This is a genomic window from Paenibacillus sp. FSL W8-0186, assembly GCF_037969765.1.
Taxonomy (GTDB): domain Bacteria; phylum Bacillota; class Bacilli; order Paenibacillales; family Paenibacillaceae; genus Fontibacillus; species Fontibacillus woosongensis.
Genome location: NZ_CP150207.1, coordinates 2845001 through 2902671, shown reverse-complemented (window position 1 = coordinate 2902671; position 57671 = coordinate 2845001). Strand labels below are relative to the sequence as shown.

At 46.2% G+C, this 57671-nt stretch carries 44 protein-coding genes, 2 rRNA genes and 2 pseudogenes (2 of these 48 running past the window's edge); 28 read left to right on the top strand and 20 right to left on the bottom strand.

All coding sequences use genetic code 11. The features are described 5' to 3' along the window. Positions 1-477: the 5' portion of a DoxX family membrane protein gene (locus tag MKX50_RS13020; protein ID WP_339157166.1), read on the bottom strand. The gene continues 36 nt to the left of window position 1, outside the view; 477 of the gene's 513 nt are visible here — the first part of the coding sequence; it begins with the start codon at positions 475-477; its stop codon lies beyond the left edge, outside the window. 285 nt (positions 478-762) lie between these two features. Between MKX50_RS13020 and MKX50_RS13015 the strand changes: the two genes are divergently transcribed. The 7 genes from MKX50_RS13015 to MKX50_RS12985 all read left to right on the top strand — a co-directional run bounded on the left by MKX50_RS13015 (position 763) and on the right by MKX50_RS12985 (position 12290). Next, entirely contained in the window at positions 763-4080 is a 3318-nt protein-coding gene (locus MKX50_RS13015; RefSeq protein ID WP_339157165.1) for a discoidin domain-containing protein, read from the top strand. Positions 4081-4212: 132 nt separating this feature from the next. Further along, complete coding sequence (locus MKX50_RS13010) at positions 4213-4920, top strand: DUF421 domain-containing protein (protein WP_339157164.1); 708 nt, start codon at positions 4213-4215, stop codon at positions 4918-4920. A 33-nt stretch (positions 4921-4953) separates the two neighbouring features. Further along, entirely contained in the window at positions 4954-6543 is a 1590-nt protein-coding gene (locus MKX50_RS13005) for an alkaline phosphatase family protein (protein WP_339157163.1), read from the top strand. A gap of 107 nt (positions 6544-6650) precedes the next feature. Next, positions 6651-7631, top strand: a complete 981-nt coding sequence (locus MKX50_RS13000; protein ID WP_213592372.1) for a LacI family DNA-binding transcriptional regulator — start codon at positions 6651-6653, stop codon at positions 7629-7631. Positions 7632-7798: 167 nt separating this feature from the next. Beyond that, a complete protein-coding gene (locus MKX50_RS12995; RefSeq protein WP_339157162.1) occupies positions 7799-9268 on the top strand; it encodes a sucrose-6-phosphate hydrolase in 1470 nt (489 codons plus the stop codon). A 45-nt stretch (positions 9269-9313) separates the two neighbouring features. After that, positions 9314-10315: a carbohydrate kinase gene (locus MKX50_RS12990; protein ID WP_339157161.1), complete on the top strand. Its 1002-nt coding sequence runs from the start codon at positions 9314-9316 to the stop codon at positions 10313-10315. Further along, positions 10308-12290: a sucrose-specific PTS transporter subunit IIBC gene (locus MKX50_RS12985; protein WP_213592378.1), complete on the top strand. Its 1983-nt coding sequence runs from the start codon at positions 10308-10310 to the stop codon at positions 12288-12290. The genes MKX50_RS12990 and MKX50_RS12985 overlap by 8 nt, the downstream gene beginning before the upstream one ends. A gap of 42 nt (positions 12291-12332) precedes the next feature. Here MKX50_RS12985 and MKX50_RS12980 read toward each other — a convergent pair whose 3' ends face one another. Beyond that, the gene (locus MKX50_RS12980) at positions 12333-14126 is read right to left on the bottom strand and encodes a hypothetical protein (RefSeq protein ID WP_339157160.1); all 1794 of its coding nucleotides are present in this window, start codon (positions 14124-14126) and stop codon (positions 12333-12335) included. A gap of 283 nt (positions 14127-14409) precedes the next feature. On the opposite strand from MKX50_RS12980, the gene MKX50_RS12975 reads away from it, so the two are divergent. After that, positions 14410-15639 carry a cytochrome P450 gene (locus MKX50_RS12975; protein ID WP_339157159.1) on the top strand — a complete coding sequence of 410 codons (1230 nt, stop codon included), beginning with the start codon at positions 14410-14412 and terminating at the stop codon, positions 15637-15639. An 81-nt stretch (positions 15640-15720) separates the two neighbouring features. Here MKX50_RS12975 and MKX50_RS12970 read toward each other — a convergent pair whose 3' ends face one another. Continuing rightward, on the bottom strand, positions 15721-16509 hold the full coding sequence (locus tag MKX50_RS12970; RefSeq protein WP_339157158.1) for an SDR family oxidoreductase: 789 nt from the start codon (positions 16507-16509) through the stop codon (positions 15721-15723). Between the two features lie 256 nt (positions 16510-16765). Between MKX50_RS12970 and MKX50_RS12965 the strand changes: the two genes are divergently transcribed. The 7 genes from MKX50_RS12965 to MKX50_RS12935 all read left to right on the top strand — a co-directional run bounded on the left by MKX50_RS12965 (position 16766) and on the right by MKX50_RS12935 (position 22966). Next, positions 16766-17350, top strand: a complete 585-nt coding sequence (locus MKX50_RS12965; RefSeq protein ID WP_213592385.1) for a TetR-like C-terminal domain-containing protein — start codon at positions 16766-16768, stop codon at positions 17348-17350. 259 nt (positions 17351-17609) lie between these two features. After that, positions 17610-18152 carry a MarR family transcriptional regulator gene (locus MKX50_RS12960; protein ID WP_339157157.1) on the top strand — a complete coding sequence of 181 codons (543 nt, stop codon included), beginning with the start codon at positions 17610-17612 and terminating at the stop codon, positions 18150-18152. Between the two features lie 33 nt (positions 18153-18185). Further along, on the top strand, positions 18186-19637 hold the full coding sequence (locus tag MKX50_RS12955) for an aryl-sulfate sulfotransferase (protein ID WP_339157156.1): 1452 nt from the start codon (positions 18186-18188) through the stop codon (positions 19635-19637). Further along, positions 19634-20644 carry an ABC transporter substrate-binding protein gene (locus tag MKX50_RS12950; protein WP_339157155.1) on the top strand — a complete coding sequence of 337 codons (1011 nt, stop codon included), beginning with the start codon at positions 19634-19636 and terminating at the stop codon, positions 20642-20644. The genes MKX50_RS12955 and MKX50_RS12950 overlap by 4 nt, the downstream gene beginning before the upstream one ends. Positions 20645-20661: 17 nt before the next feature. Further along, positions 20662-21438 (top strand): ABC transporter ATP-binding protein, encoded by a 777-nt coding sequence (locus tag MKX50_RS12945; protein ID WP_339157154.1) that lies wholly within the window; start codon positions 20662-20664, stop codon positions 21436-21438. A 23-nt stretch (positions 21439-21461) separates the two neighbouring features. Beyond that, positions 21462-22232 carry an ABC transporter permease gene (locus tag MKX50_RS12940; protein WP_213592396.1) on the top strand — a complete coding sequence of 257 codons (771 nt, stop codon included), beginning with the start codon at positions 21462-21464 and terminating at the stop codon, positions 22230-22232. A gap of 251 nt (positions 22233-22483) precedes the next feature. Continuing rightward, entirely contained in the window at positions 22484-22966 is a 483-nt protein-coding gene (locus MKX50_RS12935) for a hypothetical protein (protein ID WP_213592398.1), read from the top strand. A 99-nt stretch (positions 22967-23065) separates the two neighbouring features. Here MKX50_RS12935 and MKX50_RS12930 read toward each other — a convergent pair whose 3' ends face one another. Continuing rightward, positions 23066-25360, bottom strand: a complete 2295-nt coding sequence (locus MKX50_RS12930; protein ID WP_339157153.1) for a glycosyl hydrolase — start codon at positions 25358-25360, stop codon at positions 23066-23068. A gap of 173 nt (positions 25361-25533) precedes the next feature. After that, positions 25534-25905 (bottom strand): metalloregulator ArsR/SmtB family transcription factor, encoded by a 372-nt coding sequence (locus MKX50_RS12925; protein WP_055108133.1) that lies wholly within the window; start codon positions 25903-25905, stop codon positions 25534-25536. A 117-nt stretch (positions 25906-26022) separates the two neighbouring features. On the opposite strand from MKX50_RS12925, the gene MKX50_RS12920 reads away from it, so the two are divergent. From MKX50_RS12920 to MKX50_RS12890, 7 genes are all read left to right on the top strand, one after another. Next, the gene (locus MKX50_RS12920) at positions 26023-26997 is read left to right on the top strand and encodes a bile acid:sodium symporter (RefSeq protein WP_339157152.1); all 975 of its coding nucleotides are present in this window, start codon (positions 26023-26025) and stop codon (positions 26995-26997) included. Between the two features lie 168 nt (positions 26998-27165). Then, positions 27166-29376 carry a heavy metal translocating P-type ATPase gene (locus tag MKX50_RS12915; RefSeq protein ID WP_339157151.1) on the top strand — a complete coding sequence of 737 codons (2211 nt, stop codon included), beginning with the start codon at positions 27166-27168 and terminating at the stop codon, positions 29374-29376. Positions 29377-29388: 12 nt separating this feature from the next. After that, the gene (locus tag MKX50_RS12910; RefSeq protein ID WP_213592409.1) at positions 29389-30009 is read left to right on the top strand and encodes a methyltransferase domain-containing protein; all 621 of its coding nucleotides are present in this window, start codon (positions 29389-29391) and stop codon (positions 30007-30009) included. Between the two features lie 272 nt (positions 30010-30281). Beyond that, positions 30282-30845, top strand: coding sequence for a pyridoxamine 5'-phosphate oxidase family protein (locus tag MKX50_RS12905; protein WP_213592411.1), 564 nt, complete (start codon positions 30282-30284; stop codon positions 30843-30845). Between the two features lie 36 nt (positions 30846-30881). Further along, positions 30882-32108, top strand: coding sequence for a copper amine oxidase N-terminal domain-containing protein (locus MKX50_RS12900; protein WP_339157150.1), 1227 nt, complete (start codon positions 30882-30884; stop codon positions 32106-32108). Between the two features lie 76 nt (positions 32109-32184). After that, positions 32185-34086 (top strand): AAA family ATPase, encoded by a 1902-nt coding sequence (locus MKX50_RS12895; protein ID WP_213592415.1) that lies wholly within the window; start codon positions 32185-32187, stop codon positions 34084-34086. Next, on the top strand, positions 34087-35124 hold the full coding sequence (locus tag MKX50_RS12890) for a hypothetical protein (protein ID WP_339157149.1): 1038 nt from the start codon (positions 34087-34089) through the stop codon (positions 35122-35124). Between the two features lie 116 nt (positions 35125-35240). On the opposite strand, the gene MKX50_RS12885 is transcribed toward MKX50_RS12890, so the two are convergent. Further along, positions 35241-35909, bottom strand: a complete 669-nt coding sequence (locus MKX50_RS12885; RefSeq protein WP_155613218.1) for a metalloregulator ArsR/SmtB family transcription factor — start codon at positions 35907-35909, stop codon at positions 35241-35243. Between the two features lie 532 nt (positions 35910-36441). On the opposite strand from MKX50_RS12885, the gene trxA reads away from it, so the two are divergent. The 4 genes from trxA (at position 36442) to MKX50_RS12865 (ending at position 39529) form a co-directional block, all read left to right on the top strand. Beyond that, positions 36442-36762, top strand: a complete 321-nt coding sequence (gene trxA, locus MKX50_RS12880; protein WP_213592419.1) for a thioredoxin — start codon at positions 36442-36444, stop codon at positions 36760-36762. A gap of 329 nt (positions 36763-37091) precedes the next feature. Beyond that, positions 37092-38402, top strand: coding sequence for an MFS transporter (locus tag MKX50_RS12875; RefSeq protein WP_339157148.1), 1311 nt, complete (start codon positions 37092-37094; stop codon positions 38400-38402). A gap of 12 nt (positions 38403-38414) precedes the next feature. Beyond that, positions 38415-38657 carry an FAD/NAD(P)-binding protein gene (locus MKX50_RS12870; RefSeq protein ID WP_339157146.1) on the top strand — a complete coding sequence of 81 codons (243 nt, stop codon included), beginning with the start codon at positions 38415-38417 and terminating at the stop codon, positions 38655-38657. Positions 38658-38686: 29 nt separating this feature from the next. Then, positions 38687-39529 carry an FAD-dependent oxidoreductase gene (locus MKX50_RS12865; RefSeq protein ID WP_339157144.1) on the top strand — a complete coding sequence of 281 codons (843 nt, stop codon included), beginning with the start codon at positions 38687-38689 and terminating at the stop codon, positions 39527-39529. Between the two features lie 80 nt (positions 39530-39609). Here MKX50_RS12865 and nfsA read toward each other — a convergent pair whose 3' ends face one another. Further along, entirely contained in the window at positions 39610-40350 is a 741-nt protein-coding gene (gene nfsA, locus MKX50_RS12860; RefSeq protein ID WP_339157143.1) for an oxygen-insensitive NADPH nitroreductase, read from the bottom strand. Positions 40351-40530: 180 nt separating this feature from the next. On the opposite strand from nfsA, the gene MKX50_RS12855 reads away from it, so the two are divergent. Beyond that, on the top strand, positions 40531-40875 hold the full coding sequence (locus tag MKX50_RS12855; protein ID WP_339160114.1) for a winged helix-turn-helix transcriptional regulator: 345 nt from the start codon (positions 40531-40533) through the stop codon (positions 40873-40875). A gap of 426 nt (positions 40876-41301) precedes the next feature. Further along, complete coding sequence (gene xerS, locus MKX50_RS12850) at positions 41302-42372, top strand: tyrosine recombinase XerS (RefSeq protein ID WP_339157142.1); 1071 nt, start codon at positions 41302-41304, stop codon at positions 42370-42372. Between the two features lie 391 nt (positions 42373-42763). Here the strand turns inward: xerS and MKX50_RS12845 are convergent, their stop codons facing one another. From MKX50_RS12845 to MKX50_RS12785, 13 genes and pseudogenes are all read right to left on the bottom strand, one after another. Further along, positions 42764-43402 (bottom strand): HAD-IA family hydrolase, encoded by a 639-nt coding sequence (locus MKX50_RS12845; protein ID WP_155613223.1) that lies wholly within the window; start codon positions 43400-43402, stop codon positions 42764-42766. Positions 43403-43465: 63 nt separating this feature from the next. Then, entirely contained in the window at positions 43466-44092 is a 627-nt protein-coding gene (locus MKX50_RS12840) for an HAD family hydrolase (RefSeq protein ID WP_339157141.1), read from the bottom strand. A 76-nt stretch (positions 44093-44168) separates the two neighbouring features. After that, entirely contained in the window at positions 44169-45119 is a 951-nt protein-coding gene (locus MKX50_RS12835; protein WP_155613225.1) for a LacI family DNA-binding transcriptional regulator, read from the bottom strand. A 557-nt stretch (positions 45120-45676) separates the two neighbouring features. Then, positions 45677-45820 (bottom strand): annotated as a pseudogene (locus MKX50_RS12830) (SDR family oxidoreductase); the annotation flags it as partial. A 191-nt stretch (positions 45821-46011) separates the two neighbouring features. After that, positions 46012-47133, bottom strand: coding sequence for an ATP-binding protein (locus MKX50_RS12825; RefSeq protein ID WP_155613226.1), 1122 nt, complete (start codon positions 47131-47133; stop codon positions 46012-46014). Next, complete coding sequence (locus MKX50_RS12820) at positions 47130-47810, bottom strand: response regulator transcription factor (protein WP_339157140.1); 681 nt, start codon at positions 47808-47810, stop codon at positions 47130-47132. Before MKX50_RS12820 ends, MKX50_RS12825 begins: the two co-directional genes overlap by 4 nt. A 13-nt stretch (positions 47811-47823) precedes the next feature. Then, complete coding sequence (locus MKX50_RS12815) at positions 47824-49485, bottom strand: alpha/beta hydrolase domain-containing protein (protein WP_339157139.1); 1662 nt, start codon at positions 49483-49485, stop codon at positions 47824-47826. 592 nt (positions 49486-50077) lie between these two features. After that, positions 50078-50992 (bottom strand): NmrA/HSCARG family protein, encoded by a 915-nt coding sequence (locus MKX50_RS12810; RefSeq protein ID WP_339157138.1) that lies wholly within the window; start codon positions 50990-50992, stop codon positions 50078-50080. A 147-nt stretch (positions 50993-51139) separates the two neighbouring features. Continuing rightward, a complete protein-coding gene (locus MKX50_RS12805; protein WP_196427299.1) occupies positions 51140-51709 on the bottom strand; it encodes a TetR/AcrR family transcriptional regulator in 570 nt (189 codons plus the stop codon). Between the two features lie 1123 nt (positions 51710-52832). Beyond that, positions 52833-53875, bottom strand: a pseudogene (locus MKX50_RS12800) (BCCT family transporter). Positions 53876-54338: 463 nt separating this feature from the next. Further along, complete coding sequence (locus tag MKX50_RS12795; RefSeq protein WP_339157137.1) at positions 54339-55541, bottom strand: bis-aminopropyl spermidine synthase family protein; 1203 nt, start codon at positions 55539-55541, stop codon at positions 54339-54341. Between the two features lie 677 nt (positions 55542-56218). Beyond that, positions 56219-56335 (bottom strand): 5S ribosomal RNA (gene rrf / locus MKX50_RS12790). Between the two features lie 137 nt (positions 56336-56472). Continuing rightward, positions 56473-57671: ribosomal RNA gene (locus MKX50_RS12785) — 23S ribosomal RNA — on the bottom strand; it runs 1858 nt beyond the window's last position.

The following is a 57671-nucleotide window of genomic DNA, read 5'->3' as shown; positions in this document are numbered from 1 at the left end:
AGTTCTAAACCGATATTTATTGAGCAAATACAGTACGCCGATTCGCCCTGAGTTACTGCCCGCGTAAATAATGAAAAATGCGCATAAAAGCATTTGAGGGATGATGCTAATGGAACCAGAGAGGAAATAGCAAAGGTTCATGATTACGCCCGCCGATGCAGCAAAAACAGTAAATACGCCAAGCAACAAGGCTAAACCAACTAAAAACTCTCCCCAGGGAACCAGGAAGTTAAATATTTCAACTTGGGGGATAACAGCAGTTTCCAATATGCTTCCCCACCAATCCTGAACAATCGGATTCTCTCCTTTGGAGTTGGCAACAGCGTTTTGTAGATAGCCCGTGCTATCAAATGGTTGTGGAGCGGTAAGCTTCATCCAGCCAGCAGTAAGCCATTTCCAGCCCAAGTAACACCGTATCAGCAATAGAAAAACGGCACCGGCCTTACTTTCTCTCATAAAAAAATCGATTTTCTCCATTATTTCAACCCCTTTTCATAGATAAATACATTCTACTCATTCAGTGCTATAAATTTGAATGAAACAGACTAATCCCAAACCCAATTCCGAGCCCAATTCTGATTTCGAATATAGGATAAACTTGAGAATGCCTATCTTTTCCGTAGAATTGCTTATTATAATTAGGCTTGTCTCGCCTTTATAATGGAATTGTCTGTAAATATATCATAAATAAGGAGGAGTGAAATGCGCAACAATTTTATTGTATGGTTGCTACTGGCAAGCATGCTGGTTTCGAGCCTATTTATGGCAGTGGGGTCTGATTTCTCTGTCTCAGCTGCGGGCGAGCCAAATTTGACACTGGGCAAAGTCATCACAGCAAGCGGGCATAACCAAACTTATGAACCGGGCAACGTACAGGACAACAATCAAGGGACGTACTGGGAAAGCGTTAACCATGCCTTTCCGCAATGGATTCAGGTCGATCTGACCGAAATTACGAGCATTGATCAAATTGTACTTAAGCTGCCGCTAAATTGGGAAGAGCGCACTCAAACACTAGCCGTGCAAGGCAGCACGGATGGAATGACCTTTACTGACATTGTCGGTTCTGCGAGTTATAACTTCGATCCTGATTCCAATAATTCGGTCACGATTAGCTTTGCAGCAGCGGACACCCGTTATGTTCGTCTGAATATTACCGGCAACACGGGCTGGGCGGCAGGGCAGCTGTCTGAATTCGAGATTTACGGTGCTGTCGGAACGACACCAACACCAACGCCAAGTCCGACACCAACACCAACGTCTCCAATAGGAACTAACATCGCCATCGGAAAGCCGATTGCTGCCTCCTCGAGCACGTTTACATACGTGGCCGCCAATGCAAATGACGACGACACAAATACGTATTGGGAAGGGGGCGGAAATCCAAGTACTTTGACACTGGATTTTGGTGCAAATCACAATATTACATCCATTGTACTGAAGCTGAACCCAGATCCGATATGGAGCACCCGAACGCAGACGATTCAGGTGCTTGGCCACAACCAGGATACGGCAGGCTTCAGCAACCTCGTAACCGCACAGGCCTACACCTTCAATCCCTCCACCGGCAACTCGGTGACAATTCCGCTGACGGCGACGGTCAAGCGCCTGCAGTTGAATATTTCCTCGAATACCGGAGCTCCGGCGGGGCAAATTGCCGAATTCCAGGTATTCGGAACACCTGCGTCAAATCCCGATTTGACGATTACCGATCTGAGCTGGTCACCGTCATCGCCGAACGAGGGCAGCACAATTTCGTTAAACGCAGTGGTGAAGAACATCGGAAATGCCGGTTCTGCTGCAACGACGGTGAATTTCTACCTGAACAGCGAGCGAGTTGGCTCCGCTCCGGTCGCAGCGCTTGCTTCCGGCGCTACAGCAACGGTATCGCTGAACGCCGGAACGAAAACCGCTGGTAACTATTCGGTTAGCGCGAAGGTCGATGAGAGCAACACGATTATTGAGCAAGATGAAACGAATAACAGCTATACGAGCGCTTCGCCACTGATTGTGGCTCAAGCAGCCAGCTCTGATTTCGTGGGGACTGTTTCCTGGTCGCCAGGGAATCCGGCAGCGGGTAATGCGGTTTCTTTTAACGTCAATCTTAAAAATCAAGGAAGTATCGCTTCAGCAAGCGGCTCTCACGGAATAACAGTGGTGCTCAAAAATGCCGCCGGGGCTGCCATCCAAACCCTGAATGGTTCGTATAATGGCGCTTTGGCTCCGGGAGCTTCTGTCAATGTCGCAATTCCGGGTACGTGGACAGCGGCAAACGGGAATTATACCGTAGTTACGACAATTGCCGCAGATGCTAACGAACTCGAAGCCAAACAGGCCAATAATACTAGTACAGCCAACCTGACGGTCTATGCTGCCCGTGGCGCAGTCATGCCATACAGCCGATATGATACGGAGAATGCCACTCACGGGGGCGGCGCTGTCCTGAAGACAGCACCGACTTTCGACCAATCTTTAACAGCATCGGAAGCATCTGGTCAGCGTTATGTGGCTCTTCCTGCAAATGGCTCGTATCTCGAATGGACGATTAAGCAGGGACAGGGCGGGGCAGGAGTGACGATGCGGTTTACAATGCCGGACTCTGCAGACGGCATGGGGCTGAACGGTTCGCTTGACGTGTACGTTAACGGCACCAAAGCGAAAACGGTGCCATTAACCTCCTATTATAGCTGGCAATATTTTTCCGGGGATATGCCTGGAGATACACCTAGCTCGGGACGGCCGCTATTCCGTTTTGACGAGGTTCACTGGAAGCTGGATACGCCGCTGAAGCCCGGGGATACGATCCGCATTCAGAAGAATAATGGCGACAACCTGGAATATGGGGTAGATTTCCTCGAAATCGAACCGGTTCCTGCGGCAATTCCCAGCCCGGCCAACGCGGTATCCGTCACGGATTACGGTGCCGTTGCCAATGACGGAAAGGATGACCTTGACGCCTTTAAAGCTGCTGTTCAAGCAGCGGTAACGTCAGGCAAAACCTTGTACATTCCCGAAGGGACGTTCCATCTGGGCGGCATGTGGGAAATCGGCTCTGTCAGCAAAAAAATCAATGATATCACAATCACGGGAGCCGGCATTTGGCATACGAACCTGCAATTCACGAATCCGAACGCGGCAGGGGGCGGCATTTCGCTACGAATTCAGGGACAGCTTGATTTCAGCAATGTATATCTGAATTCGAATCTGCGGTCGCGGTACGGGCAAAACGCCATCTACAAGGGTTTCATGGACAATTTCGGCACCAATTCCAAAATACATGATGTGTGGGTGGAACACTTTGAATGCGGCTTCTGGGTCGGGGACTATGCCCATACTCCCGCCATTTATGCCAATGGATTGGTCATTGAGAACAGCCGGGTCAGAAACAATCTGGCCGACGGCATCAATTTTGCCCAGGGTACCAGCAATTCGACCGTCCGTAACAGCAGCATTCGCAACAACGGGGATGACGGCCTTGCCGTCTGGACGAGTAACGTAAATGGAGCGCCTGCGGGAGTAAATAATACCTTCTCCTATAACACGATTGAAAATAACTGGCGTGCAGCCGCCATTGCCTTTTTCGGCGGAAGTGGGCATAAAGCTGATCATAACCTGATCATTGACACCGTCGGCGGCTCCGGGATCAGAATGAATACCGTGTTCCCCGGCTACCATTTTCAGAACAACACCGGGATTGTATTCTCGGACACCACTATTATTAACAGCGGTACAAGTAAAGATCTTTACAACGGGGAACGCGGAGCTATCGACCTCGAAGCTTCGACCGATCCCATCAGAAACGTTACGTTCAACAATATCGATATTCTCAATACACAGCGGGACGCGATCCAATTCGGATATGGGGGAGGATTCGAGAATATTGTCTTCAACAATATCACGATAGATGGCACAGGCCTTGATGGGATCACAACCTCACGCTTCTCCGGGCCGCATCAGGGCGCAGCTATTTTCTCCTATACAGCGAATGGCTCCGCCAGATTCAACAATCTCACCACGAGAAATATCGCATTTCCTAATTTGTACTACATCTTGAATGGCTTTAACCTGATGATCCAATAATCACTTTGCCTTATTGTCAGATAGAGATAGAGAGGAGCTCTTCGGAGCTCCTCTTTCCTTTTATTGTGCATAGAGAGCAGCGGGTGAGGGGAACTTAATTGATAACTCGTTTTAGCGGGAGGGCTGAATGGATTGGATTTTTTTCACGGCAAGGAAGCGTTGACGGCCATGGAATGGATTTTGAGAGGGAGTGTCAGCTTTGCTTTCCTGCTCATCATCGCTAAGTTCATGGGTCAGCGCTCGATATCCCAATTGAGACTGTTAGATTTCATTGTCGCTTTAACCCTTGGTAATATTATTGCCCACCCGCTGTCCGACCAGAAAATCGGATTACAGGGGTCTTTTATTACTACGGCTACGCTGACCATACTATATATTGCCGGGACCTGGCTAAGCTTGAAATGGCCCCGGTTCAACCGGTTTCTGCATCCGGAGCCGATCACGCTCATTCAAAACGGACAAATTCAATTCCATCATTTAGCGAAAGCCAGAATTTCTGCGGATTTCTTATTCTCGGAGCTGCGCAAAGAAAAAGTTGAGGATATTCAAAAGGTATCCCTTGCACTATGGGAGCCTGGGGGAATTGTTTCCGTGTTTATGGATACCCCTTACCAGCCGGTTACTCCAGCAGATCTGGACTTGAAGACGCAGCCGTTCGTTATTACAAGACCGATTATCGTGGACGGCCAAATCGAAATGGCGCTGCTGCAGGAAATGGGTAAAGACCTCGATTGGCTTGAGGAGCAAATCGCCGGGGCAAGTGCGGATATTCCCGATGTAATGCTGGCAACCATCAGCGATAATGCGGTCGTACAGGTGATGAAAAAGCATGCAAAATGATTCTTTATAATCTCGAAAGGCTGGTGTCCGTCCATGTTAAAAGCGGTCATTGTGCTGTTCATTCTTTTCCTGCTGATTGCGGTTTGGTCGTCACGCAGGAAACAGAAACCTTCTCCGCAAGAGAAGGACTTGCTCCAAGTAAAATCCAACGCCGGGGACAGCGCCAAAAAAGTAATTTTCATCGTGATCGACTCCCTGATGGCCGAAGCGGTAGATAGAGGTTTGGAGCAAAAGGAGCTCCCCGCATTTCAGTTCTTGATCGAGCGTGGTCAATATTACAAGGATATGGTCAGTTCTTTCCCCACGATGTCCGTGACGATTGACAGTTCCCTCCTCACGGGAGCCTATCCGGATCGCCATCATGTGCCTGGGCTGAACTGGTACTCCGTTCGAGATCATAAGCTCATCAATTACGGAACCGGGCCGGCGGAAGTCATAAAAATTGGTGTAAACCAGGTGATGGCGGATGCCTTGATGCAGTTGAACGGCAGTCACCTGAACCCCGAGCTGCCAACAATTTATGAAGATTTGTCACGAGCGGGAAAAAAAACAGGCAGCATCAACGGTCTGATCTATCGCGGTTCTGCTCCTCATACGTTATCGCTCCCGGCCTGGATGCATGGACCAACGTCTATGCCTGAATCGATTTCGGTCAAGGGTCCGGACTTTCTGTCATTAGGTTCGCTAACCAACCCGCTGGAAGGGATCGAAGATCTTCCCGGCAGCATAATCCACCGTCTGGGCATTAACAGTGAATTTTCGATCTCCACTGCAAGCTATTTAATCAGGGAAAACAAACTTCCCGACTTTTTGTATATGTACCTGCCCGATATGGATCAGCAGATTCATAAGAAAGGGCCGTCCGATTTGAAGAGCCTCAAGGATACTGACCATCAGCTCCAGACCTTATTGCAAAACTTCGGATCATTGGAAAATGCGCTGGAAAAGGCGATCATCGTCATTATCGGTGATAGCGGTATGACTGAAATCTTGCCTGCGAATGAAAATCCAGTGGTCGAATTATTCCCTTTGCTGCAAGCTTTTAACGTTTACCGCCAGGGGGAAGCCATAACGGATGAGACGGAAATCGTTCTGGCCGTGAATGAGACGATGGCATATGTCTACAACCTGAAGGCTCGGGAGGCCAGAGATATTGCCGAGGCTATCAGGGCCGATTCGCGCATCGATATCATTGCCTGGAGAGATGGAGAATGGATATGTGTCAGTAACGGCGCCTCCAAAGAGCTCCGGTTCAAAACGGGAGGGGAACTGACGGACTCTTATAAGCAATCATGGACGATTGAAGGGGAGCCGCAAGCATTGGATCTAAAAATCAATCACGAGCGGCAAACCTTGGATTATGAGCGGTACCCCGATGTGCTGCAAAGATTATATGGGGCTTTGCATTCGCACGACGGCGACTTCCTGGTTGTCACCGCCAAACCAGGATATGAGCTGGCTGACCAGCATTCGCCAACCCACAAGGGCGGAGGCAGCCACGGTTCTCTTGGCCATGCAGAGTCGCTTGTGCCGTTGATTATCAGCGGCACGGAGGAACGGCCCGAAAATTTGCGGATCGTTGATTTAAAGGCTTTCCTGCAGAAGCTTGTGACAAAGCAGTAGGCAGCAAATCAGCACAGCTCCCGATCAACTACCCGGCGCGTGAAAAAGACAGTATACTAAATATGAAGTATAAACCGGGAATGGTAAAAGGGAGTAACGATGATTAGATGATTAAAACAATTTCAGATATTGCCGCAATTGCAGGCGTGGCCAAAAGCACAGTATCCCGTTACTTAAATGGAGGTTCAGTCAGCCAAGCAACGCGGCAGCGTATCGAACAAGTCATTAAAGAGCATCATTATGTTCCGAATACATTTGCTCAAAGCTTGAAAGCGAGAAGAACGAATATCATTGGCACCGTAGTGCCCCGTCTCGATTCTTTTGCTACTTCCCAAACGCTGATGGGGATTGACGAAGAGTTGCGCAGCGCCAATTTTCAAATGCTGATCTCAAATACGAGTCAGGATATGGAACGGGAAATCGAAGCGATCTACGATTTTGCCCGGCAGAAGGTTTCGGGGATCATTTTGCTGGCCGCCCAAGTGAATGAGGAGCATCTAAAAGCGGCAGAAGAGATCAATATTCCGATATTGTTAGTAGGACAGGAGCATTCTCAGCTGTATAGCCTGATCCACGATGACTTTCACGCGGGTTACAAAATAGGACGTCATGTACTGGAAATGGGTCACCGGCAAATTGCCTATCTTGGAGTAACGGAGAAGGATATTTCTGTGGGCATCCGGAGAAAAGAGGGCTTTAAAAAGAGCCTGGAAGGTACGGAGTGCTCGGTCTCCTATTATGAAACAGGCTTTAGAATGACGGATGCGATGGCAGCGGCATCGCAGATTCTGGATGAAAGCACGCCTTCCATCATCGTATGCGCCACGGATAACATTGCGCTCGGGGTCATGAAAGCCGCATATCTCCGGCAAATCGTCATCCCTTCGGACCTGTCGGTGACAGGCTTTGGAGGATATGACATAACGGAAATTATCCATCCTACGCTGACTACGGTACGATATTTTTACAAAGAAGCAGGACAAGCTGCAGCGCGCAATATTATCAAGCTCGTGAGGGATGAGGAAATGGATCAAGTTACCATGCTGGATACCGAGCTTCTTGAGCGAGAAAGCGTTGACAAACGGTAAAACGGTGTTTATAATTCGAGACAGAACCGGTTCCATAATTCACTGCATTTTGCTTTAGAATTATGGGACATCTTTTATAGCATGTTTGGAACCGGTTCCTCTTTTTCGCACAAAAATGGAACCGGTTCTACTGACTCTCGGAAATAGAGGGGAGATGGAGGCATTCGATGACAGCATTAAGAGAAGAAAAATACAGAAAATTGGAGCAGGCGGTGCCTGGTGAGCTGGAAAAGCTCCAGGACCTGGTTAAGAATTGTCCATGGAGGCAAACTTATCATATTCAGCCCCCGTATGGCCTGTTGAACGATCCAAACGGCTTTACATTCTATCAAGGCGAGTATCATTTATTCTATCAATGGTTTCCTTTGGGAACATTTCATGGCATGAAATATTGGTATCATACGAAATCGAAGGATTTGGCCCACTGGGACAATGTCGGCATTGGGATTGAGCCCGGCGATGCCCATGATTCTCATGGGGCGTATTCCGGAAGCGGGATCGTTAAGGACGGCAAACTGTATTTAATGTATACGGGCAATACGCGGGACGAGCAATGGAACAGGCATCCTTATCAGAACCTGGCGATCATGGACAGCAGCGGCATGATTACGAAGCTCGACCATCCTGTGATCGACTCGGTGCCCCCTGGCTACACGGATCACTTCAGGGATCCGAAGGTGTGGAGCAGCAACGGCGAATATTATTGCGTTCTGGGAGCACAGCGAACCAATGGCACCGGTTGTGCCGTAATGTACAGTTCTCAGGATTTGCATACCTGGAATTTCAAGGGCGAAATTTCTACAAAACTGACAGACTTCGGATACATGTGGGAGTGCCCGGATTATTTCGAACTGGATGGCCAGGGTGTATTGTTGTTTTCACCGCAAGGCATCGAACCGCACGGAGATTATTATCAGAACATATTCCAATCGGGTTATATTGTCGGTCAGCCGCTTGATCTGACAACAAGCAAGCTGGAGCATGGGGAATTCCAAGAGCTGGACAGGGGCTTTGACTTCTATGCGCAGCAAACGACGGCAGCAGCAGACGGGCGCAGAATCCTTGTAGGCTGGATGGGGCTTCCCGATGCCAATTATCCGACGGACAATCACGGGTGGGCCAATTGCCTGACTTTGCCGAGAGAATTGACGCTCCAAGGCGGCAAAATCCATCAGCGTCCGGTCAGGGAACTGGAGAAGCTGAGAAAACAAGGGGTCAAGGGTGAAGCCATTTTGCAGGATGAGACAAAGAGCTTTGCCGGATTCGAGGGAATGACTTATGAGCTGGTTTGTGAGTTTACCAATACGGATGCCGAGCAATTCGGCATTGAGTTTCGGGCAGGAGAGAACGAGAAGACAGTACTGTCGTATGATCGGAATTCGAAAAAGGTCATTTTGGACAGATCATTATCCGGCTACCCTGTTGCCGTGGAATACGGAAGCGTACGGCGCTGCCATCTGGATGCGGAGAACATTAAATTCCAGCTTTATGTAGATACCTCGTCCGTTGAGATCTTCGTCAATGATGGGGAAGAGGTGTTTACGAGCCGCATTTTCCCTAGTCGGGAAAGTACGCAAATCCGCTTTTTTGCACAAGGGGGAACGGCTGCTTGCCGAGCATCGCTATGGAAAATATAGCTCTCAAACAAGACGGATTTGAATATAAAACGGGGCGGTGACAACGTGGGACAGTTATTTGCAATCGGAGAAGTGTTAATTGATTTTATCCCCTTACAAAAAGGGAGCCCGCTGAAGGACGTACAGGCCTTTGAACGAGCGGCAGGAGGCGCGCCAGCCAACGTAGCGGCTTCTGTCGCCAAGCTTGGCGGGAACGCCTCCATGCTGACTAAGCTAGGAAAGGACGCCTTTGGGGATTACTTAATCGAGCAGCTGGCTCATACGGGAGTAAGGACAGATCTTATCCGGCGAACAGACGAGGCCAACACGGGTTTGGCGTTCGTATCGCTGCGTGAGGATGGAGAGAGGGATTTTTCCTTTTATCGCAGCCCCTCGGCCGACTTGCTATTGTCCGAAGACGAAATTGATCCGGGTATTTTCGGTACGAACGATATTTTGCATTTTGGCTCGGTCGATCTTGTGGAAAGTCCGATGAAGCAGGCGCATTTGAAAGCGATTCATGCAGTAAAAAGTCAGGGAGGGCTCATCAGCTTTGACCCGAACGTCCGGCTTCCTTTATGGCATAGTCCGGAGGAGTGCCGGAGAACGATTCAAGATTTTATTCCGGTCGCCCATCTTATAAAGATATCTGAAGATGAACTGGAGTTCATTACGGGTATAACGCCAAAGAAGGAGGCGATTGCTTCCTTGTTTCAAGGAGATGTCCTAGCCGTTGTCTATACCCGAGGGAAAGAGGGAGCGGAGCTCTATCTTTCTGCGGATGAGAAGTATAAGGGGCGAGGATTTAACGTCAAAGTTCAGGACACGACAGGGGCCGGCGATGCGTTTGTCGGAGGTTTTCTGTATAAGCTGCTGGAAACGGGGGCTGCGCAGGACAACATCATAGAGGTGCTTCGCGTGCATCATGATGAAATCCTGGAGTTTGCCAATGCCAGCGGGGCATGGACAACTGCCGGTAAAGGCGCGATTCCTGCTCTTCCTAGCCAGGCGGACGTGCATAAATTAATTGAAATGCAATCGAACAAGGGGATGATGACGAATGTCTGAAAATCGGGATATTGCCAAACAGGTCGTAGAGGCGGTCGGCGGCAAGGATAATATTGCATCCTTTGCACACTGCGCTACGAGGCTGCGGATTATGGTACATGACAAAGATTTGATCGATCAGGCTGGAGTAGAGAATATTGATAAGGTAAAAGGAGCCTTCTTCAACTCTGGGCAGTTCCAGGTTATTTTTGGGACCGGCACAGTGAACCGGATCTTTGAAGAGGTGGAGAATCTCGGAATTACAGGCACAACGAAAGAAGATATTAAAAGCCAAAGCAAGAAGCAAGGAAACGTCTTTCAAAGATCGATCCGCACGTTCGGCGACGTATTCGTGCCGATTATTCCGGTGCTCGTGGCTACGGGATTGTTCATGGGATTACGCGGCTTGCTTACGCAAGAGCAGATTCTGTCGATCTTTGGGATGACCGCAGCAGATATTCCGGCTAACTTCCTGCTCTTTACCCAGGTATTAACCGATACTGCGTTTGCGTTCCTGCCAGCGCTTGTCGCATGGTCCGCATTCCGGGTATTCGGAGGCAGCCCGATTCTGGGTATCGTCCTGGGATTAATGCTGGTCAATCCAGCGCTTCCGAATGCTTACAGCGTGGCCAATGGCTCGGCTGAAGCCTTAGTCATGCTCGGCTTTATACCGGTGGTCGGGTATCAGGGCTCCGTGCTTCCTGCCTTTTTCATGGGTCTGCTGGGCGCAAAATTTGAAAAAATGCTTAGAAAACGCGTACCTGAAGCGTTAGATCTAATTTTGACGCCGTTTATCACACTGCTCGTCATGATAACTCTTGGACTTTTCGTTGTCGGTCCTGTTTTCCACTCCTTGGAGGAATGGGTACTGCATGGAACTACATTTATTTTGGGTCTTCCTTTCGGTATTGCGGGATTAGTCATCGGCTTCTTCAATCAAATCATTGTCGTGACTGGCGTTCATCATATTTTTAATTTTCTGGAAATACAGCTGCTGGAGCAGTTCGGCTCCAATCCGTTTAACGCATTGGTCACGAGCGCCATGGCTGCCCAGGGTGCAGCGTGCCTGGCGGTAGGCTTGAAAACCAAAAACGTCAAGTTGAAATCTCTCGCTTTGCCATCCTCGCTATCCGCTTTCTTAGGGATTACGGAGCCGGCGATCTTTGGCGTCAATTTGCGCTATATGAAGCCGTTTGTCATGGGATTGATCGGCGGAGCCGTCGGCGGCTTCCTGGCCTCGTTGTCCGGTCTGGCTGCGACGGGTATGGCGATTACGGTTATACCGGGAACGCTGCTATATCTGAATGAACAGCTTCCAATGTACATCCTGTGCAACCTGATTGCCATGGCGATTGCCTTTATATTGACGTGGCTGTTTGGTTATAAAGATGAAGCAGCGGCAGAGATGGCAGCCACTGCGGGCGCAAATTCTTCGGGACAGGCTGTCTTGCAAGCCGATACGAGAGATTCCAAGGTAATTGCTGCAGAACCAAGCCAAGTCAATGCGGATTTATCAACAGATGTGCTGAATGTGCCATCGCCTATCTCAGGAAAACTGCTGGCGCTGGAGGACGTTCCCGACCCGGCTTTTGCCCAGAAGCATATGGGGGAAGGGTTTGCGGTTGAACCGACCGAAGGCAAAGTATTCGCTCCGTTTGACGGTGAAGTGGCTCACATAATGAATAAAAGCAAGCATGCAGTCATCCTGGCCCATAAAAGCGGCATGCAGCTCTTGATTCATATCGGTATCAACACCGTCTCCTTAAAAGGGGAAGGATTTACAACCTATGTTCAGACCGGCGACACCGTAAAAGCAGGCCAACTGCTGATTGAGTTCGATGTCGATGCCATTCAACAGGCCGGGCTCTCCACGGTTACTCCTGTAATAGTTCCTTCGGGAACGGAGCAGGTCGCTGGGCTGACGGTGAAGGCAAGCCAAGGCCGAGTAACGGCCAATAAAGAGGCCGTGATGGACGTCCAGTTTCAAACGAAGTAAACGGGGAAGACCAACGCTGAGATGCGTTGGTCTTTTTTGTATTTATATATGATGTACATACGGACGGACAACCCAGACGCTTGCTCTGTAGGTTATGCCGTTATAGCTGGCGGTAATATGAGTGATTCCCGGACGGATTCCTCGAATATTTCCGTACTCATCAACCGTAGCAATAGAGGGATCATCAATATTGAACACGGTATCCTGCGTAACCTTGGAGGGGAGACCGGATTCATTCACGTGGTAGGCCGCCACATCGAGCTCCGTTCCAATCGAAAGGGAGTATTCCTCAGAATCCAGGTAGAAGCGGCCAGGTTCTTTTGCATTTGAGACTTTGACAGTAATTCTTGTTTCTAATCCTTTGTAGGCTGCTTTAACCCACGTTGTGCCCAGACTGATTCCAGTAATATTGCCATATACATCCACACTGGCGATGCTCGGGTCATTAGATTCGTACAGGGAGGAATACGTCACGTCTGTTACGGAAGCGTCGGAATAGACGGCGTTAACGACAGTGGCGGCGGATTGACCCACGGATAGCTCGAGCTCCGGATGCTGAAATTCGAGTCTAGTCAATTCTGAATCTGATGGGCCTTCGTTCGGTATAGATATTTTCAGCAAATGCATTTCATTTCTATAGCCCCCATCGGTGTAAATTCTAACTGTTCCCGTTACAAGGAGCCCTTGATTAAAAGCAGTGATGCCATCACTTCTAAGGCCCAAATCCAAATCGCCAAACTGATATTTTTTTGTGGGCACAGCATTCTCGTCGAGCAGAATAATCTGATACTGGGATTTTCCATTTTCGATACTCGATGATGTATTTTGTACAAATAGAACATAGCCATCATCTACCGGTTGGGTTCGAATAATCCTCTCTATCTCATCCATGGCTGGTGAATCCAGCGGTTTATTCCAGAGTATATCCCCGGCTTCGTTGATCTTTTGCAGGTAATAGGACTGTGTGCCAGGGTTATATCTGGTCAGAATATAATTCCCGTCTTCAGAAGTAATGATGGTGGATGTAACATAGTCGGTCTCATCGGTTTTCATCCAGACGACTTCGCCATTGCGGTCTATTTTTAGCAAATAAGGCAATGATACCCGATCATATTCCTCCAGTGTCCGACTCCCGGCTACGATGACACCGTTATCCGAAGTTAATATGATATTGGAGAACATACCACTGTAACCGATGGGATAAGTTTTAGACCAAAGCTCGTCCCCATTTGCATCAATTTTAAGGAGATAAGCAGGCGAAGGGCTGTATTCATTCCACCCGCCACCGGTAATTACAAAATTGCCGTCAGATGTTTCTTGAATACTTCTTGCGGATTGCTGATAGTAGGGCATACGAGGATAATATTTCTGCCACAATAGCTCTCCATCCGCACTCAGTCTAAAAACATAGGGAACAAAACGCGGCCGGCCATAGGAGCCATCTCGAATTTCTCCGCCAACCAGGATGCTGCCGTCGGAAGTCTCGGTGACCGTGAATGCCGTATTCTCCTCATAATCATAATCGTAATATACCATATCTCTTTCCCATAAGATCTCGCCGCTGCTGTTCAACTTGACGATGTAAGAGCAGTTCTCATCCGGAGTTTCGCAATACTTGTCACCTGCGGCTACATAGCCCCCATCCGACGTAGCGGTCGCCGCATAACCGGATTTGCTTTTATAAAGCGGGTGCTTTCCTTCCAGGATGTGTGACCATTCAATGTGAGCTTGTTCCTCCAGTACAGCAGCGTACCCCTGATTTGGCCAACCCATCGAGAGCATCAAGATAGCGAGGGTTACCAGCAAGAGTTTGTTCAGATTCAGTTCCTTGGCCACGAGCAAAACTCCTTTCATAATGAGAAAATGGTAAAATATATTTACATATCCATTATCAGGGTTAACAAGTCAAAGTGAATATCCTTCAAATTGCTTATATTGCTAGGAAAGAGTACATGCTTCTTCCGCTAGTTTTCCATAGAAGCTCTGAAGTTCTTCAACAGATCGAAGCAATGTGTCGGTTGATCATAGAGTGAGTTTGACGTAAATTTTTACTAAATGCCGGGTTGTCTGATTCATACAAAAATAGAAATCAATATTTGTCTGAAAGGGAGGAAATCATATGCGAGAAATCATTCCGGTCTCGGAGATAACAAGGTTCAGCACCAAATCCGATGAATTCAATCCTTATCCGTGGTATGAAGAGAAGCTGCTGCATGAGCCAATCAGCTATCATCCGGAGACAAATACTTGGAATGTATTCAGGTACGACGACGTCAAACGGGTGCTCAGCGATCATGAATACTTCTCCAGCGTGCGTACAAGGACAATCATTGATGTGGGAACGAATACGAAGGAAGGCCATATCGCGGAAAAGCTTAATCTTGGTGTGGATCCCCCCGAACATCGCAAACGGCGGGCCCTGCTTGCGAGCGCTTTTACTCCCCGCAGCCTGAAATTATGGGAGCCGCGCATTCGCGGCATCGTCGACGAACTGATTGACGAGATACCGGACAAAACGTCTGTCGATATCGTAAGCAGTCTGACATCCCCGCTTCCGACAATCGTCATGTCGGAGCTGCTTGGCGTGCCGTGGGAACACCGGAACCTCTTCAAGGAATGGGTGGACATTCTCTTCATGCCGACCAGCAAGCAGAATGTGGATCAGGTGAATGAATTAAAGGGCAAGGCCGCCCGGGAATATTATTCATTCTTATACCCCTTAGTTTTGGATAAACGCGATCATCTGCAGGAGGACATCATTTCCGATTTGATCCGGGCGGAGGTCGACGGGGAACGGTTCACTGATGATGAGATCGTACGGACAACGATGTTCATTTTGGCAGCGGGCATCGAGACGACAAGCCATTTGATGGCCAATACGTTTTACTCTTTTTTATATGATGATAATACGATATATAGCGAACTGCGGCAGGATCCCGGACTGATTCCGAATACGGTAGAAGAGATGCTGCGCTACCGTTTCCACATCAGCAAGATGGACCGGACGGTCAAACAGGATAACAACCTGCTGGGGGTCGAGCTGAAGAAGGGGGATGTCGTCATCACTTGGATGAGCGCAGCCAACCACGATGAAGCGATGTTTGACGATCCGTTCAAGCTGGATATTCGCCGGCATAATAGCAAGAAGCATCTGACGTTCGGCAATGGCCCGCATTTCTGCCTGGGTGCTCCGCTCGCCAGATTGGAGGCTGCGATCATGCTCGAGCAATTCGTTCAGCGGTTTAGCAAAATCGAGCCTGTTCCCGGCTTTCAGTTAGAGGATCACCTGCAGCCTTCGGCGGCTGGGCAATCGCTGCTGTCACTGCCGCTCGTCGCTAATTATGCTTGACTAGCAAGCATTCATGCCATCTTAAAAAGGCTAATCCTTTGGAGGGATTAGCCTTTCTTCCATCATTATTTCATATTGTTGCTATAGCGACTTGACCATCCCTCCGTCAACAAGTATTGTCTGTCCGGTTGTGTAGGAATTAGCGGTCGAGGCCAGAAACACCACCATTTTGGCAAGCTCATCCGGCTGACCATAACGGCCTAGAGGAATATTCTGCTCTGCCCGGGCACGAATTTCCTCCATAGGGGTATTCATTGATTCTGCTTTATGCTTATCCAATTGATAGATGCGATCCGTCGCAATTCTTCCAGGCGCTACCGTGTTGATTAGAATGCCGTCAGGAGCCAGCTCATGGGCCAGGGTCTTGGCCAGACCGGCGATACCCGCACGGTAGGTGTTGGAAAGAATAAGACCTTCAATGGGCTGCTTCACTGAGGTTGATGTGATATTCACGATGCGGCCGTTTTTCGAGCGTTTTAAATAGGGAAGGGAGCAGCGAATAAGCCGGATGACGCTCATCAAATTTTGATGAAAAGCGTGCTCCCATGCATCGTCCTCCATTTCCTCGAACCTTCCGCTTGGCGGGCCGCCGGAATTTGTAACTAGAATATCCAAGCCTCCGAAAGCCTCGGCAGTGGCTTGAACTAAATCCTCGATATCCTGCTTCACGGAAAGATCGGTTACCTTATAGTGAACTTGCGCATTATAATGTCCCCTAAGCTCTTCCGCTGCTGCCTTCAAATCATCCTCATGACGTGAGCAAAGCATAATATGAGCTCCTTCACTGGCAAAGCATGCTGCGATCGCTCTCCCGATCCCTTTACTAGAGGCTGCTACGAGTACTTTTTTTCCTGTAAGATTCAAATTCATAGGCCAACACTCCTTGATCTATTTATTTGCGCGCTGCTGATGTACAGTATCCTAATTCATTATTCATTATATCCCGTTCTCACCTGTTAGAAGCTAAGGTAATGATAGAATATCCCAACAGAATCCCTCATTCTGTCGGTTGATATTAATTTCCTTATGATGTAAATTTTGAAAGGATGAAAGAGAAATCTAAATATAATGAAATAAAAAGGATATTCAGAGATCGATAACGCAAAGGAACAAGGAGTGCTAAACCATGGCGTTTGATTATCGGGACGACAAGAGAAGCATCCGATCGAAGGAGCAGCTGAAGGAAGCTTTGTTTGAGCTTCTCTATGAGAAAGAGTGGAGACAGATTACGATACAGGACTTGACGAAAAAAGCGAAGCTGAACCGTTCGACCTTTTATCAGCATTATGAGAATAAATACGATTTGCTCGTACAAAATGTCGAGGATTTGTTTCAATCCTTGAAAGAATCTGTGCTGTCTACCAGCATCGATAACAGCAGCGCGGATACGATCAGCTCCGGCTACCTGCTGGCTTTCTATCGGCATCTGAAAGAACAGAGCTACTACTTCAAGGTGATTCTGAATAGGGGATACGAGCTGGATATTATGGAACTGTTCTCCGATATTGTCCAAGAGGCAATGGGGCAAGTCGTAGATGTACAGCAAGCCATTGACGGAGTTCCTGCGGAGATCCACTGGCGCTACAGCATTGCAGCTCATTTCTCAGTCGCAAGCTGGTGGCTGCAGAATGATTTTCCGTATTCGCCGGAATTCATGGCCGAAGCTGTACTTAAGCTGACGAAAGAAGGGAAGCATCATGCCTTGCTATAAAATTCAAAATACTCACTTGACAGGTAAGGTTAATTGGTTTAATCTGATTTCAAGCCTGATAGGTCGTTGTTCATTATCTAATCATTCATTATTTCAGGATTAAACTAAATTATTAGCCGATTGGTCCACCAAAGGCTCCTATGTTCAATACCGAGTAATTTTCGGTAAAGAACAGGGAGCCTTTTCTGTATTTGACGAATCTAGAAGATCGTCCAGTATATCTCCAGCGGCTTGGAGGATTGGGACAGGAAGGAGCGTTATGGAATATAAAGATTGGGCGCGAATGGAGGAGGCGGATTGGCATTTCCGCCGGCTCGTCAGGCGATTTGTGAAGGAGCGGGACAAAATTGCGATCGAAGGCGTGCCGCTTCCCGGCATGCTTATCCTGAACGCCATTTTGCGGGATGGGGAACAAAGGCTTGGAGATTTGGCGGAACAGCTGGATTTTACGTCTGGCGCTGTCACGGCAATCTGCGACAAGCTGGAGAAGCTGGGTTACGCCATTCGCAGACGCAATGAGGTAGATCGCAGATCCGTGGCTCTGCATATTACCGAGGAGGGGAAGCGGATGGTTGAACGCAACTGGGCAGCAGCTACATATATGATCGATGCCATTTTCGGCGAATTTACGCTGGATGAGCTTGAATTTCAAATATCATTATTCCGGAGCCTGCATGACCGGCTGGACGGATTCGCAGAAGGAGTTTTGCGCCTGACGAAGTCCTTGGAGGACAGCGACGCGGCGGCAGCCAACCAGCTAAAGGCTGGCCTGCAGCGAACGAACCGGTTTATTACCTACTAAATTTATACGGTGTGTATGAAAGGAGAGAGCAATATGGGACATCCCACGATTTATCCGACGGGAACGACGGTATATTTGCCGGAAAAAGCATGGAGCGGCTATACGATTTATCAGGCTGCCGATACCGGGGCGCTGCTCATTGATATGAATGGAAGAGAGGTTCATTTATGGAAAGGTCTGCGGGGCTTTCCGAACAAATTGTTCCCGGGCGGCTACGTCCTGGGCAGCACGTCGGAGCGCGATCCAAAATACGGCTTCCAGGATGAGAAAAATCTCGTCCAGGTGGATTGGGAGGGCAACATCGTCTGGAAATTCGACCGCTATGCCTGGATTGAAGACCCGGGGCACCCGGCGCAGTGGATGGCGCGCCAACATCACGATTATCAGCGGGAAGGCAATCCGGTCGGCTACTATGCACCGGGGCTGGAACCAAAAGTCGACTCCGGCAACACCATAATCCTTGCGCACAAAAACGTGCAACGCCCCGACATCTCCGATACCGAGCTGCTCGACGATACGATTATCGAGGTGGACTGGGAGGGGAATGTCATTTGGGAGTGGGCGGTCAGCGACCACTTCCATGAGCTGGGGTTCGATGATGATGCCAAGGCGGCGCTGTACCGCGATCCCAACACCCGGGCATTCGGCACGCACGCCGGGGATTGGATGCATATCAACTCCGTATCCGTGCTGGGACCCAACAAGCACTACGATGCTGGCGATGAGCGCTTCCACCCGGATAATCTGATCTGGGATGCCCGCGAAACGAACATTATCGCGATCATCGACAAGCGATCAGGCCACATTGTCTGGAAGCTCGGCCCGAATTACGATACGAAAGAAACGGAACATCTCGGCTGGATCATCGGCCAGCATCATGCCCACCTGATTCCTAAAGGCCTGCCGGGCGAAGGTAATCTTCTCGTGTTCGACAACGGGGGCTGGGGCGGCTATGGCAGACCGAATCCCGAAGCTCCTGACGGGCTGAAGGTGGCGCGCCGCGACCATTCCCGCATTTTGGAGATCAACCCGGTCACGCTGGAGATCGAATGGCAGTATACCCCGACCGAAGCGGGATTCCAGGCGCCGCTCGACTCGTATCGGTTCTATAGTCCGTATATCAGCTCCGCACAGCGGCTGCCGAACGGAAATACGCTGATTACCGAAGGGGCGGATGGACGGATTTTTGAAGTTACCCGGGAGCATGAACTGGTCTGGGAATACATTTCTCCTTACAAAAACAAACGCAATTCCAATATGGTTTATCGGGCTTACCGTGTACCCTATGGATGGATACCGCAGCTGGAGAAACCAGTGGAGACCGAAATTGAACCGGTGGATGTAGCTGATTTCCGCTTGCCTGGCGCAGCTCCGAGAGGTGCCTGGATGACCGTTGAAGTCGAGGGAACTGCAGCTTACAGCGAGGGCGCCTTCTGCGTGGCTACGACGGACGAGGCGGACAGGAAGGAAAGGGATCCGCAATGAAAAAACACAGCATTCGTCATATAAGCCTATCGATCATCACGCTCCTGCTTGCGGGTACGCTGCTCAGCGCCTGCCAAACGGCTTCAGGTTCGGATCAAGGCAGCAAACTCAAGCTGAGAATAGCGGACATTTCCACGAATACCGTGTTTCGTGTCGCTAAAAACAAAGGAATTTTTGAGAAGCACGGCATAGACGCCGAGCTGGTGAACTTCGCCACTCCGGCCGAAGGGGTCAATTCCCTGTTCATCAAACAGGTTGACATCGCCTTTGGCGCGGATTTCCCTCTGCTGAATGCCGTCAGTAAAGGAGACTATTCGATCTTCGCTTCTTCCGGAACGGCGACCGACCTAAGCGCTAGCGAGTGGAAATTGTTTGCCCGTCATGAAATCGTCAGTGCGGCGGATTTGAAAGACAAGAAGCTGAGCTTCTCGCGCGGAACGTTCATCCCATATTTGTGGGATGTGTATTTGCAGCAGCACGGCATTCAGTTATCCGATGTGACACTTGTGGGTCAAGGCGGTTTTGACGAAGCTTATGTGGCCTTAAAAAAAGGAGAGATCGATGCAGCTTGGGTTTACGGAGCCGTACTCAACGAGAAATTTATAGCGCTCGAAGAGGCGCACGAGCTGGCGGACATGTCGCAAACTCCGGTGCGGCTTGGCACGGGTCTTATCGCTTCCAACGAGCTGATCCAAGAGTATGGGGATGGTCTCGTAGGGTTTCTGAGGGCATTGGACGAAGCCTCCGCCTATGCCCAGGCTCATCCAGACGAGGCGGCAGATATTATGTATGCCGAAGTAAAGCAGCCTAGAGAAGCGACCTTGAAGGATCTTCCGAAGAACCCCTGGCAAATCGGTTTCACCCAGCAAGCGTATGAAGGCCTGGCTGGCCAGAAGAAATATATGGTGGAGAACGGCATCATCGAGCGGGATTTTGACTTGAACCATAAATTAAATTTGGAACTGGTCCGTATCGCATTCCCGGATCGTGTCATAGCATTGGAATAAGAGAGGGGGAGACATCCGTGAGTTCATTGCCGAAGTCTAACGAAATTCATATTGAACGGTTGAACAAGAGCTATGCGCCCCAGGCTGCCGGGGATCTTCATTACATCATCCAGGACGTGAGTCTGGTGGTCAAAGGAGGCGAGTTCTTTGTCCTGCTGGGGCCAAGCGGCTGTGGTAAATCGACTCTCCTTAGCTTGATCGCGGGCTTTGTGTCAAAAACCTCCGGACAGGTCAAGGTGGGTGAGAAGGAAGTAGAACGGCCCGGACAGGATCGGGCGGTCGTCTTCCAGCAGGCGGATTCCTCCCTGTTCCCTTGGCTGACGGTGAGGGAGAATGTGGAGTTCGGCCTGCGGATGAAACGGATTCCAGCTGTTCGCCGGAAGGAAGTATCGGACCGGTTCATTTCGCTTGTAGGGCTCAAGGGACATGAGAACAAATTCCCGCGGGAGCTGTCCGGCGGCATGAAGCAGCGAGTTCAACTAGCAAGAGTGCTCTCGAACGATCCGGCCATTCTCCTGATGGATGAACCTTTCGGAGCGCTGGATGCGATGACCCGCCGCACGATGCAGAGGGAGCTGGTGAACATTTGGCGGGATACCGACAAAACGGTGATATTTGTGACGCATGATATTCAGGAGGCGTTACTGCTCGGAGGACGCATCGGTATTATGTCGTCGGGGCCTGCCTCCCAAATTACACATATTTATGATGTACCGCTTGGTTACCCCCGGGATTTGACTAGTCCGGAGTTCCATGTTCTTTACAATCAGATCCAAGCACATTTTGAGGAGTAAAAAAGGGAAGCGGAGGAAAGCAAATGAATACGAAAAAAATGTCACTGCAGCTGCTGTTCTGGTTCTTCATCCTTGGCCTCTGGCAATTGCTGTCGCTGGTGTACGGTCCGGAAATCCTTCCAGGGCCGCTCTATACGGCTAAAGGTGGCTATGAGCTGCTAGTGGACGGAACGCTGTTGCAATACATCGGAATCAGCGCATACCGCGTATTATTGGGCTGGACGCTGGGCAGTCTGATCGCCGTGCCTACGGGCATCATCATTGGAAAAGTGTACGCAATCCGCTTGTTTGCGGAGCCTTTCCTCAATTTTATACGATTCATTCCGCCGATAGCCTTTATTACCTTATTTCTGGTCTGGTTCGGCATTGGGGAAACGTCGAAAGTGATGCTGATCATGTACGCTACATTTTTTATCGTTATTCTCAACACGCTGACGGGCGTCCTGTCCGTTGAAGAGGATAAAATCCGCTCCGCTCGCAGTATGGGCGCCTCGGAATGGCAAATCGTCCTTCATGTGATCATTCCGGCCACGGTTCCGTACATCTTTACGGGCGTCCGCCTGGCGATGGGCACGTCGTTTATGGCGATTATCGGCGCCGAAATGATCGCTTCCAACGAGGGCGTAGGGTATTTAATCTGGAATTCACGCCTATTTTTCCGCACAGATTGGATTTTTGTCGGGCTGATTTGTCTGGGATTGATGGGATTTCTGACGGATCGTGCGGTAGCGCTGCTTGGGCGAAAGTTGCTGTCGCGCTACGGTGTGGTCAGCACGACATCGCTAAGGCGATAATGCAAAATGGAGGTTGAATGCTAAAAAGGCCCAGTTAAATATTCGCTGAATACTGGGCGTATAATTTAATTAACATAACAAAAATTATGTAAACTAATTAAAAGCATCGGTAAGCTTGGGATCGGAAAAGCACATTTCTTAAGTTTGGTTCATTATAACGCTCATCATCATTTGGATCATGGTGGGCGTTTTTCGTTTGACAATATCTGGAGTTTTATATATTATGTCGGAGATAGAAGAGGAGGGATGATTTGAAGAATTTTATCAAAAATTTCAGCTGTCTTGTATTCATAGCCATCTTTTATTTTGGCGGAACCACATTATTGCGCAATCATTACGAGGAAGTGAAAATAAATTTTTATTACAGCCCCGTATATGTAACCTTTGTGACGATGGTGTTTTTTGGAGCTATAGGGGTAGTACTAGCATTAAGCAGGGCAGGGAATTCGGACAGACGAGCCAAAACGTTAAAAATCGACTACTCCAAATTACTGGTTCTTGGATTGCCGTCTCTTATCCTTTCAATGACTCATATATGGGCGCAATTGGGTTTATTTAAAGGCTTTGCATGGGTTTATCTCTACATATCGACTAATGATTACATACTTATTCTTTCTAGTATTGTTCTAGGGCATACGTTGATATCTAGTCTACGCATGGAGGATGCTCCTGAAGATGTACAGAAAGAAGATGTACGAAAAGATACAAAAACAATCGATATAACGATAAGATAATTATCAATAAATTTGCAAATAGCGCCTGTATCTTGCCTAACATAACAAAAAAGGCTGGAGCAGGGGATAACCCCGATCCAGCCCTTTTATCTTACATCCTTACGGCTCAATCCCCCAGACAAGCTGACCGCTGATATACCCGGTAACTTGTTCATGGTCTGCGAACTGACTGCTGGAAGCCTTAAACGAGTAATCGTTGGCCTGGTTGTAATTGGACCAGTCAGCTTTGGAGAATCGCGCTTGGATTTCTGCGCTTTGGCCCGGATTAAGCGTTCCAGCCGAACTTGTAAAGCCAATTTCCAAATAATAATCAGCTCCAGTAACCGGATTCGCCAGCTTCACAAAATTGCTGGTTACATTTGCACTCCCGATACTGGCCCAATCGCACCAGAAACTTTGTGCTTTTTCCCCATCAATTGTATAGTAATAGCGGAGTTTTACATCACTAAGCTGAATCGACGTATTCCCGGTGTTGACTATTTTGAATTTGGGCGAAATTCCGTTGGTAAAGGTACTTATGCTGCCGTTAAAGGCTTGAATCGCCAAGCCTCCTGCGGGTATGGGAACACTACTGTCCACTACATTTACAGTATGAACTGCGTTTTTTCCTCCGCTAAAATGAAAGGTTATCGCATTTGGGCCCAGTGGCTGCGTGGAAAGATAGGATTTGTTCAGAACGACAGCAGCACTTGACGTCGTATAATCCAGGCCGGATTGAAGAGTATAATTTCCATGCGTTATACTTACGAGCTGGTGACCGTTTAAGGCAAGGGATACGGAAATATCTTGCTGTAGATTCGCCGCTCTATCAAATGTTGTACTCACGGGAGAAATTGCAGCACTTGGTGTTGGAGCGTCAACTTTTAAATTGGGCAGTTCATCCAATGTGATGACATAATCACTTTGATAAAGCGTTGTCAGTGTGGCCGGATTATTAAAGGCGGAACTCATCAGATGCTCGCCATACCAAGGACAGAAGTAGAGCCAGCCTGATTTTTCCTCGATCAGATTCTGCAGGCTTGGGACGGTGTCGTTCTCCGTCATGGCCACCATTTTGGTACCGCCGGTTAAATCAACAAGCTGATAGAAAATCGAGGTAATCGCATCCTCATTGGGCACGCCGGATAGACCGTCATGACGGTTGTAGATCGTATTGTATTTATCATAGCCGACGATATCCACCTGATCGTCACCGGGATACCAGGCAGGAGAAGTAGGATACACGTAGCTGTTGTAGGTCCAAATCAAGTTATGCAAGCCGTAAGTCTCCGTAAGTTCGGTATAGAGCAGATCCCACAACTGCTTATACACCTCGGCGCCTGCCGAAGCCCACCAGAACCACGCGCCTTCTCCGTTCAACCCGCCGTTGCCCTCAGCCTCATGATAGGGACGGAAAATAACCGGCACATGGTTATCCTGCAGAATCTGCAGCTGTTCCGCCAAATCCTCAATGGTCATCATCACGTATTGATATTCTTTCGTACCAGGAATCACCGCATTGGCTGTATTAAAATTAGTTTCTGTCGGCTTGTAGGTAGCGTCCTTCCAATCCACAAACTCCCCGAGCTGGTACGTGGTAAAATTTCGGGGCACATTGATATGCCAGCTGGCTGTCGCGATTCCGCCGCGGTTGTTTACCCAGTCGATAACCCGATCGGTTGTGCCGTCCTCCCAGCCGTACAACGGGTTGTAGTTCATAAAATCAAAGCCGCGGATGGCCGGATACTTTCCGGTTAAATTGTAAATCCAATCAAACTCCAGCTCATAATTGCCATCGTTTCCGCTTCCATAAATCTCCTGCTGGCCGGAAATAATGTGATTACCGTAAACCTCCGTTAAATAATTCATCAAAAGCTGCGTTTCCGGTGTAGCCTTAGGATCGGTGAGGACAGGCTCCACATCTAGAGGGTCAAGATTGGCATAATCCACTGTAAAGGTATCGAAATAAGCGAAGCCCCAACCAGCCTTCAGCTGGATCGTGTTGGTTCCCTGGTTCAACTTATGAAAACCGAAATCGAAATTCGACCACGTGGTCGTATAGGGCAGCATATATGAACCCTTGGTAACGCCGTTAACGGTTAAATATTGAAGCCTGCCGTCAGGACTCAGCTCCTGCATATAGCGGGTGGAGATCGCATACATGCCGGTTTCCGGGACAGTCACTGTAAAGGTCATTGTGCCGGAATTCTGCATCCAGACAAATCCACTCCCAGAGAATCCGGGTTTGTGTTGTCCGTAAATTTCGGTCACGACTTGAAGATCGGAGGTGAGCTGAGCGTTTTCGCTTTCAATCGTGAAAAGTGGGGTGTCCGCATGAACGGGCGCTGTCATCAAGCCAAGGAGAAGAGTAAATGCCAGCAGCATTGCGCTTACCTTTTTGAGCCAATTTGTCATGATCAGACTTCCTTTCCATGTAAGATATGAAAACTATTATATAAACTATCAACTTATGGATACGCTTTCATAGTATCATATATGTAAATATATGTAAAACTATCCATTTGAAGATGAAAGCAAAACAACCCAGATTGCCTATACGATACGACAGTCGGGGTTGTTTTAATCATTCAACTATGATTTGTGTGCTGAAGAGTTTGTATAAAAATTTGCTCAATATGATTATCGTCTAAGGAATAATATACGGTTTTACCGACCTTACGGCGTTTTACAATCCTCATATTTCGTAAATACCTTAACTGATGAGAGACAGCAGATTGTCCCATTCCTAAGAGTACCGTCAAATCATGAACGCACAGCTCTCTTTTTAATAATGCACTAATTAATTTAACCCGGGTTGGATCACTAAAAGCTTTGAACCAGTCGGCAAATTGAACAGCTGCCTGATCGTCAATCAGCTCTGCCTTAATGGTGTTTAAATCGGTATCCGATCCAAGGCAAGTTGTGTCACATTCCTCAGCAGAATTTAGAGACTGTGTCATTAAAATCACCTTTCTGTAAGCATCTTTTCCATTATTATAACAAAAAAAATGACTTAAACGAAATGATTACTATTAACCGCTATGATATAATCCGAATAAAAAAGAGGAGATTGGGTAGTGCTATCAAGAGAGAGTTTAGAAAAGAACCAAATTGGCGTTTACGCGGCAGCAATAATTGCGGCGGGGCTCGCGGGGTGGGCAAGTCCCCGAATAGGCGTCTATCTGGAACCCATGGTTTCCTTTGGGATTGCTGTCCTTTTATTCAGTATGTTTTGTCAAATTCCCTTTCTTAAACTAAAGGAGGCACTTTCTAATGGGCGTTTCATGGGAGCCTTACTGCTTGTAAACTTTATTTTCATTCCCTTACTGGTATACATATTAATTCAGGTTTTTCCTCAGCCAAGCCCAGTTCTGATTGGAGTTTGCTTGGTACTTCTCACTCCATGCATCGATTATGTTATTGTTTTTACTCAATTGGGCAAGGGGAATGAGAAGTTAATACTTGCATCCACTCCGGTGCTTTTTGTCGTACAGATGGTTATGCTGCCTTGTTACCTTTGGCTGTTCATTGGTCAAGAGGCTGCCCAAATCGTAAAAATCGCTCCTTTCATTGAAGCTTTTATTTATTTGATTATTGTCCCTTTATTCGTAGCCTTAGCCGTCCAGTTGTCAGCTAAAAAACATGCACGCGGCCTTAAAGTATTGGACTTTACGGCATGGCTTCCCGTGCCGCTTATGGCGCTCGTGCTCTTTTTGGTCATAGGCTCTCAAGTGAATCGAATTGTCAAGGATTTCGATGTCATTATCGCTGTGATCCCGATTTATGTATTATTCCATATCGTTTCGCCATTCATATCGCGAATCATCTCATCGGCGTTGGGAATCGGGCCGTCAGATGGCAGAGCGCTGATTTTTAGTGCAGGAACTCGCAATTCCCTTGTAGTGCTTCCACTTGCCCTGACCTTGCCAGGGGAGATGGCTACAATTGCAGCATCTGTCATAGTAACCCAAACCGTCATTGAATTAATCGCAGAGCTAGTATATATCAAATTTGTGCCTAATTTAATTTACCGGGATCTAAAAGTCGCATGATTGCGGCTTTTTTTGTTTTAATGATATATGATCTTGTCAAAGTCTTGGATAACAGCCGCAGGATTAGGGTAAATAAAGCAGTATGTTGACAGCAGTGAGAATTGAGGAATATACTATATATGAATAGTTGTTCATATATAGCTTTTATTGATGAGGTGAGATAAATATATGGAAACAGGTACTTCTGCAGTTAAGCGAAAGCTGGTGCTGGAGGGTCTGGACTGCGCAAACTGTGCTATGAAGATCGAGAACGGTGTCCAGAAGATTGACGGGGTTTCCGCTTGTTCGGTGAATTTTGCAAACCAAACGTTGACCATGGAGCTGGCGTCAGACCGTTCAGATGACATTCTTGAGCAGACGAAGAAAAAAATTCGTACACTTGAGCCGGGTATCAAAGTATTGGAATACGGAGCGGCGGGAAGCCATAAGGCGGGAGCCTTCAAACATAATCACGCTCACAGCCATGATCACGGTGCCGAGGCGGAGGATGAAGGGCATGGACATTCTCATGACCACGGGGCGCAAAGCATCAAAATCATGGTTGTCCGGCTGATCATAGGTCTTGCCATCGGCGTGTTGGCGTTTGCGTTACCGCTGAGCCGGGAGCTTGAACTGATTCTGTTTATTGCGTCCTATCTCATTGTAGGTGGAGATATTGTATTCAAGGCGCTGAAGAACATCGTTAGAGGTCAGGTGTTCGACGAATACTTCCTTATGTCAATTGCGACTGTCGGCGCTTTTGTGATTGGGGAGTATCCTGAAGGTGTAGCTGTTATGCTCTTTTATCAGGTTGGCGAGCTGTTCCAGAGCATTGCCGTCAACCGGTCGCGGAAATCCATCAGCGCATTGATGGATATCAGACCGGATTTTGCCAATTTGAAAACAGGCAACGAGATCAAACGTGTGAGTCCGGAAGAAGTGCGAATCGGCGATTTGATCGTCGTGCGGCCTGGTGAAAAGGTACCTCTTGACGGTAAAATTATCGAAGGAAATTCGGCAATGGATACCTCGGCATTAACTGGTGAATCCGTGCCGCGCCAAGTGGCTGCGGGCGATAATGTGCTGAGCGGATTCATTAACAAAAACGGGGCGCTGACGATCGAGGTTTCAAAGGTATTCGGGGAGTCTACCGTTGCCAAAATTTTGGATCTAGTGGAGAACGCAAGCAGTAAAAAGGCACCGACGGAAAATTTTATTACGAAGTTTGCCCGTTACTACACGCCGTTTGTCGTCATTGTCGCTGCATTGCTGGCCATTGTGCCTCCGCTGCTCTTCAGCGGCGCGACCTTCTCGGATTGGGTGTACCGGGCTTTGGTGTTCCTCGTCATTTCCTGCCCTTGCGCCCTAGTCGTTTCGATCCCGCTCGGCTTCTTTGGGGGCATAGGGGCTTCGTCCAAGAACGGCGTCCTGGTTAAGGGGAGCAATTACCTGGAAGCGTTGAATGACGTCAAATACGTCGTTTTTGATAAAACGGGAACGCTAACCAAAGGTGAATTTAAGGTAAACGGCATACATCCGCAAAACGGATGGACCGAACAAGAACTGCTGCGCCAAGCCGCTTTTGCCGAAATGCACTCTACCCATCCAATTGCCGAGTCGATCAGAGAAGCATACGGACAGCAATTGAATGAAGAGCTGCTTTCGGGTTACAACGAAATATCTGGACACGGCATTCAGGTTGTGTTTGAGGGCAAGGAAGTGCTGGCCGGGAACGCGAAGCTGATGAAACGGGAAAATATCGACATCGCCGTGCCATCCGAGCTGGGCACCATCGTGCATATTGCGGTCGACAAACAGTATGCCGGATATTTGGTCATTGCCGATGAGGTCAAAGAGGATTCGGCGCAGGCGATCCGTTTACTAAAAAATCTCGGCGTGAAGAAGATTGTCATGTTGACGGGCGACATCAAGACAGTGGGTGAAGCGGTCGGCAAAAAGCTGGGTGTGGACGAGGTTCACTCCGAATTGCTGCCGCAGCATAAAGTCGAAGAGCTAGAGAAGATCGACCGCCAAAAATCGAGTAAAGAAAAGATCGTATTCGTCGGCGATGGCATTAACGACACGCCGGTTCTAGCCAGAGCAGATGTCGGCGTGGCCATGGGCGGACTCGGGTCCGATGCAGCCATTGAAGCTGCTGATATCGTCATTATGACCGACGAGCCTTCCAAGCTGGCTTCCGCCATCCATATTGCGAAGAGAACCCGGCGCATTGTATGGCAGAACATCCTTTTCGCACTGCTCGTCAAAGCGGTCTTCCTGCTCCTGGGCGCGTTCGGCATTGCGACGATGTGGGAGGCGGTGTTCTCGGATGTGGGCGTTACTCTGCTCGCCGTGTTGAACGCCATGCGCGTATTGAAGATTAAACCTAATTTGGCTTAAAGGATTGGGGATATGAACAATCGCTGGAATAAATTGATCTATCGAGCGGGGGCTCCGTTTTACGATGTTTTATTTAATGCGGGCCCGTTCGCCCGGGCCAGAAAAAAGGTTTTTACTGATTTGGCTCTCGAACCAGGTCAGCGCGTACTGTTGGTTGGGGTAGGGACGGGGGCCGATCTGCGTTTTTTCTGCGGAAAGACGCTTGAAATTACGGCTGTCGATCTCTCGCCGGCTATGCTTGCTCAGGCGAAATCAAAAGCAGGGGAAAACGAGCACATCCGGTTTTTGGAGATGGATGCTCAGGATCTGCGATTCGCTGACCAGTCCTTCGACCTGGTGATTGCAAGCCTGATTTTGTCGGTCGTTCCCGACGAACACAAATGCATGTCGGAGCTAGTTCGTGTTACAAAGGAGCGAGGCAGCATCGTCATTTTCGACAAGTTCAAGGGCGGGGAAGGGAAAATGCCGCTGATTATGCGTATGCTGCGGCCGCTCGTGGCCGTATTGGGCACCGATATCGGCCGGAATTATCAGGCGATCCTGAAACCACACCTTGAACGGTTGAACATTCGTGAGGACAGCCCAGCCATGTTCGGGGATATGTATCGCAAAATCGTGCTTGAACGAAAATGAAGATGTGTTCTATCTTTATAGCCAAAATTGTGCCTTTTGATGAAGGATCGCAGTTTTGGCTATTTTTACGCCTTAATCATCGAATCATATCTTCCACCTTAAAACAAGGCTTCCAAAAAAATAATCTCTCGCTTTAATCTACAATACTTATGTACTAAAATATGAGTATATATTATATTAATTTTTAGTTAATTAGCCAATCTTAAGCAAATACCATCTCGGCGGTGCTAAGCGTCTTCGAAGCAAATTACAAGTTTTAAGGAGGGATTCATTTGGGGAAACAATTTCCGGCCATGCTTCCAGAGCACATGGCCTTTATCCAAAAACAGCATCTATTCTTTGTCGGAACGGCACCTATGTCACGGGATGGGCATGTCAATCTGTCTCCGAAGGGATATGACAGTTTTAGGATTTTGTCCGAGTCTAAGGTAGCGTATTTGGATTTAACCGGCAGCGGCAATGAGACCAGCGCCCATCTCGAAGAGAACGGTCGAATCACGATCATGTTCTGTGCATTTCAGGGGCCTCCGAACATCTTACGCCTGTACGGAAATGGAACAGTAATTCTCCCAGAGGACAGCAAATGGGAGGAGGTATACGGATTGTTCGATCCGTTGCCTGGAGTCCGGCAGATCATTACGGTCGACATACATAAAGTCCAGACATCCTGCGGTTATTCTGTGCCGTTCATGTCGTACGAGAAGGAGCGGGACACACTTCGGCGCTGGGCGGAGCAAAAAGGCGAAGAAGGTCTGCAAAGTTACTGGCGTGAAAAAAATATGAGCAGCCTGGACCAATTGCCAACGTCTCTAGGCAAACGCCTAGGGACAAAGTAATTTCAGCACAAATTCAAAAAGATGAGGAAATCACCCATGAGAAAATGGCTTGTATGCACGTTAGCTATTATTCTGAGCGTAGCTGCGTTCACTCCCGCTACCTATGCCTCTGGAGTCCGAGTATCCGTGGATGGGCGTAACGTTCAATTTCTGGATGAGCACCCCTATGTCGATCAGAGATCCAACCTTACAATGGTTCCACTTGCTTTTATATCCGACAAGCTCGGAGCTGCTACGGAATGGGACGGCGAATTAAAACAAATCACGATCTCGCTTAACCGTGACACTGTTATCTTGGTAATTGGCGACCATCATGCACTGGTGAACGGAAAAAGAGTAGACTTTGAAGGGGCGGCAGTGCTTAAGAACGGACGCACGATGGTTCCGCTGCGTTTTATAAGCGAAGCCCTTCATGCAAATGTAGAGTGGCAGCCCAAGCACAAGCTGGTGAGCATTATGAGCTCCGTGGGCAATGTTCCGAAGGGAACATGGATATGGGACACTCATATCATCAAGCAGGATCAAGAGAAAATGATAAGCTTCGCAAAAATGAAGGGTGTGACATCTATTTACCTTCAGGTGAATAGAGATATTGATTCAACGATATATGAGGAATTTATACGAAAAGCCAAACGTGAAGGAATATTAGTGGAAGCACTTGAAGGGCGCCCCGAATGGGTCTATAAGTCCGGGCAGGAGGATATTCAAAAATTCATCGAATGGGTTAAAACCTACAATTCCTCTGTTGGCCCCGAAGCAAGCTTTACGGGACTGCATTTCGATATTGAACCTTATGCGCTTGACGAATGGACTAAGGTCAACAAAGTGATTCTTGAGAGCTGGATGGACAATTTGAGACTGATCGAAAAAGAAACCAAAGGCAGCGGCTTGCAAATTACTATGGACGTTCCGTATTGGCTAAATACGGTTCATGTACCCGGAACGAATTACAGCATGAGCGCATGGCTGCTGGAAAAGTTCGATTGCCTCGTCATCATGAATTATCGGAATCATGCGTTAGGCGATAATGGAATTGTGGAAAATGCACAGGACATGCTGAGAGAAGCCTCCACGCTCAAGAAGAAAATTGTTATTGCCGTTGAAACAGTTAAAAGCAAAGAAGGGCCGCGGGTCTCATTTTATTCCATGAGCAATGAAGTGATGGAAAAGGAGCTTCAGTCCGCCCATAATAAATTAACGCATTACGCGAGCTATGCCGGCTTTGCTATTCACGATTTCAAAGGCTGGCAGGATATGAAATAAGAAGCTGTTAATATTTTGATGAAGGAAGAAGAGTAACTTAATTGAGTCTGATGCAGGCCGCCGGGAGGGAAAAGGATTGCAACTGCTGTATGTGTGGACCAAAAGTGATAGCCTGGTTGTAAAAGGGGAGGGAGTGCATTTTCATAGCGAATACCGCTTCGAATATTTACCTGAACAAGGTGAACTTTATGTAAAAAGGAACCCGTTTTTTATCGAGCATTTTTTTTCGGAAAATACGGGTTTTGATCAGGTGACAGCTATTGTGGGGCGTAATGGCACTGGTAAAACGTCACTTCTGCGTTTTATGATTGCTTTACTGGCTAACGGTAATGAGGGCTTTGCAGCAAAAATCTTAGAAGAGCCCATTCTTTGTGTTTTTCGTATATTTGGGCACGATGAGTTGATTGTGGTACACAATCCAGACCTGAAGCTTGTCGGGGGCAATTATGAGGAGAATCATATTTCAGTATTCGAACCCGATTATTTTAGAAGATCTTATATAGTTAAGGACTCTGAGGCTTTTTTCAACAATCTTTCGGTAGTTTTGTATTCTAACATCTTCGACCATTCTGCCATCAAGAACGGTAACAGGCTGATCGATATGACAACAAATACGCTCCTTTCAAAATCTATTCACAATGATCCTCAAGCTCATGAAACACTAGCACATAAGTATAACGATATTCGGATGCAAATAGATTTCTTTTTGGAACAGGGAAATTCCTCATTTTGGACTATCCCTTTTGAGGTGCCAAAAGAAATGTATTTTCGCTTTTCACGTTTGTTGCAAAGACTTGAAGAAAATTTAAGATTAGACATCATCAACTTCGGGTCTGGCATAAATGAAGAACAATCCTCTTTTGAAGGTTATCTCTATAAAGCATATAACAAGATGGAAAAATACGATATTTATAACGGAATCCAAAAGGATATAAGTGTAGAAGGGATCAAGTCTTTCACTATGGTGTTTTTACTCCTGTTATATGAGGTGTACCGTGAATCCCCTCACACATGCACAGAAAAAATTAACCGTTTTATTGATGAGTATGAATTAGACCCCGAAAATGATATTGGTTATGAGATATTTAGCAATTTTGTGGGGTTATTGACGGAAAGGCTGCCAAGAGAAGATGATAATAGACGATTCTTGGAGAAGGCTGAAGTGCTTGAGATAGTATATGATGAACTTATTGAGCTAATTATGGACAATGTTATATTCATGGAAGATGGTGCTATCAGAGCCCAGTTAGTTTCGAACGAAAGCCCGGCATCTACAGTTCTCTCGATCTTGAGAAAAGGGAATCAAAAAGTAAGCATTGATTTTGATTTGGATTGGCCGGATCTAAGTTCTGGAGAAAAATCACTTCTCACCATGTACGCACGGCTATATGAATCGTTCTCTTTAAACATCGAGCAAGAGCATATTCTGCTTATGATCGATGAAGGCGAGTTGTATATGCATCCGCAATGGCAACGCAGATTCATCAAAGAACTCATAGATTTTTCTACTGAATATTGCTGTGTACAGCAGCAGAAGACTTTGGATATTGTCCTGACAACCAACTCTCCTTTTTTAATTTCTGACCTGCCGCATGCTAATATCGTGTTCCTTCAAGCTACCGAAAATGGTGCCACAGTGGTCGGGGGACTTGAGGATCATCGGCAATCCTTTGCGGCTAATATACATACATTGTTGTCAGATGCCTTTTTTTTGCCTGACGGACTACTCGGTGAATTTGCCAAGCAAAAGATCAACCGACTTGTTCATGAATTATACCAGGATGATATTGCAGATATTAGGGAAAAGGAAAGCCGCATAAGAAAACAAATTGAAATAATTGGAGAGCCTGTTATTCGTAATAAATTGATCTCTGTCCTGGAGGACCGGCTGCGCATTCAAGATCAATCCTTCCAACAGCTGGTAAACAGAATATCGGATCTAGAGGCTGAAGTTCGGTCGTTGAAAGGGAAGCAGTAAATGATCAAAATAAATGATGCTGGCCATGCAAATATTAAAAAAGAACATTTGAGCTATTTTAAAAAGCAAGGTCTTGATTTACTTAGGAAGTATGCCGGTCAGAAATATAAGCACCCGTTTGAAAAGAAGGTAATGGAATATTTACGAGATAATTATGAAAAAATATTAATTGGGAATCCGGATGTGCTGGCTGATGCGATCAATACAATCAATAAGTTGACTAACGGACACCCATTCTCAAAAACAACGAATCGCAAGCTGCAAGCTGTATTCGACTACGACATTTTTAGTAATCGCTCACCTGGGGTAAAAGGGACAAATTGGGGTGGTTACTTACTTGTCAAAAATCTTGGGGTCGGGACTTGTCCCTACTGTAATCGGCAGTACATCACCACGATTCGGAACAGGATTCGAAGAAAGAAGGGAACCCGAAAATCTCTTTGGGAAGGACAGACCAGAGGAACATTAGATCACTTTTATGATAAGAAACGTTATCCATATCTGGCCATATCTCTGTATAACTTGATTCCAAGCTGTAAAGTATGTAATTCCGATTTCAAGGGTCGCCAAGAGATGACAATGACTGATTTTATTCATCCTTACAAAGAAGAGTTTGGTTCAGAAGTAAGGTTTACGATTGTACCTAATGGGGGAACCGCCGGTCAGCCTTATGATGTTACTTTCCTTCTAGGCAATAATACGGAGGAGTTCCATATCGACTTCCGTTACCTGTCACCTGATCCAGACTTCACTCGACGCGCCAAGCAAAATATTGAGCTTTTTAAGATCAAGGAGCTATATAATTTCCATAAAGAAGAAGTAAGAGAACTACTTCAGAAATCGCAGCATTATACGTCTGATTATATCGATACGATTCTGAGTCAATCAGGCACTCTCTTTAATTCTCGTGAGGAGGTCGTTAGATTCGTCATCGGCAACTTCGCTCATGGGGCAAACCATGATCGACGTACTCTATCGAAGTTCACTTCAGACATCGCGAACGAGTTAGGGCTTTTGAAGTATTTGGATACGAGATAACAGTCGGGATAAAAATATGGCATTTTCCATGGCAAATCCAAATGACGAAAATATTGAAAAATGCTCATGTTCAGCGCATGAGCATTTTTCAATTGATGGATTTGAACGCATCCATTTTAATGAGCAAAATGTTCCTGCCATTCATTCAAGCCCTCATCCATTCGAAAAGCTTTGAATCCTCTAGCCTGCAATTTTTGTGCAGCGATGGCGGAATACACACAGAGTGGGCCTCTGCAATAAGCAATGATTTCAGCGTCCTTAGGTAATTCACGTATATAATATTCAAGTTCTTCCATGGGAACGGAGATAGCGCCCTTTATATGGCTGATTTCAAACTCTTCTTTTGGACGTAAATCTAAGAGAAGGATAGACTCTGAGTTTAACTTCTCCATCACTTCATCCATCGTTAGTGTTTGGATGTTATCCAGGTTATGCAAGAAGTCGTGTTTAAGTTTTGAGATATCTGGAAGTTGTTTTTCGCTAATCCTCCACAACGAATTAAGTAAGTCAACAATAGAGGGATCAGCCAATGAATAGATGGCGCTGGTGCCTTTCTTTGTGAATTTAACAAGCTTGGCATCTAGTAATACCTGCAAATGACGAGAAACATTTGCAAAATTCATACCCGAGGATGAGGTTAACTTTTCGACCGTTTTTGGTCCCTGGGACAATAAGGTCAGAATTTCCAAACGCTTATCGCTAGACAGGCTTTTTCCGATTCTCGATAATTGTTTGTAGAGCTCTTCTTTTAAGAGTTTCGCGGAATCCAGCATAGGATCAGTCATCGTGATTTTCCCTCAATTCTTGAAATAGTTAATAAATACTGGACTATCATTCGGTGTGCCCTTTAAATACTGTAAATTCATGCTATGGGAAAGACTTCCTTCCTTGTCAAACCGATCATCAATAATATGGAGTTTTTGTATAGTGTACATCAAGTTATTCAATTATTCAATTGAGCAAAAATTTGAAAGTAATATTGTTTCAGTGTATGTAATGGAAACTCGTTGTGAAAGCAAGATATATAATGAATGCTATTGTCAAAACACGGTTTCATGCTGTGGTGAATATGTCAATGAGTTGTAGGATACTTGACTGATTATTTTTTCAGTACTATAATTCAATTACTCGATTGAATTATTGAATTAATGGACTTCTATTGATCAGATTTAAACAAACTGAAGGCGAAGTCATTATGCAAAAGACTTATCTTCAAATCACGAGAACTTATAGTTCGTGATGAAGATGTACAAGTTCTGCACAGTTTCAATAATGAGTCTGAGGCAATCTACTCGGCATATTAAAGGAGGTACTTAAGTGGGAGCAGTAGCACTAACAAAAGAAACGTTTCAAAGTACGATTCAGTCGGGGGTAAGTTTGGTTGATTTTTGGGCTCCTTGGTGTGGGCCTTGTCAAATCCAGCTTCCGATTGTTCATGAATTAGCTGATGAAATTAATGATCAGGCGACGATCGCAACAGTGAACGTCGATGAACAAGGGGAGCTGGCTTCGCAATTTGGTATCCGCAGTATTCCAGCTTTGCTGCTGTTTAAAGATGGTAAGTTAGTAGAACAAATGGTGGGGATCAATCATAAACCTATACTCAAAAGAAAAATCCTGAGTCAAGTAAATTCATAATGTCTGTGGTAACTGGCAATACAGTACGAGAGTGTTGCTGATTTTCTTTCTCATAGAGTTTAACCTTACGAAGAGGTTCAAAATGGGAGTCAATCACAAGATTGGCTCTCTTTTTATTTTGTAGCTCACTTGCTCCTGTTTTTCACCCATAGGAAATGTCTTTGATGTGGTATACCAGCCCATTAGATTGACTTGACGTATTAATAATTCGGCAATATGATTCAATAGAAAAAATGTCGAGGCTAAATCTTTAGAAACGAATGAATATCTATAGGCAAGTTTTGAGAGTCATATCCTGAATAGAATTCTATAGAAAAGAGAGAATATACATGCTGGATAATATTTCAGATATTAGTAACAAGGCACAGAGTCTACCGCCTTCTATTATGGAATACGTGAATGAATCGAAGAAACAGCGTCAGCTACATGCCAAAACGTTAAAGGTTGTTATTTTATCACAAATACTTGCTGGAGCGGGCTTGGCGGCAGGGGTCACCGTAGGCGCATTGCTTGCTCAAGATATGCTGGGCACAGATCGGTATGCCGGAGTTCCTTCAGGACTTATTACGCTGGGTTCCGCCGCAGCCGCTTATGGAGTGGGCCGACTTTCTCAACGATGGGGACGCAGGCCTGGTTTGGCTATAGGATTTATGACAGGCGGTCTGGGCGCTATTGGCGTCGTGCTTTCTGTGTTATTCAACAGTGTGCCTCTACTTTTCCTCTCTATGTTGCTTTATGGGGCAGGCACGACAACCAATTTGCAAGCAAGATATGCGGGAACGGATTTGGCATTGCCAACACATCGGGCAAAAGCGATAAGTATGGCTATGGTTTTCACAACACTTGGCGCTGTTGCCGGTCCGAATCTGGTCACGTTGACTGGCAAGTTCGCTGCGTCCTTTGGCGCTCCGCCATTGTCAGGACCTTTTATGCTGGCAGCGGTGGCGTATCTGATTGCCGGGCTGGTGCTGTTTGTTTTCCTGCGACCTGATCCGTTCCTTGTCGCTAGGGCCGTAGCTGAAAAGCAAAGAATCGAATCCATAACGAAAGATGCGGAACGATCTCGAACACACGAAAATGTCGCCAATAAAAAGGGGATAATCATTGGCGCAACGGTTATGGTTCTTACACAGATTGTGATGGTTGCGATTATGACAATGACTCCCGTTCACATGCAACATCATGGACACGGTTTGGGTGCAGTTGGTATTGTCATCGGCATTCATGTTGCCGCGATGTATCTACCTTCCCTGATCACAGGTGTTCTCGTTGATAAATTCGGACATATCGCCATGTCTTACGCCGCTGGATTTACGTTGTTGTTGTCAGGTTTGCTGGCAGCATTTGGACCTGGCGATTCTATGGTCATGCTTATTCTGGCCCTTGCACTCCTTGGATTGGGTTGGAATTTTGGTTTGATTAGCGGGACGGCAGCAATTGTTCATGCAACACCTTTACAGATTCGGGCGAAAACCCAAGGCACGATTGATGTTTTGATCGCATTAGGCGGAGCTTCTGGCGGCGCGTTGTCGGGTATGGTTGTAGAGCAATCCAGCTACACAACCCTTTCCTTAGCTGGAGCTTTTCTGTCTTTGCTTTTGATTCCAGTTGTCCTTTGGGTTCGTAAGAAGAAAGGTTAAGCAAGATTGAATATGAAAAAACATGAATCAGTAGTAATTGTCGGTGGAGGTTTAAGCGGCATGCGGACAGCTTCTTTGCTTTCCGCTAAAGGGATTCCATGCCGTGTGCTCGAGGCCCGGGATCGTATTGGCGGGAGAGTTTTAAGTCAAGAGGTTATTGGCAGACCTGATCTCGGAAAGTTTGATTTGGGTCCAACGTGGTTCTGGCCGCGTTATGAGCATGCCATTACCGACTTGTTCATGAGCTTGGTTTAAAGACATTCCTGCAATATCAAACGGGACTTATGGTTACAGAGCGATCACATAAGGAGCCTCCGCAGCAATATGCGCTGCCAGAGGGAGCTATGGAAAGCGCCGTCAGGTTTGCGGGAGGAGTTCAGGCTCTCGTTGATGCCATAGCGGCTACTCTACCTGAAGGAATCATTCAACTGAATACGAGAGTGAGCTCGGTTAGCGAGAATGGCGACGGCAATCTTGTCATTGAGGTTGATGGGGGAAAGGAAGAAATCAGGGCAAGGGCGGTCATTATAACGGTGCCGCCGCGGCTCGCAGCACGAAACATTATTTTCAGGCCCGAGCTAGCTCCTGATCTGATGATAAGTTTGTTGAACAAGCCTACATGGATGGCATCCCATGCGAAAGTGATTGCGGTCTATAAACGCCCATTTTGGCGGGAACAGGGACTTTCAGGTTTCGCAACAAGCTGGGCAGGACCGCTGCAGGAAATCCATGATGCATCACCTGTTACCGGCGTGGGGGCACTGTTTGGTTTTTTTGGCATATCGGCGAAGAGGCGTGAAGAGTTAGGAGAGGAAAGAATAATGAAGCTTGTCAAAGAGCAATTAATTCGACTCTTTGGGCCGCTTGCGGGACATACGCTTGCTCTTCTCTATAAGGATTGGTCGAACGATCCGGCAACAGCTGTAACTGAAGATGCTCAGCCGCTACAAGACTATCCCAATTATGGCCCTCCAGTAGGTATGCAAAGCTGGGATAAAAAGATCTTTTTTGCGGGTACGGAAACCGCTCCGACACAAGGCGGACATCTGGAAGGTGCGTTACGATCTGCAGAACGAGCGGTATCTGAACTTATGGAGCACTTCCAATCGAATGAATCACATCTTTAGCTTCAGCATTTGAGCAACTATAGAAACGTAGGCTTAAAATAGTCCCCACCTGTTCAGCAGATGGGGACTTTAAGCTTACTTTATTTTTTCGCATATCCTTGCTTGTTCAAATAGTTCATCATTTGAGGGAGAATACTTCTCTGGAGATGATCTTGGATATGGTCACTCCATCCTTTTACTCTTTTCACTGTGAAGGGAGCCATAACCGGACGGCTCTCATAATAATTCAACATGGCTTCATCATAGATGGCTAATTTCTCTTGATCCAGTGGTTGATACTGATTTTCTAGCATGACCATGGATTGAGGCAGCCGCGGCTTAAGTTCAGGTTTTTCTTCTGCCGGGGTACCGAGGCATAATCCCACCAAAGGTATCACATACTTCGGTAATTTCAATAGGTCAGATAATTCGTTAATATTAGCTCTGACAGCTCCGATAAATACACCACCAAGTCCCATGGATTCGGCTGCTGTTAAAGCATTTTGTGCCATCAGTCCAGCATCGAACGTACCAACCAATAGAAATTCAATATATTCAATATCCACCTTTGGGGCAATTTGATGATTACGGTTGAAATCTGCACAAAAAATCCAAAACTCTGGTGCTTCTTCAATATAGGGTTGATCCATACTGAGCTGCATCGCTTTTTTTCGAAGATCAGGATTTGTGATTCGAATAATCGAAACAGCTTGAAGAAGACTGGAAGATGAAGTTTGACTGGCTGCTTTATAGATTGCTTCTCGCTGTTCTTCTGTCAAGGGTTTATTGGTAAAAGATCGCACAGATACATGATTATGAAGCAATGAAATGGTTTCATTCATGTAATTCATCTCCACATTTATTTGATATAATAACTCCGTAAGACTGCTTTAACTAAATATTGGCCAATGAAGTTCTGTCCCGGTGACATTGACACTATCATAAAATTTTTCGTTGGATTCGCAAAGAGGGCAATATAAATGAACATAGTACAACTTTTTGTACCTTTAGGGGGGATATCAATGAGGGTCTGTAATGAAGGATTTGATAAAGCGTTTATCGATGATAACAGGGATATGTACGCGATATCCTTTACCCAATATGTCCTTTCAGGTCGTTGGAAACACTATATATTATGGTATCTAAGAGAAGAAACGCGTCGCTATACGGAGATAAAAAAATTTCTTGGCGGTTTATCGCAAGGCTCTCTCACAAAGCAACTTAAAGAGTTGGAGCAAGATGGAGTCATTAAACGTGATGTTTATCCGGAAGTTCCTCCACGGGTAGAGTATTCGCTTACAGACAAGGGGAAAAAATTACTGCCGATTCTTGAGAAGATGGAAGACTTCGGAAGAGAATACGGCTAAAAAATTATTGTGGCTGAATTACACAATGGGTGCCATTAGTTTCTAATTTAATGAAGATCACCCGAGAAAGGCAAATCCAAAGAGATACGTGCAACTATGGATCTAATACCTTAAAGCACTCTTTTGGGGCAGTCAACCGTCATAAGAGTGTTTTTTTGTTCACACGAGTTTTATCAATATGAGAAATACCGGTTCTTTATAACCTGAGGAAGGTACTTGAAGAGTAGTAAAAACTAAATCGATCTGTTAAACAAAATGCAGTCATCGATGTTTGCTCTTGTCCTTAAAAGATGTAGTTTCTGGTCATACAACAGCATCCGGATTTGGGCAGGCATGAACTCAGTAGTAAAATATAATTACGTAAAATAATAATTTGACGAATAAATATTAATAAAGTATATTGGAATCATGGAGGTTTGCATATTTATGGATAAACAAATGAAAATGCACTATATGCAACGCATTGATGAAAAACTGTCAGATTTGCCTTGGTATGTTACAGAATTTATCGATAGTAAAAAACGCAAATTATCACCGACAACACTTCTTAATTATTGCCATGATTACATTATATTTTTTGATTGGCTTGTTGCTGAGAATCTAACTTCATTAAGTCGAAAAGAAATAAACTTAGAAACTCTAGAGCGATTAACCGTTCGTGAAGTGGAAAATTTTTTGTCATTCCTGGATTATCAGCTTGGAAACAAGAAACTCACGATAAATCGCAAATTATCCTCGCTCAAATCTTTGTTTGATTACCTGCAGAATAAGGCTGAAACAAGCGATCTGAAGCCTTATCTTCAACGAAATGTGATGGCCAAAATAGATTTAAACGCCGTCAAAGAAAGCCAAGAAACCATTGCAAACCGTATTGAAGGAAAAATCCTTAGAGAAGATGATTTTGAGTTATTCAGGCGATTTGTAGCTTATGATTTCGGTGAAATACATAAAGATAATAAGCGGATCTTTACGTTTCATCAATTCAATCGTGAGCGTGACACAGCGATCGTTTCGCTGATACTAGGTTCGGGACTTAGATTGTCTGAGGTTGCAGGCATTAATTTGGATGATTTAGATATGAATAAAGCTTTAGTAAGAGTGGTTCGTAAAGGTGATAAAGAACAATATGTTTACTTTAGTAAGCAGGCTTTATTGGACATAGAAAATTATCTGCAGATCAGAGAAGCAAGATATTTACCAGAAAAACACGAAAACTATTTATTTATTGCAGCTCCTGTAGGTCGTAAAGGAAAAAGCCGGCGTCTGACACAACGTTCAATCGAAAAGCTGGTTGAAAAATATGCCACGGCCTTTGGAAAACCCTCTCTAACAGTGCATTCGCTTAGACACTCATTTGCAACGCGATATCATTTAGAAAATAACGATGTGCCAAGATTGAAGAATCAATTAGGGCATTCATCGATTCAAACAACAATGATATACACACACTTAACAGATGAAGAGATGCGTAATGCTGTAAATAATATGGACCGATAACCCGCGTCGTTACGCGGTTTTTCTTATACATGTTCACAAAATCCGTATTTTGTACATATGTATATAAAGGAGCATGCAGTGTGTCAAACTACGACAACATTATTTCACATGGTTTGTGTCACAAACGAATGATTTATTTAGCTCTACTCTTTTATCATTAAATAACAAACTGAACCCACTGATTTATTTAATCAGTGGGTTTAACGAACAAATATATTTAGCTCTACTCTTTTAGCATTTCGAATATAAAGCTAAACCCACTGATTTATTTTTAATTTAATCAGTGGGTTTTTAAATTTGTTTTAAGCGGCCGAAAATATCAGTGTTTGAGCAATACAGTTTCCACTTCTTCGATAGTACCAAGATTTCAAATGATCCCCACTCAGATTACTCAGAAGATTTTCATGAAATCTGTTATACTTGAAAACTCATAATCTGGTTTAATCGTAAATGCACTTCCGTGTGAATTAATAAGCCAGTTAACCCCAGCTGTTTCCACATCTGCTCTTTTTCCAGCCTCAATATCTGCATTACTATCTCCAACATAGAGTGTATTTTGGGGAGAAATTCCGAGTACTTTTAATGCTTTATTAATACCTTCTGGGTGCGGTTTTGGGTTAACTACATCATCACCACTAATAGCTACTTTATAAAATTCACTTAAGAATAGGTGCTTAAGTGATATTTCTAAACTTTTTCTAGCCTTGCCTGTTACAATACCAATTGAGATTTTTCTCTTCCTTAGGTGTTCAATCATATAAATTATTTCCTCATTCATCCTTACTAAATTACAATGCTCTCTTTCGTAACAAGAATAATAATCTTCTATTGCTTCCGTCATTTTTTCTTTATTCTGCAAATTTTGTTCAATGATACCAGTCTCCGATGGGCCAAACATTTCGATCATCTCTTTTTTAGACAAAGTTCTGCCATCGTATTTCTTAAAGATTGTTTGAAATGAATAGAAACATACAGGCAGTGTATCTGCAAGTGTTCCATCAAAATCGAATAAAACTGCTTTGTATTTCAAGTGTACACCCTCTTTTTATTCCATTAGCTTAATGAAGAAAAATATTTAGAGCGAAGCATAATACTAACTGATATCAAAAAGAGTCAAAATCTCTTCTGGACTCTCGAACTTATACTTCGCTGGAATAGAATCAGGTTGATTGCATCCCCACAATGCTAATCCAAAGTCTATTCCAGCGTCTCTAGCACATTCGTAATCATAAATGGTATCACCGATGTATATAGATGTGTCAGCTTTTACACCAGATAGTTCAAGAAATTTAAGTAATGGCTCCGGATGAGGTTTGTGTAGCTCTGTATCTTCTGCAGATATAACAAAAGGAAGAAAATGAGAGAGTCCAAATGGGACGAAGTCATCTTGAAACTCTTTTTTTGTCTTAGAAGTTACAACCCCTGTTACAATCGATTGCTCCCTAAGGTTAGTAAACACTTGTTGAAAACCCTCATATACATGAATGGTATGCCGGTAATCACTCATAAGATCATTCCAGCATTTATTCGCATGTTCAATATCTTCAATACCTAGTTGCCTCAAGGATACTGTTCCCGGGATTCCGAGCACAAATGCGAGTTCATGCTGCTCCATTTTCCGATCATAATTTTTCTCCAGCAATTTCTGTAAGGATCCCAACACCGCTTGTTCAGTATTTATTATTGTGCCATCAATATCAAAAATAACGGTACTGTACATAATTTCATCCTCCTAGCATTTATAAAAAAGCTCCCTTAATGAATGCTAAAGGATGAAATCCTTTTCAGGTCAACAGTTATATTGATTGCCGTACAATGATATGATAAGGAATTTTCACCTTATTTTGAGAGTTTTCAATTACAAGATCAAAAGCCTGTTCACCGACTTTAACCAATTTATGATCAACTGTAGATAGGCCTAAACCAATTCCAACAGGTTGATTCTCTTGGCCAATAATCGCTAGATCATCCGGTACTTTCAATTGTATGCTCCTTGCATACTGATAAAAGCCCGTTGCAACTTCATCACCGTTCGCGTAAACAGCCGTGGGTCTAACCTCCATATTAAGCAGTTGTTGAGCCACTCTTAACCCATCATCAATGCTGTGACAATCACTGATATGGTATCCTGCAGGCAGATCACCAAAAATTTTTTTATACGCTTTAATTATCAGCGATGTACTAGTGCTCTCTTCTCCTCTTGCTGTTGTAAAAGCGACCTGTGAATGACCTTTATCCTTTAACAGTTGAAACGTATCTAAAAAAGATGCATATCGATCCACATAGGCACAGCCGATCTCATGATGGTCCGTAAACTCGCACGCAACAATTGTTCCATATTTGGTATATGGTATTATCGTCTCCCAAGTGTTCGAGCGCGATGTAATAACGATTCCATCCAGTTGTTTATTCTTCAACATATTTAAGTAACTAAGCTCTATTTGAGGGTCATATTTCGTAGGAAGAACCATCACAGAATACTCATATTCAACCGATCGATTAAGTACGCCATGCAGCAGCTGATCAAATGCTTGATTGTTGTTGTAAGGCATGACTACACCGATACTCCTTGTCACCTTACGGATTAAATTTACTGCTAAGCGATTTGGTGTGTAATCCAATTCATCAATCACATCTTGCACTGCTTTCCGCTTAGACTCAGATACGTAAGGATGATTATTTAGCACCCTTGATACTGTTGATACCGACACACCCGCACGCTTTGCTATATCAATAATATTTGCCATTACCACTTTCTCCTATATCATTTTAGTTTTCGAAGTGATATTCGCTTTTCATGCAAAGAAAAAATCATTGACTGAGTTCATCGTCTTAGGTAAAGTATAAGCTTTTTTACCTCAGAATTAAAAAAAATCAATCTCATTATAATTATTCTGACAGGTAGCTTAATAAAATGGTATTAGATACTTATCTAATCGGTAATCGGCTGATGTTCTTGTCCTCGACTCGGGACAAGATCTTGTACCGATAAAACAAAAAAACCGCTTATATAGCGACTTTCAATGGGAACATGTTCTTGTCCCTCGACAATTATTGTTCCCTGTTACTTGAATTCTTGAATTTTCTATCTGCATGGTCGAATACAAGCCATACCCTAATACAAGAATGCACAAAACGACTGGTCCCTAGATTTGGATTTAAAAATGAGTTCGGTACTTTACCGAACTCATTTTGAGAAAGCTGCCTGATGAAATAACCGTAGCAATACCTCAACCTTCTTTCTCAGTTCCAATCCTTTCTCTGTTCAGCTAGGTACCCCGCACAAGCCACCTAACCCGGTTTGCTATTTTCCCGCCACAAATCCGCCGTCTACCGGCAAAGCGACGCCTGTTACATATTTAGCCATGTCAGAGCACAGCCACACCGCCGCATTTCCTTGATCTTGGGGTTCAGAGATTCGTCCGAGCGGGATTCGCGCCTGCATCGCAGCCGCTTGTTCCGGAGCTCAAAAAACAGTTGAACGAGCGGCGTCCTGACCGGACTCTTCATTGAAATCCTACACCATCACCCTGGCTCCTTCTCTTGCAAAAGCCAAAGCGCTTGCTCTCCCAATCCCAGAGCCTGCCCCGGTAATCAAACCGGCTTTGTTCTGCATCAATCCCATTGTTATTCCCCCATTCAAAACATAATGGTAAATGTCGATCCTTGTTCCGGCACACTCTCCACCGAAACTCGCCATCCATGCTTCTCCACAATAGATTTGACAATGGAAAGTCCCAGCCCGGCACCACCTTCCTTACGTGAACGTGACTTGTTCACTCGATGGAACGGATCAAAAATAGATTGCAGTTCACTGGCTGGAATTCCGCGGCCGGTATCGTAAATGACAATCTTGCCGCCCCTATCTTCCGCAAACGTCTTGATCCAGATCCTGCCGCCGTCCTTATTATATTTGGCCGCATTCTCGACCAAGTTGAAGCATGCCCGATACAACAAGACCGGATTGGCCTGTACGGTTTGCAGCTCACAATGCAAGTCAACCTCCAATTGCTTCTCTTCGAACCGGAAGCGAAGTTCGCCGCATATCGTATCGAACATCTCCTTTAAGTTAACCGCGTCTATAGAGCCTTCGTCTTGCTCGTCATATAGCGTCAACAAGTCGTCTACGACGGCCATAAGCCGCTTCACGTTGCGTTCGACCGTGGTCAATGTCTCTTCGTAATCGGCCACCGTCGGCGCTTCTTCCAGACGAAGCACCTGTATGCCGGCGTTGATTGTGGCGAGCGGCGTCTTGAGTTCGTGGGCCGCATTCGCGGAGAATTGTTTTTGCCTGACGAACGATCTTTCGAGCCTATCTAGCATGACGTTAAAAGAATGCCCGAGCGCCCCGACCTCGTCTTTGCGTCCTTCTTCGGGAATCCTTTTCTTTAGATTGGCTTCAGTTATGGTAGCGATCGTTTTGCTTAAGCGATGGATGGGCAATAACGAACGCCCTGCTACAGTATAGACCATCACCATTCCGAGTATGGATACAGCTGCTAGGGTCGTAAGACCAACATGATCGAAATGTGCCTTGGCAGCTAATACGGTAGACCTGACCGTGTTAATAGGAACATCGCCTAGCTCAGCGCTCTGTGGCGCGTTCGGAGGAAGCAACACTTCGGCTGCCGTCAATTCGTAAAATAAAGTATAAGCATTATAAAATGCGGCACCCGTTAAAATAATAGAGCAGAGGACCAGAATGCCGCCGGCCAGGAGCGTAATCCTAATGCGTAATGAAAGCTTGTTCGCAATCTTCATCCCGACGTTTCCTCGACCTTATAGCCGACACCGCGAATATTTTGAATAAGATCAGGAGGGCAACCGGCTTCCACAAGCTTCTTCTTTATAGAATGAATATGGTATTTCAAGCTATCCGGATAGAGAGCAGCATCGCTATCCCATACATGGTTTAGTAGCTGTTCAGTAGCGATAGCTTTGCCTTTGTGCAGCATCATATATTCCAAGATCGCGTACTCTTTCTTGGTTAGCGCGAGTTTACCGTCTTGGTAAGAGACCAACCTTGTTGCTCGGTTCAAAACGAGCCCCCCGCACATCAGCTCGTCAGTCTGCTGAACGTACATAATACGCGATAGTGTCCTGACTCTAGCTTCCAGTTCCAGAAAATCAAACGGCTTGGTCAAGTAGTCGTTAGCACCCATGTTCAATCCCCGTACCCGGTCGTCGACTGCGCTCCGGGCAGACAAAATGAGAATCTTTGTCCGATTGTCATTGAGTCTGATTTTTCCGAGGACCTCCAGCCCGTCTAGCTTGGGAATGTTCAGATCCAGAATGACGATATCGTACTCATTGACGCTGTAGTAATCCATTGCTTCTTCGCCGTCATAAGCTTTATCCACAGCATAGCCGTACTTGCGCAATCCGCGACTGACGATATCGGACAATTCTTCCTCATCCTCGACAAGTAAAATTTTCATTCCAAAACCTCCTTTATTGCACCGGCAAGGACAGAGAATTGTCGCTGGTCTTGCCGGTGCGCTTGTTCTGATCCGGGAGGGTAACGTAAGCGATTATCGGGTCTGTTGGACCTTCTTCATTATATCCGATACCTTCGGGCAAATCCGGCATTGCCGGGGTCGGAATTGGGGCAGCCTTCGCCGCCCGGATATATTCATCAGCCCGGTACGGTAGAATGACCCCCGCTTTTTCGGCAGCCTCTGCCGCAGCTTTCACTTTGGCCACATAATCATCATGCGTCGGGTAGAGCTTTTTAAGTTGCTCAGCCGTGAACGGAATAGTAAAACCCCCAAGGCCGTACACAGGGCTGACCGCATACCGGGCAATCGGAACCTCCAGCTCTGGTAAGCGAACACCTCCCTTGGCGTTGCCGAATTCATCATAGGAATAATCCATTCCATTGCTGGCGATTTCGAGAGGCTTCATGCTCGGAGGTGCCTCCCCGCCGTTGATCCAATCATGAACATGAAGGATGGCCGCGTCGACGGTATACAGCCAGTTGACGTCGCTGGAGCGATACGGTGAATACGTGTCCAACGAGTTGGTCAGGCCGTCACGATCAGTCTTCTGCCGAATCAATTCCATCTGCCGGGTTGGTGCATGCGAGGCACCGGCGATCTCCCACGAGCGATAGAGATCCGTATCCGGTTGCCGCAACGGAACATAGAACAACCCTTCAGTCTGCGTGTTGATTTTCATCACCGGCGTCTTGAGGTCGTCACGCACTTTGGCCTTCACGACGCGACTATGTTTAGTTACGTCCGCATGTGCAAGTTCTCTTTCGAAGTCGGAAGCCGAACCGGCCTCGAGCATCGGCATTAGCGCATCGAATGTATGCTCGATGGGCTGAACGCCGTTCGCGTAAGCCAGCACTCGATTACCTGATTGCGAACCACCGATTGCAATTAATTTCTTGACCGGTAAGCCCCCCATCGGATCGACGTCACCTTTCCGATTCGGTCCGATTGCCCTGGCGGCTTGGGTAAAGATATCATAAGACACACCGTCATCGGGAATGGACAGGCTATCGTAACGATCGGGGTCCCACGCCTTCAATCCTTGGTTGTTGTCCTCGTAGCCTTCGACGCCAAGGGGCTGCGCTGACACGGAGACATAGGCGAATCCGTTTTGGTATAGCCCGTGCGGATCGGCAAAGGAAATCTCATATCCGTTACTGACGTTTGCCCACTCCATCAATACCGTCCCGTTAAATTTCGCCGGATCGATCGGTCTACGGACCAATATCCTGGTCTTATAAGGAGCCGTATCATCCGGCTTCAAATTCCACTTGCCGTCGGGCGTCAGGTTTCCAACCGGCTCATACCGCTGGGCTACGCCTTCAACAAAGTATTCCTCTTCTACATATCCGAGCTTCTTCATATCACCGAAATAAGCGCCGAACGGCTGCTTGTGTTCGCCCCCATTGATCGGCCCTGTTACGGTGAATCCGGATTCCGTCGTGGCTGTAGTCCCGTTGGCCGAAGCGACTCCCAATGAAGAAGCCGACGGAGAAGAGACGGACGAAGTAGAATCGTTTGAACCGGCACTTCCGCAAGCAGATAGCAGGGTCGTCAACACGAGCGCTTGTGTCACCACAAGGATAGTTCCGAACTTTTTCTGGCTAATTCTTCTCATCTTTATCATCCTCCATTTCTGTTCTCTTTATGCTGATGCATAGTGTCAACTGATGACAGAATGAGTATAACAAGCTGATGGTTGAGGAATCGTTAGTTTTTCACCCGGACTTATAATCAGTATTTCGCTGTCAAATACGACGAAGCCGCAAGAGCGGCTTCGTCGGTTGAAGTAACTGTTACATTTGTGTCAAAATCCTACAATGTGGTCACTTTTGTGCATTTTTTAATGACACAATTTTGGCTACATAAAATAAAAAAAGCCTGATAAATCAGGCTTTTTAGCTTATTTTTAATGTATCCACTTTTGTGTCATTAGACAAAAAAGCTCCCGTTTAGTACAGAAGCTCTTATCTTATCTTATCTTATCTTATCTTATCTTATAGAAGTTTTTTCATGTTGGGAGTCCACGCCAACGCTACGCCTCTTCTCTGCTGTTTTCCAACCTCGTGCCGCTAACCCGCCTGCATCTAGTACATGAATGAGAAAGATCGCTTTTCTCACTCGGTCTGATTGACCAGGAGATAGGCTATCTTTTTAATGTGCCATCACGCCGGACATGTTCGTTCACTTCCGCCGCCAACATCAGCTACTTACTGAATGTCGAACCGATCTCTATTTTCATCCACCCATTCCGCAAACGACTTCAGCGCCACGCCATACTGCCTGGTTTCCTGCATATCGAAGCCGAATCCGGGGAATTCCTCCAACCACTCCATGAAATAAGTCGTGCCTTCCAGCATACCGCGATTTCGGGTTTCCTCGCTGCCGACTGTTTCGAAAACCACTTTCTTATCAAGCACCCGGCTTAACGTATCGGCAATTGCCGACATGGACAGCTCGTCGCTTGCGACATTAATATCCTTGGCATGAAACTTCTGCGGATCTTCGAACGCCGCGCGTGCGAATTGGGCCGTATCCTCCCCCGAATTAAGCTTCAACGGCGTGTCTCTATGCATCGTGCCGAACAAGACGCCGTTTTTCAATTCCGGTGCCATAAAGGCTGAAAGGGGCTCCACGAAATTTTCCATAAACCAGCACGGGTGCAAGATCGTCCAATACCGGAAACCGCCGCCACGGATCAACTCTTCGATGTCGTATTTATTGTCCCATGTCCGAGCCAAATACTCGTATTTATCCCAGCGCGGAAAAAAATTGCTGCCGGCGACCGAGGTATGGACGACTTGTTCGATTCCGGCGTCCCTGGCGGCCTGGACCATGTTGGCGGCGTTCCGCGGCTCGATCGTCTGGTCGTATGGATCGGCGTACTGCACAGAAAAAATCGCCGCTACCTGGTGCATGGCTGGTCCGAGCGATGCCGGATCGGCTAAATCTCCCCGGCTCACTTCCGAACCTTCGGCAGCTAACGTTTGGGCGGCCTCGGATTCAGGATTGCGGGTCAGAATACGCACACGATGGCCGTGCCGTAACAACTCTCGGGCTACGTAGCCGCCTTGCGTACCGGTACCGCCTATCACCAATATCGTTCTTGTTTCCTTTTGCTCCATATCTGATCACTCCATTCGCTTCGAATAACCGAATTATATTACCGAGGTAATATAATGTCAACACCAAGGTAATGTATATTTTACACGTGGAAAACAAACTAAAAAACGCTCCCTCTATTGAGCGGAGCGTCCTGCCTGCCTCTTCTCTCATTTGACGACCAACAAAATTTCAAATCGTTTTCTTGTTTCTTCCAGAATATCAAAGCTGCCGCCTGTCATGGCCCAATTCAGAATAACCCCGTTGGCCAGATTGCACATAGTGTCCAGCAGTTCCTCGGCGCTCGCCGGATTTTTGATTTGGCCCGCGTCTTTGGCCCGTTGAAGCAAAGCAGGAATAATGCTGCCGAGCAGCGCGGATTTGCTCTTATCGAGCGGAAGGATTTGATTTCGCAAGTGAACCCGATAATTTTCCTTCGTCATTTCGACGCCCGATCGGACAATGTGCTTCACGAATATTTCCATCGCTTTGATGGCCTGCTCGGCCAAATCGGTAACGGCAAGAATGTTCAACAAATCGTCGTTGGATACGAGGTTGTCAAACGAAAAAAATTCAGAAATCAATTCGTCCTTAGATTTGAAATGGTAGTAAAACGCGGTTTTGGTCACATTGATTTCTTGACAAATCTGATTGATCGTTACATTTTCGAATCCATATTGATTAAATAAATTTATGCTTGTAGTCAAAATAGCTTCTTTGGTTGCACCTCTGGCACTCATATTCGCGTCCAACCCCCTTGACCTATTATAAATCATTTATCAAGGAAAATGAATTATATTACTTCGGTAATAAAATTTATTATAACAGTATTGCCCGCTAGCTTAATAAGCTGAATTTCCTAACTCATAACATAACTACACAATCAGGAGTGGTCTATTGTATCCTCATGGGTCGGGTGGATCTCATATGGGATACCCTCGAGACGATCGGAGACATACAGAACCGGTACGCCAACGCAGTTATATCGACCATGTTGTGGAAGGCCTGCGGGCGGAGCCCACATCTGGTCCTTTTTCAATTGGGCAGCAGTGTCCCTTTACCGAGTACGGCCACGGTACAACTTGCAACACCATTGGTTAATACGGTATGTCCCTTTGCGTCAAAATTTTTTTCAGCGTTCGATAAATCGCACGGCCGGTTTCATGTTCCAACGCAAGCATTGGATAAGAGCTGAGGTGCATTCTGAAATCGTGCAAAGCTTCGGCCTCTATCGTTTCCCCATATTGCTGACTAAATTCACAAAACACTTCGTACTGGAACCCCCAATAATCTGCGATAAAGGTTATACCCCATATTGGAACTGCATGTACTAACAAGTTGTTGTCCACGAACTTGTACCATTAAAATAAAAAAGCCGCTATAATAGCGACTTTCAATGGGACCTTGCTCTTGTCCCTCGACACTAATTACACAAATGTGACTACATTAATAACACATATAACTTATTTTCTTACAAATGTAGTTCTTTCAGTGTCAAAGAAATTCTCAAGGCTCGTTGGATCGGCGCTTCCGAACCCCTGCAATATTCCTTCACCATCTAGAGCTATAGATACCTTCCGATCAGTTGCAGTCTGTAGAGTACCCACATTTTTTGTTTTCATTTCAGGAGTGGTTTGCATGCTTTTACGAAACAACAGAATCAAACCGTATACAATTAGGTTTATTATATAGTTCCTAAAGAGAAAGTAAAAAATCAGCCGTGTATAATGAAAATTCCATCGGGGTAGAGACATTTAGATGCTAACCCGAAAATTCGAATGAATCCTTGTTTCTGCAAGCTTTCTTAGCCCGTTCCGAACAACGTAACCTTTTTGCCTCGGAAGTATGTGAGGATCCGCCAGCTTATTTCATAGGAATCTTGAATTCTTCTTGTTCTTCGAGCAATCGTTTCAGCTTTTGGCGTTGACGTTTTTCTCGATGACGGCGCTCTTTGTCCTCAGCCTGAAGAGCTTTGAGCAGTGAGAAACACATCCCGATCAGGACAATTGCAAAAGGTAAGGCTGCTACAATGGAGGCAGTTTGAAGGCCGCTTAATCCGCCGCTAATCAGCAGAACTACAGCTATGGCGGATTGCAGAATTCCCCAGGTTAATTTCACTCTTGCGCTGGGATTGAGCTTGCCGTCTGAGGTCAGCATGCCCAGCACAAAGGTAGCCGAATCGGCAGAAGTGATAAAAAAGGTCATAATAAGGAGCGTAGCAATAAATGCTAATATATAACAATCTGAGATGCTGCCGTATTAGGAACCCCGAATAAATAACGCAATCCTCCGTTAATCTGAAGAGCCCCGAGTCCAAGCGAAGTAGCCACCCCAAAAATAGTGGCAATAACGGCTAAAATATCGATTACCTTTCCCAGCCAGCCGGCAGCCAGCCGTTTCCCCAATAAAGGGATAAAGGTTGAACTGATTAAGCCTTTATAACCTTTGCGAAACTGGAAGTAAGCAAGCGTCAATCCGATGATTGTATAAATAGCCCATGGATGCAGTCCCCAATGAAAAAAAGAATAACGCATGGAGATCCTCGCTGCTTCTGTCGTACCTCCCTCTACGCCCTCAGGCGGAGATAAATAGTGAGACAACGGTTCAGCGACTCCCCAGAATACAAGCCCAATTCCCATCCCTGCGCTAAATAGCATCGACAGCCAAGATAATGTGGAATATTCCGGTTCATCGTCGTCGTCTCCCAAACGGATGCTGCCAAACCTGCTGAATGCTAAATAAAAAGTGAAGATCAAGAAAAACAGAGTAGCCAGCAAATAAAACCAGCCGAAATTGTTGATGGAGAAATTGTATGCGACATTAGCGGTATTTGCCAACTGGTCAGGGGCTACTGCACCCCATATTGCAAAAATAGCCACAATGGTAATTGCAATTGTGAAAACCATAAATGAACCTCCATAATAATAAATACTTTGATTCGATTAGTGTGTGTTACTTAAATTTGAAGTATTCGGGAAATTAGGTCTCCCATAAAATCAAATTGACCTGTAGCGATATTAAACAGAGTTTTCAAATAGTAAACGCTCAGACAATTTGACTCAGCCTCTCTCTGTCTCAGCCTTATTAGACATGTGTCACATGTCGGAGACAATAACATGTACGTTTAAGGACAAGATGTTGTACCCTTTGCCGTAACTTGCCCTTTTTCCTCTTAGATCCTTCCATCATTCGTTTTAATAAAAATAAAACCCGTTGGATTTAATTATCCACGGGTTTTAAAAACTCAATTTTTTAACATATAGATCAATCGATTTTTGGAGTTGTATATTCTTATCATCTGCAATTAACAGACCGTTGTACAGCCCCTTCCTGTTCAAAGCGCTCATTTAGTCCGTAGTTTTTCAAAAATCACGAACTTCGACCTGCCTTATAATCAGCCTTGTCATTCCTTTCTGAAGAAACCCGTTGTTTGGCCACCAGTTCAAATGTATCATGGCTGCAGCCCGTGCATCCTTCATTCTTTAACTGCTCAATGGTCGCAAACTCCTCGTTGATACCGACATACACATCTCTGGAGCATTGTTTGCAGCGGTAAGTACGCAGTGTTTGTTTCACCTCGCCTGTATACAAGGCATCCGTGAATTTCTCCATATATTCGGGTTTCGTCTGATCCGTTGTCCGCAGAATAAACATTTGGCTCCGGTTGGCAATCATTTCTGCTCCCTCGTAGACGTTGAATTGCGGAAAATTAGCGTTGACCGTCAGCCCCATGCGGACAAATTCCCGCTGCATGGCAAGCATAAAGGCAGGCGATTTATGGGCAAAAGATAGAAATATCGGCAGCCCCTTCTCCCTTTTCAAAGCTTGTATACCGCGTGATACGAAAAGACCCATTCCCTGAAGAGTATACGGAGGATCCGTAAAGAAACAATCAAACTGCTTGTGAAGGTTTTCCGGTAGTGGCTCCCTCAAATCAAGTCGGTGGCACGTAATTGGTAATCCCCACTCCTCCGCAATCGATTCAATATATTTTAGGAATCTTTCGTCAATATCCAGAACATCCACATGCGCAACGCTGTGCCCGATATCCGGAAACAACCGCTGTAGCAGCAAACCAATAGACACACTTACCAGGTCATCATCGCCTACGCATAAAATTTTCTTTCCGATCAACGCATGGTGCTTCAAACAAAGAATAGCTCGGCGTAAGCTCGTTTCGGGTGTGCATTTGGACTGATCGATCTGAACATCTACAGACGGCCGCTGTGATAATATTTCCTCCAGAATAGGTAACATATCTTTTAGACTTTCAATCCATCTTATCTCATTAAACAAATCGTGATAAAGGGATTGATCCAAGCCACGGAATCCCCATTCCTGCTCAATCCATGCAAGTCCGTCAGTTGTGCAGCGGACACCGCGATCCTGGACGAGCGCCCCTGCTTTAATAAATTCCCGTTTAATAGCCGCAGCGACAGGGGTCGGAAGCAGCGTTTTTCGTGCCAATTCTTTTGTTGAAATTCCCGGGTTCAAGTAACAGAGCTGCTCGATCACCTGTGTTCCTTCTTGCAGTAGAATATGCTCACTTACTTGTTCGATATACGTCTTCATACAAACCCTCCTATAAACTGTAATTTCCCCATAATGAAAATAAAAAAGGGCAGGAATGAACATACGTCATCCCTGCCCTTTTTGGAATCTGCCTAAATAAACACCGCAAAAAAACAAAAAAATCCGAGCTGAAAACAGCACGGATTGTGGGTGCATAACAATAGGCAGCACTAAGGCCTTGATCATTATCCGTTGTTCTTAACTAATTCCGAAGTCCTCATGGTGTCCATAACGAAATAAACCTTGCTATTTCAGCAATTGGTTTTTGGGACTGTTGAAAACTTCAAGTATGGAATTTGGTTAGTTAAGAACTACCGCCGACATCAACATTTCTCCTTAGTAATGATTAATTTATATTACCACGCACAATTTGTTGTAGTCAAGCTGACCAGAGGGCTTTAGTTCGCACTCGAATCCGATACATATGATAAATTCAAATTAAAGAACGTACGCGTGTAGCATGTGGTGCTTAAACAGGGGGCTTTGCTTTACGGGCATGTGGTAATTAATGTTTTTGATTGCATAACTGCTATCGTTTTAGTGGTATCGTCACCTACCATACCGGCTAGTTCTCCTGCTCTGCCAATAGAAGGTATATATAAGGAAGGGGACGAGTCCTATTAATAGCAAAAACGACTCCACCATGTAGAGTCGTTTTCATATTAGTTTATTAAACTGCTTGGCGACGTCCTACTCTCCCAGGACCCTGCGGTCCAAGTACCATCGGCGCTGGAGGGCTTAACGGTCGTGTTCGAGATGGGTACGTGTGGAACCCCTCCGCCATTGCCACCAAACGTGCTCAGATGACTTGATCACCTGAAAACTGGATACGAAACTTCATTTGCGTGTTAGCCCTTACTTGGTTCACCGGGGCCCCCGAAAAGTATTCGGTATACTCTTCGAAGCCTCCGCTTCACTTTTTGGGGTAAAATTGGATAAGCCCTCGACCGATTAGTACCTGTCAGCTCCATACATTGCTGCACTTCCACCTCAGGCCTATCAACCTCGTCGTCTTCAAGGGGTCTTACTAATTGGGAAATCTCATCTTGAGGAGGGCTTCACGCTTAGATGCTTTCAGCGTTTATCCCATCCGCACGTAGCTACCCAGCTATGCTCCTGGCGGAACAACTGGTGCACCAGCGGTGCGTCCATCCCGGTCCTCTCGTACTAAGGACAGCTCCTCTCAAATTTCCTACGCCCACGACAGATAGGGACCGAACTGTCTCACGACGTTCTGAACCCAGCTCGCGTACCGCTTTAATGGGCGAACAGCCCAACCCTTGGGACCTACTTCAGCCCCAGGATGCGATGAGCCGACATCGAGGTGCCAAACCTCCCCGTCGATGTGGACTCTTGGGGGAGATAAGCCTGTTATCCCCAGGGTAGCTTTTATCCGTTGAGCGATGGCCCTTCCATGCGGTACCACCGGATCACTAAGCCCGACTTTCGTCCCTGCTCGACTTGTCAGTCTCGCAGTCAAGCTCCCTTTTGCCTTTGCACTCTGCGAATGATTTCCAACCATTCTGAGGGAACCTTGGGGCGCCTCCGTACTCTTTAGGAGGCGACCGCCCCAGTCAAACTACCCACCTGACACTGTCCCCGAACCGGATCACGGTCCTAGGTTAGAACTTCGATACGATCAGGGTGGTATCCCAACGATGCCTCCACCGAAGCTGGCGCTCCGGATTCTTAGGCTCCCACCTATCCTGTACAAATCGCATCAAAGTTCAATATCAAGCTGTAGTAAAGCTCCATGGGGTCTTTCCGTCTTGTCGCGGGTAACCTGCATCTTCACAGGTATTAAAATTTCACCGGATCTCTCGTTGAGACAGCGCCCAAGTCGTTACGCCATTCGTGCGGGTCAGAATTTACCTGACAAGGAATTTCGCTACCTTAGGACCGTTATAGTTACGGCCGCCGTTTACTGGGGCTTCGGTTCACAGCTTCGGGATTGCTCCCTAACCGCTCCCCTTAACCTTCCAGCACCGGGCAGGCGTCAGCCCGTATACTTCGCCTTACGGCTTCGCACAGACCTGTGTTTTTGCTAAACAGTCGCTTGGGCCTTTTCACTGCGGCCCCCTCGTGCTATTCACACTACCGGGGCACCCCTTCTCCCAAAGTTACGGGGTC

Coding starts and splice junctions, on each gene's coding strand:
- MKX50_RS13015 (WP_339157165.1), top strand. CDS start 763: ATGGCAGTGGGGTCTGATTTCTCTGTCTCAGCTGCGGGCGAGCCAAAT.
- MKX50_RS13005 (WP_339157163.1), top strand. CDS start 4,954: ATGTTAAAAGCGGTCATTGTGCTGTTCATTCTTTTCCTGCTGATTGCG.
- MKX50_RS13000 (WP_213592372.1), top strand. CDS start 6,651: ATGATTAAAACAATTTCAGATATTGCCGCAATTGCAGGCGTGGCCAAA.
- MKX50_RS12995 (WP_339157162.1), top strand. CDS start 7,799: ATGACAGCATTAAGAGAAGAAAAATACAGAAAATTGGAGCAGGCGGTG.
- MKX50_RS12985 (WP_213592378.1), top strand. CDS start 10,308: ATGTCTGAAAATCGGGATATTGCCAAACAGGTCGTAGAGGCGGTCGGC.
- MKX50_RS12975 (WP_339157159.1), top strand. CDS start 14,410: ATGCGAGAAATCATTCCGGTCTCGGAGATAACAAGGTTCAGCACCAAA.
- MKX50_RS12970 (WP_339157158.1), bottom strand. CDS start 16,509: ATGAATTTGAATCTTACAGGAAAAAAAGTACTCGTAGCAGCCTCTAGT.
- MKX50_RS12965 (WP_213592385.1), top strand. CDS start 16,766: ATGGCGTTTGATTATCGGGACGACAAGAGAAGCATCCGATCGAAGGAG.
- MKX50_RS12960 (WP_339157157.1), top strand. CDS start 17,610: ATGGAATATAAAGATTGGGCGCGAATGGAGGAGGCGGATTGGCATTTC.
- MKX50_RS12955 (WP_339157156.1), top strand. CDS start 18,186: ATGGGACATCCCACGATTTATCCGACGGGAACGACGGTATATTTGCCG.
- MKX50_RS12950 (WP_339157155.1), top strand. CDS start 19,634: ATGAAAAAACACAGCATTCGTCATATAAGCCTATCGATCATCACGCTC.
- MKX50_RS12940 (WP_213592396.1), top strand. CDS start 21,462: ATGAATACGAAAAAAATGTCACTGCAGCTGCTGTTCTGGTTCTTCATC.
- MKX50_RS12930 (WP_339157153.1), bottom strand. CDS start 25,360: ATGACAAATTGGCTCAAAAAGGTAAGCGCAATGCTGCTGGCATTTACT.
- MKX50_RS12925 (WP_055108133.1), bottom strand. CDS start 25,905: ATGACACAGTCTCTAAATTCTGCTGAGGAATGTGACACAACTTGCCTT.
- MKX50_RS12915 (WP_339157151.1), top strand. CDS start 27,166: ATGGAAACAGGTACTTCTGCAGTTAAGCGAAAGCTGGTGCTGGAGGGT.
- MKX50_RS12910 (WP_213592409.1), top strand. CDS start 29,389: ATGAACAATCGCTGGAATAAATTGATCTATCGAGCGGGGGCTCCGTTT.
- MKX50_RS12900 (WP_339157150.1), top strand. CDS start 30,882: ATGAGAAAATGGCTTGTATGCACGTTAGCTATTATTCTGAGCGTAGCT.
- MKX50_RS12890 (WP_339157149.1), top strand. CDS start 34,087: ATGATCAAAATAAATGATGCTGGCCATGCAAATATTAAAAAAGAACAT.
- MKX50_RS12885 (WP_155613218.1), bottom strand. CDS start 35,909: ATGACTGATCCTATGCTGGATTCCGCGAAACTCTTAAAAGAAGAGCTC.
- MKX50_RS12875 (WP_339157148.1), top strand. CDS start 37,092: ATGCTGGATAATATTTCAGATATTAGTAACAAGGCACAGAGTCTACCG.
- MKX50_RS12870 (WP_339157146.1), top strand. CDS start 38,415: ATGAAAAAACATGAATCAGTAGTAATTGTCGGTGGAGGTTTAAGCGGC.
- MKX50_RS12865 (WP_339157144.1), top strand. CDS start 38,687: ATGGTTACAGAGCGATCACATAAGGAGCCTCCGCAGCAATATGCGCTG.
- nfsA (WP_339157143.1), bottom strand. CDS start 40,350: ATGAATGAAACCATTTCATTGCTTCATAATCATGTATCTGTGCGATCT.
- MKX50_RS12855 (WP_339160114.1), top strand. CDS start 40,531: ATGAGGGTCTGTAATGAAGGATTTGATAAAGCGTTTATCGATGATAAC.
- xerS (WP_339157142.1), top strand. CDS start 41,302: ATGGATAAACAAATGAAAATGCACTATATGCAACGCATTGATGAAAAA.
- MKX50_RS12840 (WP_339157141.1), bottom strand. CDS start 44,092: ATGTACAGTACCGTTATTTTTGATATTGATGGCACAATAATAAATACT.
- MKX50_RS12835 (WP_155613225.1), bottom strand. CDS start 45,119: ATGGCAAATATTATTGATATAGCAAAGCGTGCGGGTGTGTCGGTATCA.
- MKX50_RS12825 (WP_155613226.1), bottom strand. CDS start 47,133: ATGAAGATTGCGAACAAGCTTTCATTACGCATTAGGATTACGCTCCTG.
- MKX50_RS12820 (WP_339157140.1), bottom strand. CDS start 47,810: ATGAAAATTTTACTTGTCGAGGATGAGGAAGAATTGTCCGATATCGTC.
- MKX50_RS12815 (WP_339157139.1), bottom strand. CDS start 49,485: ATGAGAAGAATTAGCCAGAAAAAGTTCGGAACTATCCTTGTGGTGACA.
- MKX50_RS12810 (WP_339157138.1), bottom strand. CDS start 50,992: ATGGAGCAAAAGGAAACAAGAACGATATTGGTGATAGGCGGTACCGGT.
- MKX50_RS12805 (WP_196427299.1), bottom strand. CDS start 51,709: ATGAGTGCCAGAGGTGCAACCAAAGAAGCTATTTTGACTACAAGCATA.
- MKX50_RS12795 (WP_339157137.1), bottom strand. CDS start 55,541: ATGAAGACGTATATCGAACAAGTAAGTGAGCATATTCTACTGCAAGAA.